At 73.7% G+C, this 54,960-nt stretch carries 53 protein-coding genes and 3 pseudogenes (1 of these 56 only partly in view); 30 read left to right on the forward strand and 26 right to left on the reverse strand.

Features of this window, described 5'->3' with window-relative positions:
* From CHR28_RS29290 to CHR28_RS29300, 3 genes and pseudogenes are all read right to left on the reverse strand, one after another.
* Window positions 1–676, reverse strand: a pseudogene (locus CHR28_RS29290) (hypothetical protein); the annotation flags it as partial.
* A 44-nt stretch (window positions 677–720) separates the two neighbouring features.
* Entirely contained in the window at window positions 721–1,974 is a 1,254-nt protein-coding gene (locus CHR28_RS29295) for an aromatic acid exporter family protein (RefSeq protein ID WP_094056721.1), read from the reverse strand.
* A gap of 108 nt (window positions 1,975–2,082) precedes the next feature.
* On the reverse strand, window positions 2,083–2,577 hold the full coding sequence (locus tag CHR28_RS29300; protein ID WP_094056722.1) for an FBP domain-containing protein: 495 nt from the start codon (window positions 2,575–2,577) through the stop codon (window positions 2,083–2,085).
* A 140-nt stretch (window positions 2,578–2,717) separates the two neighbouring features.
* Between CHR28_RS29300 and CHR28_RS29305 the strand changes: the two are divergent.
* The 4 genes and pseudogenes from CHR28_RS29305 to CHR28_RS29320 form a co-directional block, all read left to right on the forward strand.
* Window positions 2,718–4,001 (forward strand): annotated as a pseudogene (locus CHR28_RS29305) (reductase); the annotation flags it as partial.
* A gap of 30 nt (window positions 4,002–4,031) precedes the next feature.
* Entirely contained in the window at window positions 4,032–5,000 is a 969-nt protein-coding gene (locus CHR28_RS29310) for a phosphotransferase family protein (RefSeq protein WP_094056723.1), read from the forward strand.
* Window positions 5,001–5,094: 94 nt separating this feature from the next.
* Window positions 5,095–6,384: an ROK family transcriptional regulator gene (locus tag CHR28_RS29315; RefSeq protein WP_094056724.1), complete on the forward strand. Its 1,290-nt coding sequence runs from the start codon at window positions 5,095–5,097 to the stop codon at window positions 6,382–6,384.
* 60 nt (window positions 6,385–6,444) lie between these two features.
* Window positions 6,445–6,726 carry a hypothetical protein gene (locus CHR28_RS29320; RefSeq protein ID WP_094056725.1) on the forward strand — a complete coding sequence of 94 codons (282 nt, stop codon included), beginning with the start codon at window positions 6,445–6,447 and terminating at the stop codon, window positions 6,724–6,726.
* Window positions 6,727–6,906: 180 nt separating this feature from the next.
* On the opposite strand, the gene CHR28_RS29325 is transcribed toward CHR28_RS29320, so the two are convergent.
* The 4 genes from CHR28_RS29325 to CHR28_RS29340 form a co-directional block, all read right to left on the reverse strand.
* The gene (locus tag CHR28_RS29325) at window positions 6,907–7,935 is read right to left on the reverse strand and encodes an SDR family oxidoreductase (RefSeq protein ID WP_094056726.1); all 1,029 of its coding nucleotides are present in this window, start codon (window positions 7,933–7,935) and stop codon (window positions 6,907–6,909) included.
* Between the two features lie 299 nt (window positions 7,936–8,234).
* Complete coding sequence (locus tag CHR28_RS29330; protein ID WP_094056807.1) at window positions 8,235–9,416, reverse strand: FUSC family protein; 1,182 nt, start codon at window positions 9,414–9,416, stop codon at window positions 8,235–8,237.
* 210 nt (window positions 9,417–9,626) lie between these two features.
* A complete protein-coding gene (locus tag CHR28_RS29335) occupies window positions 9,627–10,283 on the reverse strand; it encodes an HAD family hydrolase (RefSeq protein ID WP_094056727.1) in 657 nt (218 codons plus the stop codon).
* Between the two features lie 39 nt (window positions 10,284–10,322).
* Window positions 10,323–11,351 carry a PHP domain-containing protein gene (locus CHR28_RS29340; RefSeq protein ID WP_094056808.1) on the reverse strand — a complete coding sequence of 343 codons (1,029 nt, stop codon included), beginning with the start codon at window positions 11,349–11,351 and terminating at the stop codon, window positions 10,323–10,325.
* Window positions 11,352–11,478: 127 nt separating this feature from the next.
* Between CHR28_RS29340 and CHR28_RS29345 the strand changes: the two genes are divergently transcribed.
* From CHR28_RS29345 to CHR28_RS38580, 4 genes are read left to right on the forward strand one after another with little or no spacing between them, the layout of a single operon-like run.
* Entirely contained in the window at window positions 11,479–12,288 is an 810-nt protein-coding gene (locus CHR28_RS29345; protein WP_094056728.1) for an SDR family oxidoreductase, read from the forward strand.
* Window positions 12,289–12,298: 10 nt separating this feature from the next.
* Entirely contained in the window at window positions 12,299–13,315 is a 1,017-nt protein-coding gene (locus CHR28_RS29350) for a DNA topoisomerase IB (RefSeq protein WP_094056729.1), read from the forward strand.
* 43 nt (window positions 13,316–13,358) lie between these two features.
* Window positions 13,359–13,595: a hypothetical protein gene (locus CHR28_RS29355; protein WP_094056730.1), complete on the forward strand. Its 237-nt coding sequence runs from the start codon at window positions 13,359–13,361 to the stop codon at window positions 13,593–13,595.
* A gap of 32 nt (window positions 13,596–13,627) precedes the next feature.
* The gene (locus tag CHR28_RS38580; RefSeq protein WP_256984478.1) at window positions 13,628–13,759 is read left to right on the forward strand and encodes a hypothetical protein; all 132 of its coding nucleotides are present in this window, start codon (window positions 13,628–13,630) and stop codon (window positions 13,757–13,759) included.
* Window positions 13,760–13,877: 118 nt separating this feature from the next.
* On the opposite strand, the gene CHR28_RS29360 is transcribed toward CHR28_RS38580, so the two are convergent.
* The 4 genes from CHR28_RS29360 to CHR28_RS29375 all read right to left on the reverse strand — a co-directional run bounded on the left by CHR28_RS29360 (window position 13,878) and on the right by CHR28_RS29375 (window position 17,000).
* Window positions 13,878–14,417, reverse strand: coding sequence for a VanZ family protein (locus CHR28_RS29360; RefSeq protein WP_094056731.1), 540 nt, complete (start codon window positions 14,415–14,417; stop codon window positions 13,878–13,880).
* A gap of 145 nt (window positions 14,418–14,562) precedes the next feature.
* The gene (locus tag CHR28_RS29365) at window positions 14,563–15,225 is read right to left on the reverse strand and encodes a DUF4230 domain-containing protein (RefSeq protein ID WP_094056732.1); all 663 of its coding nucleotides are present in this window, start codon (window positions 15,223–15,225) and stop codon (window positions 14,563–14,565) included.
* A 105-nt stretch (window positions 15,226–15,330) separates the two neighbouring features.
* On the reverse strand, window positions 15,331–15,708 hold the full coding sequence (locus CHR28_RS29370) for an anti-sigma factor antagonist (protein WP_094056733.1): 378 nt from the start codon (window positions 15,706–15,708) through the stop codon (window positions 15,331–15,333).
* A 341-nt stretch (window positions 15,709–16,049) separates the two neighbouring features.
* Complete coding sequence (locus tag CHR28_RS29375) at window positions 16,050–17,000, reverse strand: NADP-dependent oxidoreductase (RefSeq protein ID WP_094056734.1); 951 nt, start codon at window positions 16,998–17,000, stop codon at window positions 16,050–16,052.
* Between the two features lie 71 nt (window positions 17,001–17,071).
* Between CHR28_RS29375 and CHR28_RS29380 the strand changes: the two genes are divergently transcribed.
* The 6 genes from CHR28_RS29380 to CHR28_RS29405 all read left to right on the forward strand — a co-directional run bounded on the left by CHR28_RS29380 (window position 17,072) and on the right by CHR28_RS29405 (window position 22,661).
* The gene (locus CHR28_RS29380) at window positions 17,072–18,016 is read left to right on the forward strand and encodes a GlxA family transcriptional regulator (protein ID WP_094056735.1); all 945 of its coding nucleotides are present in this window, start codon (window positions 17,072–17,074) and stop codon (window positions 18,014–18,016) included.
* Between the two features lie 249 nt (window positions 18,017–18,265).
* Entirely contained in the window at window positions 18,266–20,041 is a 1,776-nt protein-coding gene (locus CHR28_RS29385; RefSeq protein ID WP_094056736.1) for an ATP-binding protein, read from the forward strand.
* 5 nt (window positions 20,042–20,046) lie between these two features.
* Window positions 20,047–20,457, forward strand: a complete 411-nt coding sequence (locus tag CHR28_RS29390; RefSeq protein WP_094056737.1) for a roadblock/LC7 domain-containing protein — start codon at window positions 20,047–20,049, stop codon at window positions 20,455–20,457.
* Window positions 20,454–20,825: a DUF742 domain-containing protein gene (locus CHR28_RS29395; protein WP_094056738.1), complete on the forward strand. Its 372-nt coding sequence runs from the start codon at window positions 20,454–20,456 to the stop codon at window positions 20,823–20,825. Before CHR28_RS29390 ends, CHR28_RS29395 begins: the two co-directional genes overlap by 4 nt.
* Window positions 20,806–21,411, forward strand: a complete 606-nt coding sequence (locus tag CHR28_RS29400) for a GTP-binding protein (protein WP_094056739.1) — start codon at window positions 20,806–20,808, stop codon at window positions 21,409–21,411. The genes CHR28_RS29395 and CHR28_RS29400 overlap by 20 nt, the downstream gene beginning before the upstream one ends.
* Window positions 21,411–22,661, forward strand: a complete 1,251-nt coding sequence (locus CHR28_RS29405; protein WP_094056740.1) for a cytochrome P450 — start codon at window positions 21,411–21,413, stop codon at window positions 22,659–22,661. Before CHR28_RS29400 ends, CHR28_RS29405 begins: the two co-directional genes overlap by 1 nt.
* A 48-nt stretch (window positions 22,662–22,709) precedes the next feature.
* Here the strand turns inward: CHR28_RS29405 and CHR28_RS29410 are convergent, their stop codons facing one another.
* On the reverse strand, window positions 22,710–23,741 hold the full coding sequence (locus tag CHR28_RS29410; RefSeq protein ID WP_094056741.1) for a 7-epi-alpha-eudesmol synthase: 1,032 nt from the start codon (window positions 23,739–23,741) through the stop codon (window positions 22,710–22,712).
* Window positions 23,742–24,056: 315 nt separating this feature from the next.
* Between CHR28_RS29410 and CHR28_RS29415 the strand changes: the two genes are divergently transcribed.
* From CHR28_RS29415 to CHR28_RS29425, 3 genes are all read left to right on the forward strand, one after another.
* Window positions 24,057–24,521, forward strand: coding sequence for a pyridoxamine 5'-phosphate oxidase family protein (locus tag CHR28_RS29415; protein ID WP_094056742.1), 465 nt, complete (start codon window positions 24,057–24,059; stop codon window positions 24,519–24,521).
* A 79-nt stretch (window positions 24,522–24,600) separates the two neighbouring features.
* The gene (locus CHR28_RS29420) at window positions 24,601–24,993 is read left to right on the forward strand and encodes a VOC family protein (RefSeq protein WP_094056743.1); all 393 of its coding nucleotides are present in this window, start codon (window positions 24,601–24,603) and stop codon (window positions 24,991–24,993) included.
* A 77-nt stretch (window positions 24,994–25,070) separates the two neighbouring features.
* Window positions 25,071–26,309, forward strand: coding sequence for an IS30 family transposase (locus tag CHR28_RS29425; protein ID WP_094056744.1), 1,239 nt, complete (start codon window positions 25,071–25,073; stop codon window positions 26,307–26,309).
* A 74-nt stretch (window positions 26,310–26,383) separates the two neighbouring features.
* Here the strand turns inward: CHR28_RS29425 and CHR28_RS29430 are convergent, their stop codons facing one another.
* Both CHR28_RS29430 and CHR28_RS29435 read right to left on the reverse strand, forming a co-directional pair.
* Window positions 26,384–26,680, reverse strand: coding sequence for a DUF4235 domain-containing protein (locus tag CHR28_RS29430; RefSeq protein ID WP_094056745.1), 297 nt, complete (start codon window positions 26,678–26,680; stop codon window positions 26,384–26,386).
* Between the two features lie 38 nt (window positions 26,681–26,718).
* Window positions 26,719–27,744: a glutathione S-transferase family protein gene (locus CHR28_RS29435; protein ID WP_094056746.1), complete on the reverse strand. Its 1,026-nt coding sequence runs from the start codon at window positions 27,742–27,744 to the stop codon at window positions 26,719–26,721.
* Between CHR28_RS29435 and CHR28_RS29440 the strand changes: the two genes are divergently transcribed.
* A complete protein-coding gene (locus tag CHR28_RS29440) occupies window positions 27,743–28,807 on the forward strand; it encodes a cation diffusion facilitator family transporter (protein ID WP_373453399.1) in 1,065 nt (354 codons plus the stop codon). The two genes, CHR28_RS29435 and CHR28_RS29440, sit on opposite strands and share 2 nt — an antisense overlap.
* Before the next feature lie 203 nt (window positions 28,808–29,010).
* Here the strand turns inward: CHR28_RS29440 and CHR28_RS29445 are convergent, their stop codons facing one another.
* Both CHR28_RS29445 and CHR28_RS29450 read right to left on the reverse strand, forming a co-directional pair.
* Window positions 29,011–29,460: a nitroreductase family deazaflavin-dependent oxidoreductase gene (locus tag CHR28_RS29445; RefSeq protein ID WP_094056748.1), complete on the reverse strand. Its 450-nt coding sequence runs from the start codon at window positions 29,458–29,460 to the stop codon at window positions 29,011–29,013.
* 99 nt (window positions 29,461–29,559) lie between these two features.
* Window positions 29,560–30,192: a LysE family transporter gene (locus tag CHR28_RS29450; protein ID WP_094056749.1), complete on the reverse strand. Its 633-nt coding sequence runs from the start codon at window positions 30,190–30,192 to the stop codon at window positions 29,560–29,562.
* A gap of 351 nt (window positions 30,193–30,543) precedes the next feature.
* Here CHR28_RS29450 and CHR28_RS29455 point away from each other — a divergent pair, with 351 nt between their 5' ends.
* Together CHR28_RS29455 and CHR28_RS29460 are read left to right on the forward strand one after the other, a co-directional pair.
* Window positions 30,544–31,740: a cytochrome P450 gene (locus CHR28_RS29455; RefSeq protein ID WP_094056750.1), complete on the forward strand. Its 1,197-nt coding sequence runs from the start codon at window positions 30,544–30,546 to the stop codon at window positions 31,738–31,740.
* A 13-nt stretch (window positions 31,741–31,753) separates the two neighbouring features.
* The gene (locus CHR28_RS29460; protein WP_094056751.1) at window positions 31,754–31,954 is read left to right on the forward strand and encodes a ferredoxin; all 201 of its coding nucleotides are present in this window, start codon (window positions 31,754–31,756) and stop codon (window positions 31,952–31,954) included.
* A 7-nt stretch (window positions 31,955–31,961) separates the two neighbouring features.
* Here the strand turns inward: CHR28_RS29460 and CHR28_RS29465 are convergent, their stop codons facing one another.
* A complete protein-coding gene (locus CHR28_RS29465) occupies window positions 31,962–32,513 on the reverse strand; it encodes a TetR/AcrR family transcriptional regulator (RefSeq protein ID WP_094056752.1) in 552 nt (183 codons plus the stop codon).
* A gap of 94 nt (window positions 32,514–32,607) precedes the next feature.
* Between CHR28_RS29465 and CHR28_RS29470 the strand changes: the two genes are divergently transcribed.
* Window positions 32,608–33,066 carry a nuclear transport factor 2 family protein gene (locus CHR28_RS29470; RefSeq protein WP_094056753.1) on the forward strand — a complete coding sequence of 153 codons (459 nt, stop codon included), beginning with the start codon at window positions 32,608–32,610 and terminating at the stop codon, window positions 33,064–33,066.
* Between the two features lie 64 nt (window positions 33,067–33,130).
* Entirely contained in the window at window positions 33,131–33,667 is a 537-nt protein-coding gene (locus CHR28_RS29475; RefSeq protein WP_094056754.1) for a flavoprotein, read from the forward strand.
* A gap of 2 nt (window positions 33,668–33,669) precedes the next feature.
* On the opposite strand, the gene CHR28_RS29480 is transcribed toward CHR28_RS29475, so the two are convergent.
* Window positions 33,670–34,656: a hypothetical protein gene (locus tag CHR28_RS29480; protein WP_094056755.1), complete on the reverse strand. Its 987-nt coding sequence runs from the start codon at window positions 34,654–34,656 to the stop codon at window positions 33,670–33,672.
* Between the two features lie 205 nt (window positions 34,657–34,861).
* Between CHR28_RS29480 and CHR28_RS29485 the strand changes: the two genes are divergently transcribed.
* A complete protein-coding gene (locus CHR28_RS29485; RefSeq protein ID WP_094056756.1) occupies window positions 34,862–35,830 on the forward strand; it encodes an aldo/keto reductase in 969 nt (322 codons plus the stop codon).
* On the opposite strand, the gene CHR28_RS29490 is transcribed toward CHR28_RS29485, so the two are convergent.
* A complete protein-coding gene (locus tag CHR28_RS29490; RefSeq protein ID WP_094056757.1) occupies window positions 35,827–36,681 on the reverse strand; it encodes a phytanoyl-CoA dioxygenase family protein in 855 nt (284 codons plus the stop codon). The two genes, CHR28_RS29485 and CHR28_RS29490, sit on opposite strands and share 4 nt — an antisense overlap.
* A 62-nt stretch (window positions 36,682–36,743) precedes the next feature.
* On the opposite strand from CHR28_RS29490, the gene CHR28_RS29495 reads away from it, so the two are divergent.
* Together CHR28_RS29495 and CHR28_RS29500 are read left to right on the forward strand one after the other, a co-directional pair.
* Window positions 36,744–37,676: a helix-turn-helix domain-containing protein gene (locus tag CHR28_RS29495; RefSeq protein WP_094056758.1), complete on the forward strand. Its 933-nt coding sequence runs from the start codon at window positions 36,744–36,746 to the stop codon at window positions 37,674–37,676.
* 230 nt (window positions 37,677–37,906) lie between these two features.
* Window positions 37,907–40,000: a ricin-type beta-trefoil lectin domain protein gene (locus CHR28_RS29500; protein WP_256984480.1), complete on the forward strand. Its 2,094-nt coding sequence runs from the start codon at window positions 37,907–37,909 to the stop codon at window positions 39,998–40,000.
* Between the two features lie 72 nt (window positions 40,001–40,072).
* Here CHR28_RS29500 and CHR28_RS29505 read toward each other — a convergent pair whose 3' ends face one another.
* Both CHR28_RS29505 and CHR28_RS29510 read right to left on the reverse strand, forming a co-directional pair.
* On the reverse strand, window positions 40,073–41,332 hold the full coding sequence (locus CHR28_RS29505; protein ID WP_094056760.1) for an SLC13 family permease: 1,260 nt from the start codon (window positions 41,330–41,332) through the stop codon (window positions 40,073–40,075).
* A gap of 126 nt (window positions 41,333–41,458) precedes the next feature.
* Window positions 41,459–43,843, reverse strand: coding sequence for a SpoIIE family protein phosphatase (locus CHR28_RS29510; protein ID WP_094056761.1), 2,385 nt, complete (start codon window positions 43,841–43,843; stop codon window positions 41,459–41,461).
* 484 nt (window positions 43,844–44,327) lie between these two features.
* Between CHR28_RS29510 and CHR28_RS29515 the strand changes: the two genes are divergently transcribed.
* Window positions 44,328–46,571 carry a glycoside hydrolase family 9 protein gene (locus CHR28_RS29515; RefSeq protein ID WP_094056762.1) on the forward strand — a complete coding sequence of 748 codons (2,244 nt, stop codon included), beginning with the start codon at window positions 44,328–44,330 and terminating at the stop codon, window positions 46,569–46,571.
* Window positions 46,572–46,644: 73 nt separating this feature from the next.
* Window positions 46,645–47,436, forward strand: a complete 792-nt coding sequence (locus CHR28_RS29520; protein ID WP_094056763.1) for an alpha/beta fold hydrolase — start codon at window positions 46,645–46,647, stop codon at window positions 47,434–47,436.
* Between the two features lie 45 nt (window positions 47,437–47,481).
* Here the strand turns inward: CHR28_RS29520 and CHR28_RS29525 are convergent, their stop codons facing one another.
* Window positions 47,482–48,414 (reverse strand): sigma-70 family RNA polymerase sigma factor, encoded by a 933-nt coding sequence (locus tag CHR28_RS29525; RefSeq protein ID WP_094056764.1) that lies wholly within the window; start codon window positions 48,412–48,414, stop codon window positions 47,482–47,484.
* Window positions 48,415–48,602: 188 nt separating this feature from the next.
* On the opposite strand from CHR28_RS29525, the gene CHR28_RS29530 reads away from it, so the two are divergent.
* The 3 genes from CHR28_RS29530 (at window position 48,603) to CHR28_RS29540 (ending at window position 51,154) form a co-directional block, all read left to right on the forward strand.
* Window positions 48,603–48,848 (forward strand): hypothetical protein, encoded by a 246-nt coding sequence (locus CHR28_RS29530; protein ID WP_094056765.1) that lies wholly within the window; start codon window positions 48,603–48,605, stop codon window positions 48,846–48,848.
* A gap of 3 nt (window positions 48,849–48,851) precedes the next feature.
* Window positions 48,852–49,229 carry a toxin Doc gene (locus CHR28_RS29535; protein ID WP_094056766.1) on the forward strand — a complete coding sequence of 126 codons (378 nt, stop codon included), beginning with the start codon at window positions 48,852–48,854 and terminating at the stop codon, window positions 49,227–49,229.
* A 290-nt stretch (window positions 49,230–49,519) separates the two neighbouring features.
* Window positions 49,520–51,154 carry an RICIN domain-containing protein gene (locus CHR28_RS29540; protein ID WP_094056767.1) on the forward strand — a complete coding sequence of 545 codons (1,635 nt, stop codon included), beginning with the start codon at window positions 49,520–49,522 and terminating at the stop codon, window positions 51,152–51,154.
* A gap of 61 nt (window positions 51,155–51,215) precedes the next feature.
* Here the strand turns inward: CHR28_RS29540 and CHR28_RS29545 are convergent, their stop codons facing one another.
* From CHR28_RS29545 to CHR28_RS29560, 4 genes and pseudogenes are all read right to left on the reverse strand, one after another.
* Window positions 51,216–52,385, reverse strand: a complete 1,170-nt coding sequence (locus CHR28_RS29545) for a lactate 2-monooxygenase (RefSeq protein ID WP_094056768.1) — start codon at window positions 52,383–52,385, stop codon at window positions 51,216–51,218.
* An 81-nt stretch (window positions 52,386–52,466) separates the two neighbouring features.
* Window positions 52,467–53,079: pseudogene (locus tag CHR28_RS29550) on the reverse strand (alpha/beta fold hydrolase); the annotation flags it as partial.
* Complete coding sequence (locus CHR28_RS29555) at window positions 53,004–54,548, reverse strand: purine-cytosine permease family protein (RefSeq protein WP_094056809.1); 1,545 nt, start codon at window positions 54,546–54,548, stop codon at window positions 53,004–53,006. The pseudogene CHR28_RS29550 and the gene CHR28_RS29555, both read right to left, overlap by 76 nt.
* Window positions 54,549–54,886: 338 nt before the next feature.
* Window positions 54,887–54,960, reverse strand: the 3' end of a protein-coding gene (locus tag CHR28_RS29560; RefSeq protein ID WP_094056769.1) for a hypothetical protein. 481 nt of this gene lie beyond the right edge of the window; only the last 74 of its 555 coding nucleotides appear in the window; its start codon lies beyond the right edge, outside the window; its stop codon occupies window positions 54,887–54,889.

Consider the following 54,960-nt stretch of genomic DNA (forward strand, 5'->3'; position numbering starts at 1 on the left):
CGAAACCGCCGGTCGAGGGCGGCGGTGCCGCCACGGGCACCGGCGCGCCGAACCCGCCGGGCGCGGCCATCGGCCCGCCCGGCATCGGGGCGCCGTAGGCCGGCGGGGCCGCGAACCGGGCCTGCTCCCGGCGGCGCTCCGCCGCGCGCCACGCCGCCAGCTCCTTCTCGTTCAGCGGGAAGGCCCGCAGCTGCACCCCGCCCCACACCTCCTCGCCCGTGACCTGGCCCTCCACCGTGGCGCCCAGGCCGAGCGGGACGGCCACGAACTGCCGCACCGTGCCCGTCCCGGAGTTGATGCCGTCCAGCCAGGGCTGGCGGGGCAGCACCACGTAGTTCTGCGGGTCCCGGGACAGCCCGTCGCTCCAGGGCCGGCCCGAGACCGCGCAGACCTTGCCGACGCCGACCTGCAGCGCGGCCGGTTCCGCCGTGCCCGCGAAGTTCAGCCACATCGCCTCGCGCAGGTACACCGGCAGCATCACGCCGCCGCGCGCCCGCATCGCCTCGGGAACCCGGTCCGCGTAGTCCGCCACCCGCCGGACCGGGAACTCGCCCAGGCCCGGCGGCAGCGGGTGCGTGCCCGTCTCCGGCAGGCGCAGGGTGCGGATGAACCGCACGGTCACACCGCCCGGAAGTCGCAGTGTGTTCCCGTCGATCCGCACGCTCGTGTCGGCCATCGGCCCGCCCCCTCGCCTCGGCGCCGGCCCCGTGCCGGCTTCCCTCAGCGAGAACGCCCGCCGAATCCCGCGCGGTTCCGCCACAGCTGCTCCTGCACGCCCAGGCGCTCCCGCAGCCGGGTCAGCCGCGGCATCCGGGCGCGCTGCTCCGCCGACACCCGGTCCAGCTCCTCGAACAGGCGCTTGGTGCGGTGCTCGGTGTCCATCTCGTCCAGGATCCGGTTGACCTCGGTCAGGACGGCGCCCGGCAGCTGCCAGTTCCCCTTGTCGCGCTCGGCCTCCTCGCGCAGCAGCACGGCGAGCTTGTCGCGGGTGGCCGCGGCGGAGCGCAGCTCGGCGGCGAGACGTTCCTCCGCCGACTCGGCGCTCGCGCTCAGGTGGGTCGTGACCAGCACCGCGAAACTGACCACGGCGTCGGCGATCTGCGAGAGCAGCTGCTCCAGCACCGCGCCGGTCTCGGACTCGAACAGCGGCTCCGGTTCGCGCTCCTTCGCGAGGTCGGTGAGGGTGCGGGCGAGCACGCGCAGCACGACCGTGCAGATCTCCAGCGTGTCGAGGCCGGTGCGCAGCACCACCCGGTGCAGCAGGCCCTCCCGCACGCGGGGATTGAGGCGCAGACTCTCCTCGGCCTGCCGCAGGGCCGCGTCCACCTCGACGATGTCGTGGTCCAGGCGCCGGGCCTCGTGCAGCCGCTCCGCGGCGCGGTCCGCGGGCGGCGCGCCGGCGGCCTCCTCGCCCATGCGGAGCATCAGCTGGCGCAACCGGCGGGCCAGGCCCTCGATCGACTCGCCGGCCTCCTCCACCCACACCGGGGGAGCGAGCAGCAGATTGCAGCCGAGCCCGACGACGGCGCCGATCAGCGTCTCCAGCACCCGGGCCCAGGCCGTGTCGCCGACGCTGGTGACCCCGAGGACCAGCATGGCGCTGATCGCGACCTCGGGGACGTACTCCTCCACCCGGACCAGCCGGCCCACGGCCAGCGAGGCCACGAGCAGCAGCGCCAGGCTCCACCAGGTCAGGCCCACCAGCAGGCTGAACGCGATGGCGAGGAGCACCCCGGTCACCACCGCGTTCACCCGCCGGAAGCCGTTGGTGAGGGTGGCGTACAGCGTCACCTGCACGACCAGCAGGGCCGTCAGGGGGGCGGTGAGCGGTGCCTTCTCGGGACTCAGCCGGAGCGCGATGACGTATGCGATCGTCGCCGCGAACGCCGATCGCAGCGTCTGGACGACCACGGGATCACGGCGCTTGCGCAGGATCCTGCCGGCCTGCACCGTCCACTCACGTACCTCTCGCATCCTCGGGCTGTTCCCCTTCCTGCGGCATCGAACGCGTCCATGAAGGACGTTAGTGCCGTCGGGTACCACGGGCGACCGAGGGAGATCGCAGGAAAGATCACACGGAGATCACGTGTGCAGCTTGTCGAGGAAGGCGGCCAGGTTGCCCCTGGTCCGCGCGATCTGCTCCTCCAGGCTGAGGCTCTCCTCGAACCGGGCCCCGGACTCCGGCTCCTTCTTCCCGCGCAGGTACAGGGAGCAGGCGAGGTCGGTGCACATGTACACGCCGACCGAGTTGCCCTCGCGGCCGGCCGCACCCGCCTTGGGCGCGGTCATCAGCGAGACACCGCCGCGCGGGTGGGTGGTCAGGCACAGCGAGCACATGCTGCGGTGCAGGAACCCGCGCTGGGCGGCCTGGAACCGCATCGTCACCCCCACGAGGGCGCCGTCCCGCTCGGTCACCAGATAGCTGCGGTCGGGCGCTCCCGGGTCGCGCCACCCGAGGAAGTCGAGGTCGTCCCAGGGGCGCTCGGCGAGGTCCCGGGGCACCGTCAGCCGCTTGGCCTCTCCCTTGGAGCAGTTGACGAAGGAGGTGCGGATGTCCCGCTCGGTGAGTGGTCTCATGGGAGGGCTCCTGGCCGTCGTACCGAACCTAGGGGTCCTAGGTTTCCGGGACAGGCTAGGCGTCACCGACGGGGGAGAGCCACTGGATTTCCGCGAGAGGGGCTCCGTGAGCCCGGACGGCGCCGTGGCGTGAGGGGCCCCTGCGCACCACCCTCCTGGAGCGGTACGGCGACCCGGACGCCACCGCCCCGCAGGACGGGGAACCCACCGCCGCCTACGAGGTCCGCACCCTGGCCGGCGGCCCGCTGGACGCCCTCGCCGCACGGCACGGCCTGGTCCCGATGCGGGTCACCGAGGCCCACGACCTCACCGCGCCGGGCCACCCCCGACGCAAGCGGTTCCTCCGCGTCGCCCTGCCCGACGGCGTCACCTACCGCACCGCCGACCACCTCACCGTCCTCCCCGCCAACGCCCCGGACCTCGTCACCCGCGCGGCCGCCGCGCTCGGCGCCGACCCCGACACCGTCCTGGACATCCGCCCCACCCGCCCGCGCGGCGACGCCATCGCCGTGGACCGCCCCCTCACAGTGCGCGAACTGCTCACCCACCACGTCGAGTTGCAGGAGCGTCCGACCGCCGGGCAGCTGGCCGCGCTCGCCGCCGCCGACCCGTGCCCGCCGGAGCGCGCGGCCCTGGCCACCCTCACCGACGACCCCCGCACCCTGGTGGAGATCCTGGAGGACCACCCGGCCCTGCGCGGCGCGCTCGACTGGCCGGCACTGCTGGACCTCCTGACCCCGCTGCGCCCGCGCCACTACTCCATCTCCTCGTCACCGGCCGTCGATCCCGGCCACGTCGATCTGATGGTCTCCCTGCTGCAGGCCCCGGCCCGCTCCGGCCGGGGCGTGTACCGGGGCACCGGCTCCGGCCACCTCATGACGCTGCAGCCCGGCGACACGGTGTACGCGCGCGTGCAGCCCTGCCCGGAGGCCTTCCGCATCGACGCCACCGCGAGCACACCGGTCGTCATGGTCGCCGCCGGCACGGGCCTCGCCCCGTTCCGCGGTGCCGTCGCCGACCGTGCGGCGGCCCTCGCGGCGGGCGCCGAACTCGCCCCCGCCGTCTGCTATTTCGGCTGTGACGCCCCGGACGCGGACTTCCTGCACGCGGAGGAACTGCGCGCCGCCGAGGCCGCCGGGGCCGTGCTCCTGCGCCCCGCCTTCAGCGAGACCCCCGAGGGCGAGGTGCGGTTCGTGCAGCACCGCATCGCCGCCGAGGCCGAGGAGGTCTGGGCCCTGCTCGGCGCCGGAGCGCGCGTCCATGTCTGCGGGGACGGTTCCCGCATGGCGCCCGGGGTGCGGGAGGCGTTCCGTACGCTGTTCCGCAAGCACACACCGGACGCCGACGAGACGACCGCCGAGCGGTGGCTCGACGGGCTGATCGCGGACGGGCGTTACACGGAGGACGTGTACGCCGCCGGCTGACCGCGGACGCGGGGGAGGGGTGGGGACACGGTGGTGGACTCCTGGGAACGGGCCCGGCACGTCCTGCGGGAGGCGGGCCTCGACCCCGGCCGCCTCGCCCACCTCGCCCCGATGACCGGCGGCACGTACAACACCGTCGAGGAGCTGCGCCTGACCGACGGCAGCCGCTACGTGCTGAAGGTCCCGCCCTCCGCCGCCGTCCCCGGGCTGCGGCACGAGCGCGAACTGCTGGTGTCGGAGGCCGAGTTCTACCGGTCGGCCGCCCGCGCCGGGGTCACCGCGCCCCGGCTGGTGTCCCGGGGCGACGGCTGTCTGCTGATGACGGCCTGCCCGGGCGCCCCGTGGGACGACACGCTCGGCGACGCGGAGCACACCGCCCTGCGGACGGAGCTCGGCCGCCAGGTCGCCCGGCTGCACCGCGAGACGGGCCCCGGCTTCGGCTACCCCTCCGGCGCGCTCGGCCCGCTCGCGCCCGACTGGCGGACCGCGTTCACCACCATGTTCGACGCGGTACTCGACGACGCCCGGCGCTACGGGGCCGAACTGCCCCGGCCCGTCGGCACGGTCGCCCGCACCGCCGCCTCCGCGTACGGCGCCCTCGACGAGGTCACCGTCCCGTGCCTGGTCCACTTCGACCTGTGGCGCGGCAACATCCTCGTGGACCGCTCGGAAGGGCGGGCCCGCATCGGCGGCCTGATCGACGGCGAGCGGATGTTCTGGGGTGATCCGCTGGCCGATTTCGTCTCCCTGGCGCTGCTGGGCGACATCAGGCGGGACGAGGCGTTCCTCGCGGGCTACCGTGAGGCCGGCGGCCGGGCCGTGTTCGATGTTCCGGCGCGCCTGCGCCTCGCCCTCTACCGGGCCTACCTGTACCTGATCATGCTGACCGAGACGGTTCCGCGCGCGGCCGGCGAGGAGCAGCGGCGGTGGGTGCGGGAGGCGGTCGCGCCGGAACTCGTCGCGGCCCTGGACGAGATCGCGGAAACCGCCGTCGGTTAGCTCACATCGTGAAATAAGGGTTGGAGGAATGTCGCGCCGGGCCCGGCCCCGACGGTATGTTGCAGGTCGGACAGGGGATTCCGGAAGGAGCCACATGGCGGGGCGGAACGGGCGCACGGTACGCGACCTCAGGCGGGCCAATCGCACAGCCGTGCTGCAACGGCTCTACTTCGACGGCCCGCTCAGCCGCTTCGAACTCGGCCCGGCGACCGGCCTGAGCTCGGGTTCGGTCAGCAACGTCGTCGCCGACCTGGTCGCCGACGGGCTGGTCGAGGAGGCCGGCAGCGTCGACTCCGACGGCGGCCGCCCCCGCACCCTGCTGCGCGTCGCCCCCGGCAGCGGCCACATGATCGGCGTCGACGTCGGCGAGACGCGCGTCCGGGTCGAACTGTTCGACCTCACCCTCACCGAGCTGGCCCGGGCCGAACGCCCGCTGACCCCGCAGCGGTACGAGGTCGAGGTCATCGTCGACCACATCCGGCACGGCATCGCCGAGGTGCTCGACGCGGCCGGACTCGCGCCCGAGCGGCTCCTGGGCGTCGGCATCGGCGTCCCCGGCATCGTCGAGCGCACCCCCGACCGCGGCGCGGTGGTGCACGGGCAGACCATCGGCTGGGACGCCGTCCCGCTGGAGGCCCTGCTGCGCACCGGCTCCCCGCTGCCGGACACCGTGCCGTACGTCATCGACAACGGCGCCAAGACCCTGGGCCAGGCCGAGATGTGGTTCGGCGCCGGCCGCGGCGCCCGCAACGCGGTCGTGGTCCTCTTCGGCTCCGGCGTCGGCGCCAGCCTCGTCACGCCCGACGCCGACCAGGGCCGGGCCGTCGAATGGGGGCATCTGACCGTGCGGGTGCGGGGCCGCCGCTGCCGGTGCGGGGCGCTCGGCTGCCTGGAGGCCTACGCGGGCGCCGAGTCGCTGCTCGCCCGCTGGCGGGAGGAAGGCGGCTCGGTCCCGGACGGCACCGACGAGGAGACCGCCCTCACTGCCATGCTCGCCGCGGCCTACCCGCCCGGCGACGGCGAGCCCGACCCGGTCGCGCTGGCCCTCCTTGAGGAGACCGCCGAATACCTGGGCGCGGGCCTGTCCGACCTGATCAACCTCTTCCAGCCCGAACGCATCCTCATCGGCGGCTGGGCGGGCCTCGCGCTCGGCTCCCGCTTCCTGCCCGCCGTACGCCGCCACGCCCTGTCGTACGCGCTGCGCCACCCGGCCGGGAAGGTGACCGTCGGCCTCGGCCGGCTCGGGCCCGACGCGGTCACGGTCGGCGCCGCGATCCTGCCGCTCGCCGACTTCTTCGCGCGTGGCGGCCGGCGTCCCGACCCCGCGCCGGAGTCCCCGCTGCCGGCGTGGCGCACGGCCCTGCAGGAACGGGCGCCGCGCTGAGGTTTCGCGGATCACCGCGGAGGTACTCGCGAGGCGCCCGACGACCGAAGGGAGCACGCCGTGACCGACCACCGCCTCGACGCACCCGGCGAGAACGGTGATCCCGTCCCGCGGGACATGCCGGACCAGCAGGCCGACGCCGGCGAGGACCCGTGGGAGGTCGCACCGCGCTTCTCGGGTACCGGCAAGGACGACGAGGACCGGGCCGACGAGGCCGACGGGTCCGACGAGCCGGCCGATGACGTCCCCGACACCGATGAGGCGGGGACGGGTCGGCAAGGGGCACCGAGCTCGGGAACGGGACAGACCGAGCACCCGGTGCCGGACGAGCCCTCCGGCTGAGAGGCCGAGGAGGGCACACACCGAGGGCCGCGGCCGGCTGTGGGGGTCGGCCGCGGCCCTCGCATGCGTCCCTGTAACTGTGCCGGGGCCGCTGTCAGGGCCTTGTATCCGTGCCGGAGTATTCGCGCCGGAACCGCTGCCGGGGCCGGCGTGCCCCCAGGCAGCGGTCGCGGGTCGGTCTCAGCCCACCTTGCGTCCCCGCATCGGCTCCGTCCGGGCCCCGCCGCCCTGCTGGAGACCCTCGAAGAACTCCCGGAGCACCTCCGTCGCCGTGCGCTCCGGCTCCCAGCCCAGCTCGGTGCGGGCCCGGGAGGAGTCCATCAACGGCAGCCGCAGCACCGCGTCGAACAGATGGGGCGAGGCGGGCAGCAGGTGCAGGCCCCAGGCGGCCGCGATGGCCGACCGGGCCGCCGTGCGCGGCAGCCGCACCGGGCGCGCCCCGAGCATCTCGCCCAGCATCCGCGCGTCGACCGCCGGCTCCGCGGCCAGGTTGAAGGCGCCCCGGACGTCCTGGTGCACGGCCAGCCGGTAGGCCCGGGCCGCGTCGTCCGTGTGCAGGGCCTGCACCCGCAGCCCGGGGACGTCGGGCAGGAAGGGCAGCAGCTCCGGGCGGGCCAGCGGACCCGGCAGGAACTTGCCGCCGAAGATCCGGCGCTGCTCGCTCGCGGACTCCCACTTGAACAGGAACGCGGGGCGCATCCGCACCACCCGCGTGCCGGGATGGTCACGCTCGAACGTGTCCAGCGCCCGTTCCAGATAGGCCTTCTCCCGGCAGTACGCCGCGTCCGGCCAGCCGTGCGTCGGCCACGACTCGTCCACCGCCTCGTCCTTGGGGCCGGGGGAGTACGCGCCCACCGACGAGGCGTGCACCAGCGCCGGCACCCCCGCCTCGGCCACCGCCTCGAACACCCGCATGCTGCCGAGCACGTTGGTGCGCCAGGTCGTCGCCGGGTCGTGCGTCGGCTGGAACGCCCAGGCCAGATGGACGACGGCGTCGGCCCCCCGGAACCGTTCCACGAGGTCGGACCGCTCGGCGGCCAGGTCGACCGCGTCCCAGTCCGTCTTCGGGGGAGACCAGTCGGGAAGGCGCCGGGCCAGGCCCAGTACGGAGCCGACCTCGGGATCCTCGGAGAGGAGTCGCACCACGCTCGTGCCCACGTTGCCCGTGGCACCCGTGACGACGACCCTCGTGCCCGTTGCGCTGCTCACCTGTGGCTCCTCTCGGCCGAGTGTTCCGCGAGAGACCACCGAGTACCCGGGTGGGCCGGATTGCACGTGGGCAGAAGGAAGCCCCGGCCGGACGGGGGAATCACGGCCGGGGCGGCTCTGAGGTGGGCACGGATGGCGGTCGCCTGTCGGCGAGGGGCTCCACAGGGCTTCAGCCGAACGATCGTCCCTGTGGGCGAATGGTGAGGCCCGGGGACACTGTCCCATCCGCACCCACGTGTCGTTCAACGGGGAACACCTCTGGGTGTTCCTGACGCGCCCGCCCCACGACGTGAGGTGCGTCACTGCCCCTCGCCGTCGGGCATGGTCTCCGCCCAGAGGTTCTCCGCCTGCAGCAGCAGCGTGCCGAGCACCGCCGTGTGCGCGGCACCCTCCCGGGCGTGCGCCCGCAGCCGGTCCTGCAGTTCCTCGTGGAGTTCCCGCAGCGCCTTCTCGGTCTCGTCGTCCGGCCGGCCGCGCAGACTGCCCTCGCGCAGACTCTCCGCCTGCGCCCGGCAGGCGTCCCCGATGAGCTCCAGCATCCGCGCGTACGACCGCAGGGCCCGGCCCTCGGGAGGGGCCGGCGACCGGTTGTCGTCGACGGACACCGCCAGGGCCCGGGTCAGCGCGGTGACGTGCCCGGTGATCCGGGCGAACCGCTCGTCCTCCTCCACCGGCGGCAGGGCGGCCCCGTGCGGGACCCGGTGCAGGGCGCGCAGCGGTGCGTAGGTCAGGCGCAGGCTCTCCTGGCTCCACCGGCGCGCCGAGTGCAGGGCTTCCAGCCGGTGCTCCAGACCGGCCGAGGCGCCGAGCCAGCCGGCGGCGGTCTGCGCGTCCCACTCGCCCTCGCGCAGGTCGGCGGCGACGGTGTGCAGCACGTCCGCGACCTCCCGGGCGAGCGCCGCCAGGTTCTCGCGGACGTCCCGCAGATGGATCGGCGGCAGGATCAGCGCGTTCACGGCCACGCCGATGACGGCGCCGAGCGCGGCCTGCCCGATCCGGTGCCCGACGCCGGACAGGCTCACGGTGCCCGCGGCGAGCGTGAACAGGGCGGTGGTCGCCGCGTAGATGCCCTGGTCGCCGAAGCGGGGCCAGTTCGCGAGCAGCATCAGGACCGGGACCGACAGGGCGAGCGCCCAGGTGGTGTCCCCGGTGAGGGCCTGCGCGCCCGAGGCGAGCAGGGCGCCGACGCAGATCGCGCCGAACTGCCGCGCGCCCTGGACCAGTGAGCTGTAGACGGTGGCCTGCACCAGCACCAGCGCCACCCAGGGGGCCATCAGCGCCAGCGGGTCTCCCATCCAGACCCCGCCCACCAGCCAGGCGATCACCGCCGCGGCGGCGGCCTTCAGCGACTGGACGACCAGGTCCCGCTCCCGGCCGGGACCCCGCCAGGCCGCTCGCATCGCGTCCCAGGCGGCCCGTGACTCCCGCCGTACGGCGTCCACGGGCTGCACGGCGCGGATGCCGTGCTCCAGATTCCGCATCCGCCGCGGGGCGGTCGCCGCCGCCCTCAGCCGCGGACTCGACGCCGGGCCGGTGCCGGTCGCCGTCGTGTCCTCCTTGCTCCGCCGGCGGAAGACGCCCGCCCTCCGCCGTACCCCACTCGTCACACGCGTCATGCGCAGCGGGTATCCGGGTGACCGGGCGTTTCACTTCCGGGCCAGGCCGGCTTCCGGGTCGGGCCGGCTTCCGGGTCAGGCCAGCGGACTGCCGGGCAGGGCGGACAGCAGGTGGGCGGGATCGGCGTAGACCACGTCCGCACCGGACTCCTCCAGATCCGCGCGCGGGATGCCGCCGCACAGCACGCCCACACAGCGCACCCCGGCCCTGCTGCCCGCGCGCATGTCCCACACCGTGTCGCCGACGAACACCGCCCGCTCCGCCGGCACCCCGGCCAGCGCCAGGGCGTGTTCGACCGGCTCGGGTGCGGGCTTGCCCGCGTCGACGTCGTCGGCGCTCGCCGTGGCGGTGATCGCGTCGTCCGCGTCGATCGCCCGGCGCAGCGCGCTCAGCTCCGCCCCGCCCGCCGAGGTGGCCAGCACCACCGCCCAGCCGTCCCGGTGCAGCCGCCGCAGCAGTTCACCGGCCTGCGGCAGCGCGGGCAGCCGGTCGAAGTACTGCCCGTACAGCGCCTTGTGCCCGGCGCTGATGTCGTCGTCCTGGTCCGGGTCGCGGCCGTCGCCCAGCAGATGGGCGACCAGGTCGCCGGACGGCAGGCCCACGGCCCGGTGGACGGCGTGCATCGGCACGTCGTGGCCCGCCTGCCGGAAGGCCTCCCACCAGGCGACGACATGCAGATGGTTGGTGTCGACCAGGGTGCCGTCGACGTCGAACACGGCCGCGCGTTCCATAGGTCAGGTTCCTTCCTCTCCGGCCGCGCGAGTACCACGTCAGCCGGACGGCATCCGCCGCTCACGGGTCCAGGCCAGCAGCGCGTCGAGGGACCACGTCGTCACCACCCGCTCGGGCGGCACCCCGCACTCCTCCGCCCGCGCGCAGCCGTTGATCTGCCAGTCCAGCTGCCCCGGCGCGTGCGCGTCGGTGTCGATCGAGAACAGCACACCGGCCTCCACGGCCCGGCGCAGCAGCCGCCGCGGCGGGTCGAGCCGCTCCGGCCTGCTGTTGATCTCCAGGGCGGTGCCCGTCTCCGCGAGCGCCGCGAACACCTCGTCCGCGTCGAACTCCGACTCCGGCCGCCCCCGCCCGGTCAGCAGCCGGCCCGTGCAGTGCCCGAGCACGTCCGCGTGCGGATTGCGCACGGCGGCCACCATCCGCCGGGTCATCGACCGGGCGTCCATGCGGAGCTTGGAGTGCACCGACACCACCACGACGTCGAGCCGCTCCAGCAGCTCGGGCTCCTGGTCGAGCGAGCCGTCCTCCAGGATGTCGCACTCGATGCCGGTGAGCAGCCGGAACGGCGCCCACGACGCGTTCAGCTCCGCCACCACCTCCAGCTGCTCGCGCAGCCGTTCGGGCGACAGCCCGCGCGCCACCGTCAGCCGCGGCGAGTGGTCGGTCAGCACCGCCCACTCGTGCCCCAGCGCCGCCGCGGCCCGGCCCATCTCCTCGATCGGGCTGCCGCCGTCGGACCAGTCGGAGTGCAGATGGCAGTCCCCGCGCAGCAGCGCCCGCAGCTCCTGCCCGCCCCGCACGGCCGGCGGCTCCTGCGCCTCGGCCTCCAGCTTCTCCAGATAACCCGGCACCTGCCCCGCCAGGGCCTCCCGGGCCACCTGCGCGGTCTTCGGACCGACCCCCTTGAGCCGCTCCAGCGAACCGTCCGCCGCCCGGCGCCGGACCTCGTCCGCGCCCAGCTCCTTCAGCACCCGCGACGCCGTACGGAACGCGCGCACACGGTACGTCGGCGCCAGGGACCGCTCCAGCAGAAAGGCGATCCGGTCCAGTGCCTCGACGGGGTCCATCGCCACCTCCACCTCAAGAGTTCCCCAGCACCCGGCACCCCGCACGGCCGAACGGCCGGTTTGCCCGGTACCCACCCGGGTACTGCGATGCCTCGTCCCGCCCGCTTCGACGAGGAGGCAGCCTGTGATGTCCGCCCCCAGCGAGCCCCGTGACCGGGTCGCCCTGGTCACCGGCGCCGACTCCGGCATCGGCCGGGCCACCGCCGTACGCCTGGCCCGCGCCGGCCTGGACGTCGGCATCACCTGGCACAGCGACGAGAAGGGCGCGGAGAAGACCGCCGAGGAGGTCCGCGCGCACGGACGGCGCGCCGAGGTCGCCCGGATGGACCTCACCCGGCTGCCCGGCGCCGCCGACACGGTCGACGAGCTGTGCGAGCGCCTGGGCCGCATCGACGTGCTGGTCAACAACGCCGGCACCGGCACCATGACGCCCTTCCTCGACCTGGAGCTGTCCCAGGTGCGCGAGGTCCTCGACGTCGACCTCGTCGGGCCGTTCCTGTGCGGCCAGAAGGCGGCGCGGCACATGATCCGGCAGGGCGACGGCGGACGGATCGTCAACGTCACGTCCGTCCACGAGCACCAGCCGCGCGTGGGCGCCGCCCCCTACTGCGCCGCCAAGGGCGGTCTGGGGCTGCTCACCCAGGTCATGGCCCTGGAGCTCGCCGAGCACGGCATCACCGTCAACGCCGTCGCGCCCGGTGAGATCGCCACCCCCATGACCGGGCAGGAGGACACCGACCCGCACACCGAGAGCCGCCCCGGGGTGCCGCTCGGCCGGCCCGGCGACGCGCGCGAGGTCGCCGCCGTCATCGCCTTCCTCGCGGGCCCGGACGCCTCGTACGTCACCGGCGCCTCCTGGAGCGTCGACGGCGGGATGCTCCGGATGGGGCCGCAAGCCGGTTCCCATCTGACGAGCGACGACTGGCGACGGCCGTGAGCGGGCCACGGTGAGACTGCGCACCAGCTCCTGCGAGGAGCCCGGCTTCCGCCGCGTCCGCCACGGGCGCGGCTTCCGCTACCTCGACTCCGGCGGCCGGGCGCTGACCGACCGTGAGCACCTCGCCCGGATCAAGGCCCTGGTCATCCCGCCCGCGTGGCGGGACGTGTGGATCTGCCGCCGCGCCAACGGCCACCTCCAGGCCGTCGGCACCGACGACGCCGGACGCCGGCAGTACCTGTACCACGAGGAGTTCCGCGCCAAGCGGGAGCAGGCCAAGCACGAGCACGTCCGCGAGGTCGCGCGCACGCTGCCGGAACTGCGCGCCCGGGTCGGCTCCGACCTCGCCGGACGCGGCTTGAGCCGGGAGCGCGTCACCGCCTGCGCGGTACGCCTGCTGGACCTCGGCTTCTTCCGCATCGGCAGCGACCGGCACACCCGTGACAACGGCACCTACGGCCTGACGACGATGCTGCGCGAGCACGTCAGCTGCGGCCGGGGCGAGATCGGGTTCACCTACCCGGCCAAGGGCGGCATCGACCTGGTCCGGGCCCTGGTGGACGATCAGGCGCACACCGTCGTCCGGGCCCTGCTGCGGCGCCGGCGGCCCGGTGAGCGGCTGCTGGCGTACTGGGAGGGGCGGGCCTGGCACGACCTGCACAGCGCCGACCTGAACGAGGCGCTGCGCCGGCTGTCCGGGGTCGACATCACGGCCAAGGACTTCCGCACCTGGCACGCCACCGTCCTCGCGGCCGTCGCGCTCGCCGTCATCCCCGAGGCCGCCCGTGAGACGGCCGCGGCCCGGCGCCGCCAGGCCACGCGGGCCGTGCGCGAGGTGAGCCACTACCTCGGCAACACCCCGGCCGTGTGCCGGGCCTCCTACATCGACCCGCGGGTCTTCGAGCTGTTCGAGCAGGGGCGGACCATCGCGCCGGCGCTCACGCGGCTGGGGGAGCACGGCGACTTCGGGCGCCCGGCCACGCAGGGGGCCGTCGAGGCGGCCGTCCTGGAGCTGCTCGACCGCTGACGCACGACCCGCGCTCCGGCCGGTTCCGCTCTACGCTCGATGCATGACCGAAAGCGCGAGCCCGTACATATCCCACCCGCGGATCATGGTGCTCGGGGTGCAGCCGGGCACACCGCCGTTCCGGATCGTGGAGATCGACGGCCAGGTGATCGGGGAGGCCAAAGCCGTCACGGACGTCCTCGCGGCCGCGGCCGCGTTCGGCATCACGGTCCACGACCTGGACGACCCGGACGTGGTCCGCTGGGTGGGCGGCGACAAGTTCACCTGGACCGTGCACTAGCCCGCACGGCCGGGGCATACGATCTGCCGATCATGCCCGACCACATTCACGGCACCGGCGCCCACGCCCCCGGCGCACTCGCGTCCCTCGTCGGCGCCCGCCTGGGCCTGGCCTTCACAGCCCGCGACAGCGACTTCCTCGGCGCGTACCACCTCGCCGCCTGACCACCACCACGGCGGACGGGGACGTGGAGGTGCCGGCCCGTCTGGACGCGCTCGAAGGGCTCGTCCGTATCGACGGTCCGGCGTGAGGCGGGGGACGGCCCCGTGGGATCGGCGGGCGTCAGCTCTTCGTCGCTGTGCCGGCGGGGCGGGGGCGGCGGGGTTTGCGGGCGTGGACCGCGCGGCTGAGGCGGCGGCCGAGGAGCAGGTAGCCGATCAGGGCGCCCGTCGTGTTGAGGATGACGTCGTCGATGTCGAAGGCGCGGCCCGTCACCAGGGCGCCCTGGGCGAACTCCACCAGCAGCATCACCACCGCGGTCAGCAGCAGGACGCGCAGGATGCCGCGCGTGCGGGGCGCGACGACGGGGACGAGGACGCCGAAGGGGACGCCCAGCAGGATGTTGCCGCCGATCTGCTTGACGGCGTCGCGCAGTTCCGGCTGATCGAGGTAGGCCCGCAGCGAGTCGCCCGGCCGCAGATTGGTGTGTGTCAGCGCCTCCGACGCGGGCGAGGGCTGCAGTGTCAGCCGCGCCAGCACCACGGCGAAGGCGACCATGAACGCGAAGGCGCACAGCGTCGCCAGCAGCCGGATGGGCCACGGCAGCGGACGTCGCTCGCTCCCGGACCCCCCGGTACGGGGGCGTGAGACTGCACCGGCCATGAGTCCTCCAGACGTCAACTTCCCTGCGATGTACGGCGGTTACCCGGAGAAACGTCAGAGATGCCGCCGCCCGGCCCCACCGTCGGATTCCCGCCTTCCCCCGGAGCACTCCACCTGCCGCTCCGGAGGAAGGCGGGGCAGGCGGTCAGCTCCCGTACGAGACGCGCACGTCCTTGAAGCCCAGGGAGCGCAGCAGCCCCTCCAGCATGCCGGTGGTGTTCGCCTCGGCCCGCGCGGTCAGCTCGCTCTCCTTCGCCGCGTCGCCGATGTGCCGCACCGCCAGCTGCTGCACGGCCTGCTCGCCGTTGGGATTGTCCGAGAAGAGGTCGCCGAGCCGGTCGAAGAGACCGCGCTGCTTGGACACGGCGTAGGACCGGTCGGGGTCGAGGGCCGGCTTGCCCAGCCGGGCGTGGGGCAGCCGGAGCGTGGCCGACGTGCGGTCCTCATCGACCCGCACGTCGTCCTCGCCGACCTTGCCCAGGTCGACGTAGGCGTCCACGGTGCCCGCCCCGACGTACAGGGTCCGGGTGCCGCGGATCGCGTCGGGCAGGAACTTGGCGTCCTTCTCCAGGTCCACGACGACCTGGAAGTTGCCGGAGGCGGCGTCGTAGCGGCTGATGTCCTGGATGGACTGCAGCAGCGCGGGGCCGGACCGGTCGTGGGTCTCGGTGCCGAACAGGTCCTTCAGGCCCGGGATCACGCTCAGCCGGAGCCCGGCGAAGAACACGACGAGCACCAGCACGAGCGCGGCCACCACCTTGGCCCAGCCGGGCATGCGCCTGGGGAGGCGCTTGACGGGAGTCGTCATGCGACGGCCCTCCTTCCTACTCACCGCATGCCCACCACATTCCCTGCCAGACCGGCGAGTTGAGGATTCGACGACTCCGGTGGAGGCACGCCGGGCGCACACCCGTCACGGGCGGGGCGTCACCTGAGGCTGCTCCAGCGCCGCGTCCAGCGTCGGGTGCGGCGGCAGCAGCCGGGACAGACCGGTGATCCGCAGGACGCGCAGGGTCAGCGGATGCGAGCAGACGAGCAGCACGGAGCCGTGCCGGTCGAGCACCCGGCCGCGGGCCCGGTACAGCAGCCGCAGGCCCGAGCAGTCGAAGAACTCGATCGGGCTGAGGTCGAGCACCACCCGGGCGGCGGGCCGGCCGGTCTCCCGGTCCAGGTGCGGGGCGATCTCCGCGGCCGCGGCGAGATCGATCTCGCCGCGGAACTCCAGCACCGTGTGCCCCCGTTCCTGGCGGACGCGCAGATGCCGGGTGAGCGGTGCAGGTTCCTGCCGCACGACGAGATCGCCTCCAGCCTGCTCCGTGCGTGGGGAGGGGGCGCCGGTCCTCACAACCGTTCCCCGCCCTGCAAGTTACCCTCCATCGAGTGAATCTGAGCATGTTCGATTGACATATGTCTTTGAATTACAGCCGAGTTGGCCGAGGTTCGCGCGGGGGCGTACGCGGTCGTGAGCGCGGGCGCACCGTGAGGCGCGTGTGGCGCGGGGTGTCGGCGTGTCCCCCGACGACAGCGGGACCAGGACCGTGATCCCGGCCCTGGTCCCGCTCGTGAAGGAGAACCGGCTGCGTCGCGGGTGACCTCCGCCGTACCCGCGCCGCAGCCGTCCCGTCACCCCGCTCAGTCGTTCACCAGCACCAGCTTCCCCGTCGTGCGGCCCGTGTCGCCCTGGGCGTGGGCCTCGGCCGCCGACGCCAGGGGGAACGTGCCCGCGATCGTGGCGCGGAGCGTGCCCGCCTCGGCGAGCCGCCCGATCGCCTCCATGCCCGCGCGGTCCGCGTCCACCAGCATGCGCAGCGCCCGGACGCCGAGCCGCTCCGCCTCCTCGTGGAACTCGGCCGAGCCGACCGGCAGGATCGAGACGACGATGCCGCCCGGGCGCAGCACGCGCAGCGAGCGCAGGGACGTGTCGCCGCCGATCGTGTCCAGCACGACGTCGACGTCCTTCACGGCCTCCGTGAAGTCCGTCTCCCGGTAGTCCACCGTCTCGTCCGCGCCGAGCTCGCGCAGGAAGTCGTGCTTGCCCGCGCTCGCCGTGCCGATCACGTACGCGCCGCGCTCCTTGGCGATCTGCACCGCCACGTGCCCGACCCCGCCGGCGGCGGCGTGGATCAGCACTCGCTGCCCGGGCTGTACGTCCGCGTGCTCGGTCAGCGCCTGCCACGCGGTCAGCGAGACCAGCGGGAGCGCGCCCGCCTGGACGTGGTCGATCCCGGCGGGCTTGCGGGCGAGGGCGCGCACCGGCGCGATGACGTACTCCGCGTGCGAGCCGTGCCCGAACGGGTAGGGCAGCATCCCGAAGACCTCGTCGCCCGGCACGAACGCCGCGACGCCGATGCCGACCGCCTCCACCACTCCGGAGACGTCCCAGCCGAGGACGAAGGGCGGCTCGCCCAGGAACCCTCCGGTCGCGCGGTGCTTCCAGTCGGTCGGATTGACCCCGGCGGCCCGCACCCGGACCAGCACCTCGTTCGGCCGCGGCACCGGCCGCTCGATCTCCACTGTCTTCAGGACCTCGGGACCGCCGAGGATGTCCTGGCTGATGGCTCGCATCGTGTTCTCTGTGCTCATGGTGATCCAGCGTGCCGGTTCGCACACCGTCCGCCAATGGCAAGATTGCCAACATTCGATAGGATCGTGCCATGCAGCGTGAGCGAGTGGTGGTCCTGGCCCTGGACGGGGTCTATCCCTTCGAGCTGGGCATCCCCAGCCGGATCCTCGGCGCGGCCGACGGCCGGTACGAGGTGCTGACCTGTTCGGTCGACGGCCGCCCCGTGCGCACCAACGCCGACTTCGGCATCACCGTGGAGCACGGCCCCGAGGTCCTGGCCACGGCCGGCACGGTCGTGATCGCCCCGGTCGCACCCGGCCGTCTGAGTGACGCGGTGCCCGGCACGGTCCTGGCGGCGCTCGCCCTCATCCGGCCCGGCACCCGGATCGTCTCCATCTGCACCGGCGCCTTCGTCCTCGCCGCCGCCGGACTCCTCGACGGGCGCCGCGCGACCACCCACTGGCAGGTCGCCGACCACTTCCGGCGCATGTTCCCGCGCGTCGACCTCGACCCGGACGTGCTCTTCGTCGACGACCACCCGTTCCTCACCTCTGCCGGAGCCGCCTCCGGCGTGGACGTCTGCCTCCACCTCGTCCGCAAGGACCACGGCAGCAGGCTGGCCAACAGCGTCGCCCGCCGCTGCGTCGTCCCGCCGTTCCGCGACGGCGGCCAGGCCCAGTACATCGAGCAGCCCGTGCCCGAGCAGGGCGCCGCGAGCACCGCCGGCACCCGCGCCTGGGCCCTGGAGCACCTGGGCGAACCGCTCACCCTGGCCGATCTCTCCGCGCACGCCCGGATGAGCCAGCGCACCTTCGCCCGCCGCTTCCACGACGAGGTGGGGCTCAGCCCCGGCCGCTGGCTCATCCAGCAGCGCGTCGCGCGGGCCCGGCACCTGCTGGAGTCCAGCGACCTGACGGTAGATCAGATCGCGGGCATGGTCGGCTTCGCGACCGGCGCCTCCCTGCGTCAGCACCTGCACGCGGCGATCGGGGTCTCGCCGCAGGCCTACCGCCGCACGTTCCAGACCGCCCGCTGAGCCGGGCCGGGGGGCCCGCCTCAACTCGCCTGTACACACAGGGCATTTGTCGACCTGTTGCCTTCTTTCGAAGCGTGACGGAACCCTCACCTCCGCCGGGGGTCGAGGTTGATCCTTTCGGGTTCGGAACCGATAAGGTTCCGATCGGCGCTGCGAGTTCGCGATCGCGTCCGGTCGACTCGCGGTGCGTACTCATGAGTGCGGTCCACACACACCCCCCCGTTCGATCGTGTTGCTCGAAGGATGCAGATGGAACTCGCCACTCCGCCACCGGCGGTGCGGGCCCCTGTCGCCTGGTACAGCTGGTGGCTGATGCCGCTGGGCCTGGGAGGCGGGACGGTTGCCGCCACGTTCATGAGTTCGGAGCGAATAACCGTGGCCGCCGCCGGAGTCGCGGCGACGGCTGCCGGCACGATGTGCGTTCGCATGCTGCTGCGCACCCGGGAGCAACTGCACCGGGCCGAGAGCTCCTTCCGCACCGCGCAGACCGAGCACACCCTGCAGTGGCAGCAGCACGTCGCGGGCCTGGAGCGGAAGTCCGCCGCCGAACGCGCCGGCCTGGAGTCCCGGCTCACCGAGCAGCACACCGCCTACGAGCGGCGCCTGGCCGAGCAGAGCACCACGTACGAGAAGCAGCTCGCCGAGCGGAGCGCCACCTACGAGACGCAGCTCGCCGAGCAGTCCCGGGCCTATGAGGAACGGCTGACCGAGCAGGCCGCCTCCTACGAGGCCCAGCTCGCCGACCAGGCCGAGGTCTGGCAGGAGCAGCTCTCCCACCAGCTCGCGGCGGTCGCCCGGCTCGCCGACGAGCAACTGCCCGACGCGATGGAGAAGCTGCGCTCCGGCGAGGCCATCGACGACGTGCTGCCGACGGTCAGCCAGTGTGCCAAGGTCGGCGCCGAACTCCAGGCCGAGCTGCGCAAGCTGCTGCGCACCGCCCTGATCGGCCTGGAGGCCGAGTTCGACCGGTCCACCACCGCCGAGCAGGCGGTCATCAGCATCGGCAACCGCATCCACGTCCTGACCAGCAAGCTGCGCGGCCGGCTGCACGAGATGCAGGGCGAGCACGGCAGACTGCCCGCCGTCGCCCGCGGGCTGATGGAACTCGATCAGGAACTCGGCCCCGCCGACTCGCTCGCCGCCAGCATCGGTGTGCTCGGCGGCAGCGACCGGCCCGGCCGGCAGTGGCAGGAACCGCAGCGCCTGCTCAGCGTGGTGCGCGGCGGCATCGGCCGGATCAAGGACTTCCACCGCGTCCAGGTGCGCCACCTGCCCGAACTCGGCGTCGACGGCGGCCTCGTGGACCACCTCACGCTGATCTTCGCCCACCTCCTGGACAACGCGGCCCGCTACTCGCCGCCCACCGAGCCGGTGCTCATCTCCGGCAGGGAGGTCCCCAACGGCGTCGGCATCGAGATCCAGGACTCCGGCAAGGGCCTGAGCGAGGAGAAGAAGCGGGAGGCCGAGCACGCCCTGGCGGGCACCGCGCCCGGCGCGGGCCTCGGCGGCATCACCGAGGACGCCAGCATCGGCCTGCGCGTGGTCGGCGCCCTCGCCCGCCGCTACGGCATCCGCGTCACCTTCGCGGACTCGCCCTGGCTCGGCACCTCCGTGGTGGTCGTCGTCCCGCACAAGTACTTCAGCCCGCTGCCCGCGGCCACGATCGCCCCGGCCACCGCCACCGCCACCGCCGCTGTCCAGGCCACGGCCGACGCCTCCGCCCCGGCGCGGGAGGGCGCCCCCGCCTCGCCGGCCTCCGAGCCGGCCGCCCGCGCGGGAGCCGCGGACACCACCCCCGGCGGACTGCCCCGGCGCCGCAGGCGCCAGGAGACGGACGCGCCCGGGCCGCCCGAGCGCACCGGCCGGGGCACCGTCGCCGCCGTGCCGCCGGACGCCTCCTTCTCCGGTCTCGCCGCCTTCGCCACCGCCGGCCGTGACGCGGCGGCGGCCTCGCAGGCAGGCGACGGCCGTGACACCCCCGCCGGACGCGAGTCCACCGAGCACCGCACCGAAGAGAGCGACTAGTCCTCATGACGCAACAAGGAACAGACGTGAGCTGGGCGCTCCGCGATCTCGTCGAGAGCATCAAGGAGATCCGTTTCGCCCTCGTGGCCTCCAGCGACGGCAAGGCCATCACCTCCTACGGCGCCGACGACCCCGACGACGTCGACCGCTTCGCGGCCGTGGTGGCCGGCCTGCAGGCCCTGGCCCAGCCGGTCGCCGAGCAGTTCCCGAAGTACGCCGGGCAGTTGCGCCTGGCGATGATCGAGGTCGACGGCGGGCACCTCTTCGTCGTGCGCGCCGGTGTCGAGACGTACCTCGGCGTCCTGGCGAGGGAGGGCCTCGACCAGGGGCTGCTCGGGCACCAGATGAGGGACCTGGCCCGCAGGATGGGTGAGCTCCTCGGCACCACGGTGCGCCTGGAGGAGCACTCTGGATGAGTGCTCCCCGCAGGCCGTCCGACCCGTCCGGTCTCGAGCGCTACTACGTCCTCACCGGCGGGCGCAGCGGGCCGGGCGGTTCGGCGGCGGGCCTCGACGTGGCGACCCTGGTGGTCGCCCGCGCCGCCCCCTTACCGGGCATGCAGCACGAGCACGAGGAGATCCTCCGGCGCTGCCGCGACCCGCTGTCGGTCGCCGAACTCGGCGCCCACCTCGGGCTGCCCTTCAACATTCTCGCGGTGCTGCTGTCCGACCTGCTGGAGGCAGGTCGCGTCGAAGCCCGTAACCCCATCCCGGCGCACGGCGCCGGCCGCGGGCCCGACCTGGCGCTCCTCGAGGAGGTACTCAGTGGACTTGAAAGGCTTTGACCGCCCCGGAGAGCGGGCGGCGGCCGGGGACACCCGTTCGGTGAAGGTGATGATCGCCGGCGGCTTCGGCACCGGCAAGACCACGATGGTCCGGTCGGTGAGCGACATCAGGCCGCTCACCACCGAGGAGACCCTCACCGAGGCCAGCGCCGGCGTCGACCGGGTCATCGGGGTCGCCGACAAGACGCAGACCACCGTCAGCCTGGACTTCGGCAAGATCGCCCTCAACGACAGCCTGGTGCTGTACCTGTTCGGCACGCCCGGCCAGGAGCGGTTCTGGTTCCTGTGGAACGGGCTGTTCAAGGGGGCGCTCGGCGCGATCGTGCTGGTGGACACCCGCCGGCTGGCGTCCAGTTTCCGGGCGATCGAGGAGATGGAGCGCCAGGAGGTGCCCTTCGTCGTCGCCCTGAACGTCTTCCCGGACTCCCGCGACCACCCGGTCGAGGAGATCCGGGACGCCCTGGACATCCCCGAGCACACCCCGGTCGTGGCCTTCGACGCCCGGGACCGGGCTTCCAGCAGGGACGTCCTCGTCGCCCTGATCCACCACCTGAAGGAACGCTCGGCCGCGGCCCTGGAGGCCTGATGAACGCTTCGCCCGACAGACCCCTCCAGCCCCCGAGCGGCTGCCCCGTCGCCCACCACGGGTCCGAGCCGGCCCGCCTGTACGGCCCGGAGGCCGCGACCGACCCGGGGAGCATCTACGAGCGGCTGCGCGAGGAACACGGCTCGGTCGCGCCCGTCCTGCTCGAAGGGGACGTGCCCGCCTGGCTGGTCCTCGGCTACCGGGACAACCGGCGGGTGCTCGACAACCCCCGCCAGTTCAGCCGGGACGCCCGGATCTGGCGGGACTGGGCGGAGGGCCGGATCGAGGAGACGTCCCCGCTGATCCCGATGCTGGGCTGGCGGCCGGACTGCGTCTCCCAGGACGGCGAACCGCACCGCAGGCTGCGTGCCGCGGTCACCGACGGGCTCCAGGCGGCCGCCGCCCGGGGCGTGCGGCGCCACGCGACCCACTTCGCGAACAAGCAGATCGACGCGTTCGCCGGCGCCGGACGCGCCGACCTCGTCCAGGACTACGCCGAGTACCTGCCGATGCTCGTGCTCACCCGGATCCTCGGGCTCCCCGAGGCGGAGGGGCGCGACCTGGCCGAGTCCTGCGCCCGGGTCCTCAAGGGCGGCGAGGACGCGCTCGTCCACGACGCACGCATCAAGGAGATCCTCGGCCGGCTCGCCGAACGCAAACGCACCGAACCGGGCGGCGACTTCACCACCGCCCTGCTGGAGCACCCGGCGGGCCTGGACGAGGGCGAGGTGGTCAGCCATCTGCGCCTCGTCCTGATCGCCGCGCACACCACGACCAGCAACCTGCTGGCCCGGGTCCTGCAGCTGATCCTCACCGACACCACCCGGCTGACCGGGCTGATCGGCGGGCAGCTGACCATCTCCGCCGTCATGGAGGAGGTCATGTGGAACTGCCCGCCGCTGGCCGTGCTGCCGGGCCGGTTCGCCGCCGGCGACCTGGAACTGGGCGGCCATCGGATCCAGGAGGGCGACCTGCTGGTGCTGGGCCTCGCCGCGGGCAACGCCGACCCGGAGATCCGGCCCGACACGGGCGTGTCCGTGCAGGGCAACCAGGCCCACCTGGCGTTCAGTTCGGGTCCGCACGAGTGCCCCGGGCAGAGCATCGGCCAGTCCGTCATCGAGATCGCCGTGGACGTCCTGCTGCACCGGCTGCCGGGACTGGCCCTCGCGGTGCCCCCGGAGGAGCTCGGCTCGACCGCCTCCACGTGGGAGTCCCGGCTGGACAGCCTGCCGGTCGAGTTCCCCGTCTGACCGCGCGGCGGTGGTGCCCGGCCGTTCCCGCGGCCGGGCACCACCGGGTCACACCGTCAGCAGGTCGTCCACCGAGCCCCGCCCGGCCAGTTCGGCCGTGGCCACCGCGCCCTCCTTCGCCGCCGCGTAGCGGCCGGTGGTCAGCGCCCACTCGTAGTTGCCGCTGATCCAGTGCTGGATGGCCTCCACGCCCTTGCGCACCCGGTCGCGCTCCGCCTCGTCGAGCCGCAGCTCGTCGCACATCCCCGGGACACGCGCCTGGAGTTCGAGGTACTCGTCGAGGCAGGCGGTCGTCATCCGGCAGGCCTCGTCGGTCGCCTCCTGCCAGGAGCAGCCCCGCTCCCGGCGGAGCACGGCGATGAGGTTGTGACCGTCGCCGCGGCGCTCCTCCCGCTCGAACGAGTGGATGTCGTTCATGAACCCGATGGTGTCCGCGGCCAGATCGCGCATCCGCTCCATCACGGGATGCGCCATCGCCTGCGCCGGCACCTCGAAGCCGCGGCTGCGCTCGCCCGCGTCGATGCTGTGGTGGATACCGACCGTACGGCGCCGGAACGCGGTGTACTCGTCGAGCCCCAGAGTGCCCTCCAGCCCCCGGGCGGCCAGATCGACCTCCTCGCAGTGCGCGACCAGGAAGCGGCCCCAAGAGGCGGCGAACCGGGTCTGCCATGCCAGGGACATGCCATGCGAGAGATGCTTCCAGACCTCCGCCCAGGCCAGAGTGATGGGACACACCACCCGGGGCGGACTGCCGGCCGGCCGCAGCGGGGTGACGATGAGCTCCCGCGCGACCTCCGCTATGAGGTCGGCCCGGTCCGGCCGGCTGACGTCGAACTGGTCGTCGAAGAGGAACGCCAGTGAGAACCAGTTCATCAGCACGACCATGTCGTCCGCCGACGCGTACGGATACGTACGGGCGGCGGCCTGGGGCAGGTCCCAGGACCTGTACTCCTCGAACCCCTCCCGGCTGCGGACCAGGCGCATCTCCCACACCCAGCGCAGATGGCGGGCCCGGGCGTACTCCAGATGCTCGCTCACGGGGGTGTCGAAGGGGAGGTCGAACCGGACGTCCTGAGGCATGCGCTTCCTTTCGGGGAACGGACCGCAGAGCCCCCCACCCCTGCGAGCGGACGGCGGCCCGCACCGCCCGCACACTCCAACTGGGCTTCGCAGTCCGTAAGTTGAACCGAGAAGCAGTACCAGGATGCCCGTGAGAGGAACCGGCCGCTCCGCCGTCCCGCCGTGATCTTGGTTACTGCGGAAAGCGCTTGAGCTGCGTACACTCCCTCGTCCCTCACCAGCACCGGCTCGCCCGCCCGGCCGCCCGCCCTCCGGAGCGGTACGGCGTCACACTGGACGCGTCCGTACGACGACCGCTCAGGAGGCGCACCGACGATGACGTCCGCACCCGCACGCAGTGCCGATCAGCGCATGAAGGACACCCTGCACCGGCTGGAGCACGACGTGGACGCCTGGGTCGCCACGGCCGGCAGCGCGTCCGGCGCACCGCACCTCGTCCCGCTGTCCTTCCTGTGGAACGGCTCGTACCTGCTGTTCGCCACACCCGCGTCGAGCGTCACCGGACGGAACCTGGCGGCGACGGGCCGGGCCCGGGTGGGCATCGGCCCGACCCGGGACGTCGTCATGGTCGAAGGCGCCGTGGAGACGGTGCAGCCCGCCGACCTCACCGAGGAGGACGCCGAGCTCTTCGCCGCCAAGACCGGCTTCGACCCGCGCCGCCTCGCCACGCCGTACCTGTACTTCCGCGTGGTGCCGCGGCGGGTGCAGGCCTGGCGGGAGGCCGACGAGCTTCAGGGCCGCGAACTCATGCGCGACGGACGGTGGTTGAACACCGACTGAATCGGCCGGTCCGGGATATCCGCAAGGTACGGGGCCGCGGGGCACGAGCGCCCCGCGGCCGGGATCCTGCGGAGGAGACATGGCACTGGTGAAAGCGGGGGTTCTCGTGCTCGACTGCGCCGAGCCCGAGAAACTCGCCGTGTTCTACAAGGAACTGCTGGAGGGAGAGGAGTCGGACGCGACCGCCAACCGGGTGGAGATCACGACCGCCGACGGCTTCCGGCTCGCACTGCGCCGGGACGTCAACGCCACCCCGCCCAGCTGGCCGCGCCCGGAGAACTCCCTCCAGGCCCACCTGGAGTTCGTGGTGGACGACCTCGACGCCGTGGAACGCCGCATCGTCAGCCTCGGCGGCCGCCCCCTGGAGGCCAAGGACGCCTCGGGCCCCCTGGAGGAGCGCGGCTACGCCGACCCGGCCGGCCACTCCTTCACCCTGCGCCGCACCGCCCCGACGGCACCGAAGCAGGGCTGACCCGGGACATGCGACGGCCCCGCCCGGCACGGCTTCCGTTCTAGTGGTCGTCGCAACACCCCAGCTCAGGGGATGCGATGGACTTCAAGATCCGGGAGGACCGGCGGCAGGCGCCAGGCCGAAAGACCCTGGTCCGTGAGCGGGAGGAATACTTCCGGCTCATGGACCAGGGCGTCAGCAGCATGGAGGCTTGCCGGATCGTCGGCATCAACCGGCGCACGGGGAAGCGGTGGCGCAACGGACGCCAGGCCACGGGGAGTACCCGCAGTGCGCCGCCGATCCGCCGGCCGCTCTCCTCGGCTGGCCCGTCGCGGTATCTGCGCGAGGCCGACCGCATCCACATCGCCGACCGGCTGCGGGAGAAGGCGTCGATCCGGCAGATAGCCACCGAGCTGGGCCGGAGCCCTTCCACCATCAGCCGGGAGATACGCCGCAACGGCATGCCACTGCGCGGGGACGCCTCCCGCTGGGCCTACCGCCCGCACGCCGCCCAGTCCCGCGCCGACGCCCGCCGGCCTCGGCCGAAGCCGGGCAAGATCGGCCAGAACCCGGAACTGCGGGACTTCATCCAGCACCACCTCGAACGACGCTGGAGCCCCGAGCAGATCTGCCAGGCTCTGCGGGCGCGCTTCCCCGACCGGCCGGAGATACACGTGACCCACGAGACCGTCTACCAGGCCCTCTACGTCCAAGGCCGCGGCGAACTGCGCCGGGAGCTGGCCAAAGCACTGCGCACCGGCCGCACGATGCGCAGGCCGCACCGCCAGTCCTACCGGCGCCAGCCCCGCATGGCCAAGGACATGGTGATGATCAGCGACCGGCCCGCCGAGGCCGCCGACCGGGCCATCCCCGGACACTGGGAGGGAGACCTCATCATCGGCAAGGCCCACAAATCCGCAATCGGCACGCTCGTCGAGCGCTCCAGCCGCTTCGTCACCCTGGTCCACCTGCCCGACGGCCGCCGCCCCTCACAGATGCGGGACGCACTGATCCAGACCGTCTCGACCCTGCCCGCCCAGCTCAGACGCTCCCTCACCTGGGACCAGGGCTCCGAGATGCACCTGCACAAGGACTTCAGCACCGCCACCGACATGCCGGTTTTCTTCTGCGACCCCGGCAGCCCCTGGCAGCGCGGCTCGAACGAGAACACCAACGGCCTGCTGCGGCAGTACTTCCCCAAGGGCACCGACCTGGACCGCCACACCCGCGAGGACCTGGACGCCGTCGCGGCCGAGCTGAACAGCCGACCACGCAAAACGCTCGGCTGGGAAACCCCAGCCGAGCGTCTCGCTAAGCTCCTGGCGACAGCCAGTTGATCAACTTGTGTTGCAACGACCCCTGGAATGCGCCCGGAGCCGGGCGGGGCCGTTCGGTGTCGCTGCCGGCCGGGTCAGTCCCGGCCGCCCTTCTCGCCGACCGGCCACGTGCCGGTCGAGCGCTCGATCGCCTTGGCGCCCGCACGGTCCACGGCACTGCGCACCACGGCGAAGATGGCGCCCTGGATCGCGGCGGCCAGCAGCACCTCGCCCCAGCCGCGGTCCTTGTCCAGCGCGTCGGGCGCGTCGTCCTCGTTCCGGATCGCCTTCCACGTCTTGCGGAAGGCGAGCCCGGCCAGCCAGCCGCCGGACCAGCCGAGCACGAAGCCGACCGGCTGGTAGGCGAGGGACATCTTCTTCTTCTTTGCCACGGGAATCTCCTTGCTGACTACGGGTCGTTCGGATGTGGTCAGGGGGTGTGCGCGGCCGGGATCCGCTCCTCGGCGCGGACCGGCCCGGGCGGGGTGCCGTCGCCGAACGGCCGGCCGCCCAGCTCCTCGCGGTGGTGCGGGGTCAGCCAGCCGGACAGATCCGGCCCCAGCGGCACGACACGGGTCGGGTTGATGCCCGTGTGCACCTGGTAGTAGTGCCGCTTGATGTGGTCGAAGTCGACGGTGTCGCCGAACCCCGGCGTCTGGTAGAGGTCACGCGCGTACCCCCACAGCACCTGGTTCTCCGTCAGCTTCCAGCGGTTGCACTTGAAGTGGCCGTGATAGACCGCGTCGAAACGGACCAGTGTGGTGAACAGCCTGATGTCCGCCTCGGTGATCGTGTCCCCGACGAGGTACCGCTGCCGCTCCAGCCGGGCCGCGAGCAGCTCCAGGCGACGGAACACGCCCGCGCAGGCGGCCTCGTACTCCTCCTGCCCGGTGGCGAAGCCGGCCCGGTACACGCCGTTGTTGACGTCCTCGTAGACGTCCGCCATCACCTCGTCGATCTCGTCGCGCAGCCCGTGCGGGTACAGGTCCGGGGCCCCGTCCCGGTGCAGGGCCGTCCACTCGGTCGCGAGGTCGAGCGTGAGCTGCTGGTAGTCGTTGGTGACGAGCCGTCCGCTGGGGACGTCCACGAGCGCCGGTACGCTCACGCCGCCCGGATGGTCCGTCTCCCGGCGGTCGTAGGCCTCACTCAGATAGCGGATGCCGAGGACCGGGTCGCGCCCGTCCTCGTCCAGCGTGAAGCGCCAGCTGCGGTCGTCCTGGATCGGATCGGCGACGGCCAGCGACAGCGCGTCCTCCAGGCCGAGCAGCCGGCGGGAGACCAGCGACCGGCTCGCCCATGGGCAGGCCCGGCTGACGACCAGGCGGTACCGGCCGGCCTCCACCGGCCAGCCGTCCCGGCCGTCCGCCGTGACCCGGTCCGCGAAGTGCGCCTTGGAGCGCTTGAACGTCCTCCTTCCGTAGGCGCTGTTGTCGTCGTCGCCGTCGTCGCGGCTCATGGGGGTGACCTCCTTGCCGTACGTGTTCCCTGGTGAACGCGTTCCCCGTTTTCCGCGGACGGCACGGTGTGAGCACCTCCGAGCGGGGCAATCGGCGGAGGTGACTGAACAAGCATCTGATCGGAGGACACGCGTCACCGTCCTGGTGGCGCTCGCGGCCAACCTGGTGATCGCGGCCGCGAAGGCCGTCGGCGGCCTCGCCGCGGGATCACCCGCCCTGCTGTCGGAGGCGGCCCATTCGGTGGCCGACAGCCTGAACGAGGTGTTCCTGCTCGCGGCCCTGCGCCGCAGCCGCCGCCCCGCCGACCGGCGGCACCCCTTCGGCTACGGCAAGGAGCGGTTCTTCTGGTCGCTCCTCGCGGCGGTCGGCATCTTCGTGATGGGCGGCTGCTTCTCGTTCTTCCAGGGCGTCGAGGCCCTGACGACCGACTCGGAGGAGGACCTCGGCGGCTATGTCGCCGGCCTGATCGTGCTCGGCGTCGCCCTCCTCGCCGAGGGCGCCTCCCTGCTGCGCGCGCTGTACCAGGTGCGCCGGCAGGGTGGGGCGCGGGAGGGGATGCGCGATCCGGCCCTGCGGACGGTCGTCGCGGAGGACGGCACCGCGGTGCTCGGCGTCACGCTGGCGATCGGCGGCATGGCGCTGCACATGGCCACCGGGCAGGTGGTGTGGGAAGCGGGGGCCTCGCTCGCGATCGGCGCGCTGCTGGTCTACGTCGCCTACCGGCTGGGTCGGGAGGCCCGTGACCAGCTCATCGGCGAGGCGGCCGACCCGGAGGCCAGCGGCCGGATCCGGGCACTGCTGCGGGCGCAGCCCGAGATCGACAGCGTGGAGGAGCTGTTCACCATGAAGACGGGCCTCGACTCGACCCTGGTGGCGGCCCGTGTCGACCTGGTGCCGGGGCTGGACAGCGAGCGGGTGGAGGAGGTCGCCGTCCGGATCAAGCGCTCCATCGCGAGCACGGTGCCCGAGGCCGACCAGATCTTCCTCGACGTCACGGACCGCCGTCTGGCGCGCGAGGCAGCGGAAAGCCCCGCCGCGACGGGGGAGCGCGGCGGGGCCTGACCCACGCGTGCCCGGCCGAAGCCGGTTCATGCACCCGGGCGGAAACTTTTTTCCCGAGCGGTTCGCGAGGGCAGCCGATGCGAGGGCGAAGGCGCTGGGCGCCGAGGGCTCCGGCGGCCGGGGCCGGGCCCTCGCGTCGCCGTTCGTTCAGGCCGCCCGCACGGGGAGCGCGGCCGGGCCGCACCCCGTGGCCGCGGCCGGCCTCAGTCCTTCTCCACCGGCTCCAGGACGAACACCGGGATCTCCCGGTCGGTCTTCTCCTGGTACTCGGCGTACGCCGGGTACGCCGCCACGGCCCGCTCCCACCACCGGGCCTTCTCCTCGCCCGTGACCTCACGGGCCGTCACATCCTGCTTGACGGGGCCGTCCTGGAGTTCGGCGCGGGGGTCGGCCTTGAGGTTGAAGTACCAGACCGGGTGCTTCGGCGCGCCGCCGAGGGAGGCCACCGCGGCGTAACGCCCCTCGTGCTCCACTCGCATCACCGGTGTCTTGCGCAGCTTCCCGCTCCGGGCGCCCCGGGTCGTCAGGACGATTACCGGCATGGAAGTGCCCTGCAGCGTCGTGCCCCGCGTACCGCCGGAGCTCTCGTACAGCTCCACCTGCCGGCGCACCCACCCGGTCGGGCTCGGTTCGTACTCGCCGTCCAGAGGCATGGCATCCATCCCATCGTCGTCGCGTCCACGGCTGACTGGCTGGTGCCTATAACACCCGCACGCCCGGGAATCATCCGGCCGGGGCCCGGGCCGGACCCCTCACCCCGGTGCCATCGCCATCCGCACGGCCAGCACCGTCATCACCCCGCTCGCCACCAGTGCCGTCACCAGCCGGCCCCGGTGCCCGGTCAGCGCCCGGCCCAGCAGCGCGCCGCCCCCGGCCAGCAGCACCTGCCAGCTAGCGGAGGCCGCGAAGGCGGCCAGGACGAACACGCCCTGCTCCCACGGCCCGGCCGGACCGGAGGCCTGCGCGCCGAGCACGAGCGCGGCGAAGTAGACCACCGTCGTCGGGTTGAGCAGCGTGATGCCGAGCAGTCCCCAGAACGCCCGGGCCGGACCCGGGGGAGCGGAGGCCGCGCGCGTGGCGAGCCGGTGGCCCCGGTACGCGCGCAGCGCGCCGGCCGCGCCCCACAGCGCGAGCCCGAGCAGCACCAGCACGCAGACCCACCGCAGCGGCCCGAGCACCGGCCGCAGCGCGTCGGCCAGGGCGGTTCCGCCGAGCGTCGCGGCCAGGGCGTAGAGCCCGTCGGCGGTGGCGACGCCCAGCGCCGCGCAGACGCCGGTGCGCAGGGAGGTACGGGCGCTGAGGGAGACGAGGTAGGTGCCGACGGCGCCCACGGGGACGGCGATGCCGTACCCGGCGAGCAGCCCGGCCACGAGCGCGGCGGTCATGACCGCGGCGGTGTCGGCCCTCCGGGGCGGCCGGACCGCTGCTGTCGGCGCGCGGCGGGAGCGGCGGCGGACAGCGGCAGGAAGGCGTCGAAGGAAGGCATGGCCGGATCCTGCGCCCCGGACCGCAGCGCCCACAACCGGTTTTCGCCGCCGTGCCGCCAGGCCCGGCCCGGGGACCTGCCGCGGCTGCCGCGGGGGCGTCCGGTCCCCGCCGCCGTTCGAACTGGACGACGGCATTCCCCGGCCAACTTGCACGTCACCCCCGACATGGCCGAAGTTGACGTCGCCCCATAGGTGCCTTGGGCATCTAATGAAGATCGGCACGACGCACACTTCGTCTGCGAGGTCTTCATGACGGAAACGACCGCACCCGTCGCCTTCCCCCAGAGCCGGACCTGCCCCTACCACCCGCCCGCCGCCTACGCACCGCTGCGCACCGAACGCCCCCTGACCCGCATCACCCTCTTCGACGGCCGCGAGGCCTGGCTGGTCACCGGACACGCCACCGCTCGCGCGCTGCTGGCCGACCCGCGGCTGTCCTCCGACCGCGACCGGCCCGGGTTCCCCGCCACCACCGTGCGCTTCACCGGGTTCCGCAACCGCAGGACCGCCCTGCTGGGCGTCGACGACCCCGAGCACCGCGCCCAGCGCCGCATGGTCGTCGGGGACTTCACCCTCAAACGGGCCGCCGAACTCAGGCCCCGCATCCAGCGGATCGTCGACGAGCGGCTCGACGCGATGATCGCCCAGGGCCCGCCCGCCGACCTGGTCAACGCCTTCGCGCTGCCCGTCCCGTCCATGGTGATCTGCGCCCTGCTCGGCGTCTCGTACGGCGACCACGACTTCTTCGAGGCCCAGTCGCGCCGGCTGCTGCGCGGTCCGGAGGCCGCCGACGTACTGGACGCCCGGGACCGGCTGGAGGCGTACTTCGGGGAGCTGATCGACCGCAAGCGCGAGAACCCCGGCACCGGCCTGCTGGACGACCTGGTCCAACGGCAGTTGCGCGACGGCGAGATCGACCGCGAGGGCCTGATCGCCCTGGCGCTGATCCTGCTGGTCGCGGGCCACGAGACCACCGCGAACATGATCTCCCTCGGCACCTTCACCCTGCTGCGGCACCCCGAGCGGCTCGCCGAGCTGCGCGCCGACCCGGGGCTGGTGCCGGCCGCGGTCGAGGAGCTGATGCGGCTGCTGTCGATCGCGGACGGCCTGCTGCGCACGGCAGTGGAGGACATCGAGGTGGCCGGGACGACGATCCGCGCGGGCGACGGCGTCGTCTTCGCGACGTCGGTCATCAACCGCGACGAGACGGTCTACGCCGACCCGGACACCCTCGACTGGAACCGCCCGGCCCGTCACCACGTCGCGTTCGGCTTCGGCATCCACCAGTGCCTCGGCCAGAACCTGGCACGCGCGGAACTGGAGATCGCCCTGCGCACCCTCTTCGAGCGGCTGCCCACCCTGCGCCTGGCCGCCCCGGCCGAGGAGATCCCCTTCAAACCGGGCGACACGATCCAGGGGATGCTGGAACTCCCCGTGACCTGGTAAGAGGCTTCGGGACATGCACATCGACATCGACAAGGACGTCTGCATCGGCGCGGGCCAGTGCGCGCTGACCGCCCCGGACGTGTTCACCCAGGACGACGACGGCTACAGCACCCTGCTCCCCGGGCGTGCGGACGGCGGGGACAGCCCCCTGCTGCGAGAGGCGGCCCGGGCCTGCCCGGTGAGCGCCATCACCGTCTCGCACACGGTGGGCTGACGCCCGCTCAGGCGGCCCGGACCAGCAGCCGGGCCGCCTCCCGCGCCTCGTTCGCGGGCTTCGCGCTGCCGGTGATGCCCGCCGTGACCATCGCGCCCTCGGCCAGCAGGAACAGCTGCCCGCCCACCGCGGCGGGCAGCCCCGCCTCGGCGGCGAGGGAGTCGAGGTACTCCCGGAACGCCCGCTTGTGCGCCCGCACCCGCTCCGCCACCGGCGTGGACATGGCCCCCAGTTCGCCGTAGGCGTTGATCCATGCGCAGCCCCGGAAGCCGGGCTCGTCGAACCACCGGCCCAGCCAGTCGTACACGGCGAGGATCCGCTCCCGCGCCCCGTGCCGCTCCTCGACGTACGCGGCCAGCTGTTCGCGCCAGCGCGTGTCGCGCCGCTCCAAGTAAGCCTCCACCAGGCGCTCCTTCGCGGGGAACAGCTGGTAGAGCCGCTTGAGCGAGACCCCGGACGCGCTGCGCACGTCGTCCATGCCGACGGCCTGCACGCCCCGCCCGTAGAACAGCTCCTCGGCGGCGTCCAACGCCCGTTCCCGGGCCACCGAACTGTCCATGTACGACCACTCCTTGACGCGAGAACCAGCGTTCTCCTACGGTAGCAGCCCTGTGGAGAACGCACGTTCTCCGCCTGCCTCTCCGGGAGGATCCATGACCGACCGCCCACCCCTTCCGCCCTTTACCCGTGAGACGGCGGCACAGAAAGTGCAGGCCGCGGAGGACGCCTGGAACACCCGCGACCCCCACCGGGTCGCCCTCGCCTACTCCGAGGACTCCGTCTGGCGCAACCGCGACACCTTCCTCACCGGCCGCGCCGAGATCGTCGCGTTCCTCACCGGCAAATGGGCGCGCGAGCGGGAGTACGCCCTGCGCAAGGACCTGTGGGCCTTCGACGGCAACCGCATCGCCGTCCGCTTCCAGTACGAGTCCCGCGACGCCGGCGGGCAGTGGTGGCGCTCCTACGGCAACGAGCTGTGGGAGTTCGACGAGCGGGGGCTGATGACCCGCCGCGAGGCGAGCATCGACGACGTGCCGATCGAGGAGGCGGACCGCCGCATCCACGGCCCGCGGCCCGACGCCGAGCGGGGGCGCGCCCTCCCGCTCCGCTGACGCATTCCCGCTCCGCCGGCACCTTCCCGGCGTGGGGCCCCGCGTGGTCACTAGGGTTGCGGGGATGACCGCACAGACCGCCCGCAAGCCCTTCCTCTACGTCGTCGTCTGCGCCGCCGGCATCGCCGCCGAGGTCGGCGAGCTCATCGCCGCCGCGCAGGAGCGGGGCTGGGAGGTCGGCGTCATCGCGACGCCGGTCGCCATGAACGGCTTCTTCGACACCGCCGCCGTCGAGGCCCGCACCGGCCGCCCGATCCGGTCCGCCTGGCGCACGCCGGGCGAGCCGCGCCCGTTCCCCGCGCCGGACGCCGTGGTCGTCGCCCCCGCCACCTTCAACACCGTCAACAAGTGGGCGGCGGGCATCGCCGACACCCTCGCGCTCGGCACCCTCTGCGAGGCCGCGGGGCTCGGGGTGCCGATCGCCGTCCTGCCGTGCGTGGCCGACGCGCTGGCGGCCCATCCCGCCTACCGGGCCGCCCTCGAACGGCTGGGCGGGATGGGCGTCCGCTTCGGCGAGCCGTACTCCGGAGAGCCCCAACCGGACGGCGCGCGGCCGGAGTTCGCCTGGCGGCGGGCACTGGACCTGCTCGAACGCGGCTGAGGTCAGGAGCAGCCGACGGTCGGGCCCTCGACCATGCCGCCGGTGTACAGCGCCTGCCCGCGCGGCATCCAGTAGCCCAGCTTCGAGACCACCGTGGAGCAGGCCGACGTCTGCCGGACCCGCACCCGCACGGTGGCCGGACGCCCCGGCTGCAGATCGGTGAGGGCGCAGTCCACCGAGAACCCCAGCCGGTCCCGGGACGGGGCCCGGCCGATGAGCGGATTGACGCAGCGCGCGTCCGCCGTGCTGATCCGCACCCCGGTGCTCTCCTCGCCGATCAGCCCGAACCGCGCGCTGCCGTCGCCCTGTTCGCTGTCCCGGTACACCCGGTAGGTCAGCGTGGTCGTGGTGCCGGGGCGCAGCATGTGCCGGTCGACCTCGACGCGGTGCGTGGGCTGCTGCTTCGGTGCGGTCAGGGTGAGCGTGGCCCGCACCGTGCCGCGCAGGTCCACCCCGGAGGGCGTGGACCGCACGTGCACCGAGGCGGTGACCTCGTAGGTGCCCGGGCCGGGGTACGGCTGGGAACCGGGCAGCGTCCCGGAGGCCACGGCCGCGCCGTCGCGCCGCGCCGTCCAGCTGCCCGAGGTCAGGCACGCGTACCGGACGGACGTCCCGGGGCGGCGGCAGGAGGCGGGGGCCGACACGGCCATCACCGGGGTGCCGCTGCCCGCGCACAGCTGGACCACGGCCCGCTCACCCCGCGCACCCCGCAGCACACCGGCGGGCGCGCACAGCGTCGCCGGCCCCTCGGCCGCAGGCCCTTCACCCGCCGGCGCCTCGCCTGCAGGCGCCCCGGCCGCCGACGCCTCGGCCGCGGGCGCTCCGGCCGCCGGTGTCGCGGCCGCCGGTGTCCCGGCTGTCGCTGCCGCCGCCTCGGCCCGGACGTCGGCCGGCGGGGGCACCGGGCGGCTCCAGGCGGTGGAGACGAGCGCGGCGCAGACCGCGGCCGCCCCGGTCAGGGTCCTGAGTGTCCTGCGTCGTGCCGCCATGTGTCCTCCCGTACGTGACCGACCGGCCGGGCGCCGGTCACCCGCGCCGAGGATGCGCCGTGGGACGGGCCGCCCCGCCGCTCCCACGCCGGTCGGTCACCTGAGGGCAGCAACCGGCGGCCGGCCGCCGGACGGACCCGGCTTCGAGCGCACACCAGCACGTACGGTGGCCCTGATACCTCTCCCGAAGGCAGGAGCAGCAACGATGCAGTACGTGAAGCTCGGTTCGACGGGCCTGGACGTCTCGCGGATCTGTCTGGGATGCATGACCTACGGCCTGCCCGACCGCGGCACCCACGAGTGGACCCTCGACGAGGAGGCCTCCCGCCCGCTGATCCGGCAGGCGGTCGAGGCGGGCATCACCTTCTTCGACACCGCCAACGTCTACTCCGACGGCACCAGCGAGGAGATCGTCGGCCGGGCCCTGCGCGACTTCGCCCGCCGCGACGAGATCGTCCTGGCGACGAAGGTGCACGGCCGGATGCGCCCCGGGCCGAACGGCGGCGGCCTCTCCCGCAAGGCGATCATGACCGAACTCGACCGGAGCCTCGCCCGCCTGGGCACGGACTACGTCGACCTCTACCAGATCCACCGCTTCGACCCGCACACGCCGGTCGAGGAGACCATGGAGGCGCTGCACGACGTCGTCAAGGCCGGCAAGGTCCGCTACATCGGGGCCAGTTCGATGTACGCCTGGCAGTTCTCCAAGATGCAGTACACCGCGCGGCTGAACGGCTGGACCCGGTTCGTCTCGATGCAGAACCACTACAACCTGATCTACCGCGAGGAGGAGCGCGAGATGCTGCCCCTCTGCGCCGACCAAGGCGTGGGGGTCCTGCCGTGGAGTCCGCTCGCCCGGGGCCGCCTCACCCGCGACTGGGACACCACGACCGGCCGCAGCGCCACCGACACCTTCGGCAGCACCCTCTACCAGGACGGCGACCGCTCCATCGTCGAGGCCGTCACGCGCATCGCCGAGGCCCGCGGGGTGCCGCGCGCCCGCGTGGCCCTGGCCTGGCTCCTCCACCAGGACACCGTGACGGCCCCGATCGTCGGGGCCGCCAAGCCGCAGCACCTCACGGACGCGGTGGCGGCGGTGGAGCTGGAGCTCGACGGCAAGGAACTGGAGGAGCTGGAACGGCCCTACACCCCGCACCCCATCGCCGGTCACTAGGCCGTGCGCGACCAGTGGGGTCCCTGCGGTGCGAACTCCGTGCCGCAGGGCCCCGCGCCCTCGCTCTCCGGCAGCACCACCCGCGCCCCGTTCATCGACAGGGTCCGGTAGTACGCCCCGATCCGCTCGGCCGACCGCCCCACGTAGTGCCCGATGAACGACCGCCGGAACCGGCCGGCGGTACGGTTCGGCTGCGAGCCGTGCACCAGACTGCCGTTGAAGAACAGCACGTCCCCCGGCCGCATGTCGACGGGCACGGTCTCCAGCCCGGGCGGCGGCGGGACGTACTCCCGCGCGAAGGACACGTCCGCGTCCGCGAGCTCCGGGCAGAACAGCTCCATGCGGTGCGTGCCCGGCACGACCTCCAGACCGCCGTTCTCCCGGTCGATCACGTCGCAGGCCACCCACGCCGCCACACAGGTGCCCGGCTCGACCCGCAGATAGAAGTTGTCCTGGTGCAGCGCCTGCCCCCGGGCGCCCGGCGGCTTGAAGTAGAACATGCTCTGCGCGGCCAGCACCTCCTCCCCGAGCAGCGTCTGAAGCACCGTCCGCAGCCGGGCGTCGAGCAGGACCTCGCGCGCCATGTCGTTGATCTCGTGCGGATGCATCACACGCGGCCACGCGCGCAGCGGATCCGCGTCCGGCCCGCTGTCCCTCGGCTGGACGTGCCCGGGCACCGGGCCCGCCTCGCGCAGCGCCGCGAACTCCCCGCACAGCCGGTCGATCTCGTCGGCCCCGAAGAGGCCGCGGACCACCGTGAAACCGTCCTCCTCGAAGCCCTCCCGGTGTCGCCGCAGCCCGGCGTGGTCCAGGATGGGAGCGCCGGTGGCGCCGTTGCCCGTGACTGTCATGCCCGCACTCCTCGGTCGGTGTCCCCCGGTCCTGACGCTAGGCCGCCGCGTCGCCCAGGAGGATGCCCGTGCGTGCTGACGGATTGCCCGGCACTGCTGCGCCGGGAGACGCCGGTGACCCGGCGCCGCCGCCCGGCCTGGTCGTGCTCGGCCACTTCGACCAGCCCTCCGGCTACGCCGTCAACCGGCCCCAGGGGTCGCCGAGTTGGCTCATTACCTGGACCACGGGAGGGCGGGGACGGCTGCGGCAGGGCGCCACGCGGACCCCGGCCGGCCCGGGCGACCTCGTCGTGCTCGCCCCGGGTGTCCCGCACGGCTACGCGGTCGGGCCCGGCGCCCGGCACTGGCGTTTCTGGTGGGCCCACTGCCAGGCCCGCCCGGCCTGGACCGCGTGGCTGCGGCCGTACGGCACCGGCGACGGGGTGTACGCGGTCCCGTCGGTCCCGGCCGCGCTGCACGGCCGTGTCGCGGCGGCCTTCCGGCGGATGCGCGCCGACGCCCGCTGGACCGGGACCGGCGCACCGCCCGCCCCGGATCCCACCGGTTCCCCGGACGGCCAGGTCGCCGTCGCACACGGCAGCGCCGCCCGCGAACTCGCCCTGTGCGCCCTGGAGGAGATCGTCCTGCTCGCCACCGCCGCCGCCCGGCCCGCGGCGACCCGACCGGGTCTGGACGCCCGTGTCCGCCGGGCCGCGGAGCTGATCGCCGCCGATCCCGGCGCCCCGCACACCGTCCGCTCGCTGGCCGGGGACGTCGCCTTGTCACCGTCCCGCTTCGCCCACCTGTTCAGCACGCAGCTCGGCCAGTCGCCGATGCGGGCGCTGCGCGAGGCCAGGCTGCGGCACGCGGCCCGGCTGCTGGAGAACACCGACCTGCCCGTGGAACGCGTCGCCGCGGCCTCCGGTTTCGCCAGTCCCTTCCACTTCAACCGGATCTTCCGGGAGCGCTACGGGATACCGCCCGGCGCCTACCGGACCCGCCACGGAATCCGGTGAGAGAGCGCAAATCCCTTTCGCCGCGCCGGTTGACAGTTTGTCAAAAGGCGTCGGCCGCGCACGTAATGCTCGAAACGGCTGGATCTCTTGTTCCCTGTCGCTGACCTGTGCAAAGGTGTGCCGTGCAGGTGTGCTGACAACACGCCTTTCTTTGTATGCGCGAGGCCGACGGGCCGGCATACCCCTTGGTCCGGACTTTTATTCCGCATGTCCTCGAGAGGAATGCAGCCGTGAATGACGCAGGCCCGTCGAATTCTCCGGCCCCGGCCCGCGGGTTCGGAGCGACGGACGAGCAGCTGAGTGCCGAGCTCAGGAAGTGGACGGGGGCGACCCCGGCCCTGCATCCCGTCGGCGAGCTGCTGGACCGCCACTGGGAGGCGGGCTTCGCCTACGCCCGGCTGTGCACCGACGGCCCGCGCGCCGCCGGCATCCTCACCACCGCCGCCTTCACCCGGCTGTTCGGGGAGACGCTGCGCCAGAGCGGCCCGACCTCCGCCTGGCGTCCGCACCTGCTCGTGACCGTGCGGCGCATCGCGGCCGAATGGGCCGGTGACCACCGGCGCGACCTGCTCCACCCCGACCTGCGCGCCGAGGGCGGCCCGCGTCCGGCGGCCCGGCTGCTGCCCCCGCCGCAGCGGCGCCTGCTGTCCGGGGCCTTCCCGCGGCTGCCCCAGTCCGCACGCTGTCTGCTGTGGCACGTCGAGGTCGAGGGGGAACCGCCGGCCGCACCGGCCCGGCTCCTCGGCCTGGACGAGGAGGGCGCCCGCGTCGAACTGGAGCGGGCCCGGGACCGGCTGCGCGAGGAGTGCCTCCAGCTGCACCGCGAACTCGCCCCCGACGAGGAGTGCCGGCGCTATCTGCGCCTGCTGGACGTGACGTACCGGCGGGGCGGCCGCGACATCGACCCCGATCTACGCGCGCATATCGGCAGCTGCGGGCACTGCGGCGCCGCCGCCGACCAGCTCGACCACTTCAACCGCGGCCTGGGCACCGCCCTGGCGGAGGCGGTGCTCGGCTGGGGCGGGCGGCAGTACGCCGAGGGCCGCCCCGGCGGGACCGCGGAGGTTTGCCCCGAGAGCGGCCTGCCCGCCGGCGCGACGGCCGGGGAGCTGTTCGACACCCCGTCCGGACCGCCGCGCGCGGTCACGCTCGGTGCGGCCGGCCCCGCCCGGGAGGCGTTCCCGGACCCGGTCGCCCTCGCCGGCGCGATCGGGGAGTCGTTCACCGACTCCGCCGCGACCGCGGGCGGCACACCGGCGCCGGCCCCGGCCGGCGCCGCCCAGCATGACCCGGACCCGGCCCTCGCCCCCGCAAGCGCCACGACACCGTCCGCCGGGACACCGTCCGCCACGGCGCCGTCCGCCGGGGCAGCCCCGGGCCCGCGCCGTGCGGGCTCCCGCGCCGCCGCCCGCAGATCCGCCCACAAGGCGGCCCGCCGCGCCGCCCGCCGCCGTCACCTCGCCGTGGGCGTCCTGACCGTCAGCGGGCTGGTCGTCGTGCCGCTGGTGCTGTGGTCCCTCGCGAACTCCGGGGACGGCGGCCCGTCCGGCGCCGGGCGCGGTGCCGAGGAGGCACCCGGTCCCGACGCGGGCGAGCAGACCCGCGACCCGTCCTGGGCCGGGGCGGGCGACGCCGAGCAGGGCGCCCTGCGCGGACGGCTGCACAACGTCGGCTCCGACCGGTGCGTCGCCCTCGACGGCGACAGGGCCGTCGCCGGCGCGGAGGCCGTACTCGCCGCGTGCTCCGCGGACGCGGGCCAGCAGTGGACGTACGAGACCGACGGCCTGCTGCGCAACGGTGCCGCTCCCGAGCTGTGCCTGGACTCGCGCCTCGGCTACTCCGTGCGGCTCGCCCCCTGCGCGGGTCCCTCCCAGCCGGACTCCAGGAACGTCCGCTACGACTTCACCCTCCAGGGCGCCCTGGTGCCCCGCTGGGATCAGGACCTGGCCCTCGTCCCGGCGGCGACGGACGGTTCCGGATCCCTGGTCCTCAAGGCCCGCGCCGACCAGGACGTGCAGCGCTGGGTCATCGACACCGCCAAGGCGGAGCTGCGGATGGAGTCCGTCACCTGGGACACCGCCCTGCCGTCCCCCCGGCCCACGCCCACCCCGGCACCGGTCCCGTCCGCGACGACCACGCCCCCACCGGCCTCCACCACCTCCGCGCCGGCGCCGGGCAGCACGGCGCCCACCGAGCCGCCCTGCCGCCGTTACGGCCACTACTGCGACGAGGACGGCGGGTACGGCTCCCCGGAGTACGGCTACCCCGGCTACGGATACGGCGGCTACGGACACGGCGGCTACGGCGGGGGCGGCCGCCGCTGACCGAGGGCGATCAGCCGCCGCCCCGGCCTCTCGGACCGTGCCTCTCAGACCGTGCCTCTCGGACCGTGCCTCTCAGACCCCCAGGACGCGCAGGGACAGCCACAGCGCCACCACGGCCGGTACCAGCGCCGCCGGCACCGCCAGGAGCCCGAGCCGGGTGAACTCGCCGAGCTCCACCCGGTGCCCGTGCTGCTGCACGATCCGCCGCCACAGCAGGGTCGCCAGCGATCCGGCATAGGTCAGGTTGGGGCCGATGTTCACGCCGAGCAGCACCGCCAGCACCGCACCGGGGCCGGACCCCGCGCTCAGCGGCAGCAGCACCAGCACCGCGGGCAGGTTGTTGATGAGGTTCGCCAGCACGGCGGCCAGGGCGGCCAGGCCCAGCAGGGCGAGCAGACCGTCACCGCCGGGCAGCACCCGCTGGAGGGCGTCGGCCAGCCCGTGGTCCACGACCGCGCGCACGACGACCCCGAGCGCGAGCACGAACGCCAGGAAGGCCGGTGCCGCGGACCGCACCACCGTCAGCGGCGTGGCCCGGCGCCGGAGCATCGCCCGCGCTGCCAGCACCAGCGCCCCGGCCAGGGCGGCCCACGCCGGTGACATGCCGACGGCGGAGGCCACCGCGAACCCGGCCAGCGTGCAGCCGACCGTGACCAGCGCGAACAGCGGCAGCGGCTCGGGCGGTCCGGCCTCGTCGGGGGAGGGCGGCGGGGCGCTCAGCTCGTCGTCGAAGAACCGCCGGAACACCAGGTACTCGGCCGCGATCGCGACCAGCCAGGGCAGGGCCATCAGGGCCGCGAACCGCGTGAAGCTGAGCCCGCTCGCCGCGAAGGCCAGCAGATTGGTCAGGTTGGACACCGGCAGCAGCAGCGAGGCGGTGTTCGACAGATGGGCGCAGGCGTACAGGTGCGGCCGGGCGCGCACGCCCATGCGGGTGGCGGTGGCGAGCACGACCGGTGTGAGCAGCACGACCGTGGCGTCCAGGCTGAGCACGGCCGTGATGAGCGAGGCGAGGACGAACACCGCCGTCAGCAGCCGGGTGGGGCGCCCCGCGGCCCGGCGGGCCATCCACGCCCCGCAGGCGGTGAAGAGACCCTCGACGTCGCAGAAGTGGGCGAGCACCAGCACGGCGGCCAGGAAGCCGACCACCGGGCCGAGCCGCTGGATCTCCTCCCAGGCGTGGGCGGGCGAGATGATTCCGACGGCGACCGCGAGCGCTGCGGCCGGCACCGCCAGCACGGCCTCGGGCAGCCCTTTCGGGCGGGCCACGGCCCACAGCAGCACGGCGGCCAGCAGCGTCACGGACAGGACTTCGGCGAGCGGGGTGTGCAGGGGAGTCCTCCGGAACGCGAACAGATGGTGCCCGCCGAGGGAACCAGGTGAAGGTAAGAGAGCCGTAATGAACGCTCGGGCGCCGCGGGAGCGGTCCGGGGGGCCGGGCGTCGCCGGCCGGAGCGGTCAGATGTCGTCGAGCAGCGCCAGCTCCGCCCAGATCGTCTTGCCCTCGGCGGTGTGCCTGCTGCCCCAGCGCTGGGTCAGCTGGGCGACGAGGAGCAGACCGCGGCCGCCCTCGTCCCAGGTCTTGGCCCGCCGCAGGTGCGGTGCCGTGTGGTTGGTGTCGGAGACCTCGCAGATCAGCGTGGACGCGTCGTGGATCAGCCGGAGCCGGATGGGCGGGGCGCCGTAGCGGATGGCGTTGGTGACCAGCTCGCTGACCACCAGCTCGGCCGTGAACGTGGCCTCCAGGAGGTCCCAGCGTTCGAGCTGGTCGACGACCTGCTTGCGGATGGGCGCGACCAGCGCCGGGTCGGCGGGGATGTCCCAGGTCGCCACCTGGGAGGAGGGCAGGCCGCGGGTGCGGGCCAGCAGCAGGGCGACGTCGTCGGCGGAGCCGCCCGGCGGGAGCAGGGCGTGCAGCACCCGGTCGCAGGTCTCGTCCAGGGAGTCGGTGGGCGCCGACAGGGCCTCGCGGAGCATCCGCTGGCTCGCGTCGACGTCCCGTTCGCGGCTGGCGAGCAGCCCGTCCGTGTGGAACGCCAGGACGCTGCCCTCCCGCAGGTCGACCTCGGTGCTTTCGAACGGCAGCCCGCCGACCCCGAGCGGCGGTCCCGAGGGCAGGTCGAGCTGCCGGGCCGGACCGTCCGGCGGTGCCAGCAGGGGCTGCGGGTGCCCGGCCCGGGCCAGCGTGCAGCGCCGGGACACCGGGTCGTAGACCGCGTACAGGCAGGTCGCGCCCACCTCGCCGGTGCCCGCGTCGCTGCCGGACTCCTGGGAGAGCCGGACGACCAGGTCGTCGAGGTGGGTGAGCAGCTCGTCGGGGGCCAGGTCGATGTCGGCGAGGGTGCGGACGGCCGTGCGCAGCCGGCCCATGGTGGCCGAGGCCTGGATGCCGTGGCCGACGACGTCCCCGACGACCATGGCGACCCGCATCCCCGACAGCGGGATCACGTCGAACCAGTCGCCGCCCACGCCGGAGCGGGTGGCGGGCAGGTAGCGGGAGGCCGCCTCCACCGCCGCCGTGCGGGGCAGGGTCCGGGGCAGCAGGCTGCGCTGGAGGGTGAGGGTGGTCTCGCGCTCGCGGGAGTAGCGGCGGGCGTTGTCGATGCAGACGGCGGCGCGGGCCGTGACCTCCTCGGCCAGCAGCACGTCGTCGTCGGTGAACGCCTCCGGCCGCCGGAACCGGGTGAAGACGGCGACGCCGAGGGTGGCGCCCCGGGCCTGCAGCGGGACGGACATCGTGGAGTGGATGCCGTACTCGCGGACCCGGCGGAAGCGGACCGGGTCCCAGGCGAGCCACCGCTCCAGGTCGGCGGAGGAGCCGGAGGCCACGACCGTGTGGCCCGCCACCAGGGAGGCGGCCTGCGGAGAGCTCTCGGGGTAGACGTCCACCTGGCCCGGCTTGGCGACGGCCTCCGGACTGCCCGGGTTGACCGACCGGTGGGCCGCCCGGCGCAGGTTCACCGGCGGCGCCGGCGGTCCGGCGGGCTCGCCGCTCTGGCCCGGTGGGTCGAGCAGGTCGACGCTGACGAAGTCGGCCAGCGCCGGGACGCACACGTCCGCCAGCTCCTGGGCCGTACGCGTGACGTCGAGGGTGGTGCCGATGCGCACGCTCGCCTCGTTGACCAGCTGCAGCCGCTCCCGTGCCCGGTACTGGTCGGAGAAGTCGTGGGCGGTCACGCACACGCCCCGCACCCGCCCCGCGTCGTCGGTGAGCGGGGCCATCCGGGCCAGCCAGGCGTGCGGCCCCCGGTCCTCGCCGGTGGCCTTCATGTACGTCTGCATGTCCTGCCGCCGGCCGGTCCCCAGCACCCGGCGCAGGTGCTCCTCCAGGTCCCGGTTCTGCTGCCGGCTGCCGATGTCGGTGGGGCGCAGTCCCCGCAGGCGGCCGGCCGGCAGCCCGAGCAGGTCCGCCATGGCGTCGTTGACGCCGTGCAGGCGCAACTGCTCGTCGAAGATCATCATGGCGCAGGGTGACTGCGTCAGGGCCGCTCGCAGCAGCGGGTCGTCCGGGACGTCCCGGTCCGGCATCGCGGGCGGGGCCACGGCGAGCCAGTCGGTGGTGTCCGGGCCGTCGGGGGGCCGGCGGTGGGCGAGCACCCACACGGGCACCGTGCGGCCGTCGCGGTGGCGCAGGCTGAGCGTGCCGCTCCAGCGGGCGTCGACGGGCGTGGGCGGCGGGTCCGCCCCGTCGGCCAGCAGCCCCGCGGCCGGGCGGCCCACGACCTCGTCGGCCGTGTGTCCCAGCAGGCGGCGGGCGCCCTCGCTCCACTCGGTGAGCGTGCCGTCGGCGGCGATGACGACACGGGCTGCCACGCCATCGTCGAACGGCTCGTCCGGGCTCATCGTCGCCACTCCATACGGACACTCACAGTAAACAGGGAGGTCACTTGAGTTCCAGACTAGTCCGTAGACGCCCGGCGTGGACGGGTAACCCCGGTGCGGCCCTCGACGGCCGGCCCGGACACCATGGTCAACGTGACCGGGCCGATGCGCTGTCAGCCGATGTCGAGGCTGTCGAAGTCGTACGTCGCGCAGTCCGGGAAGCCGTGGATCCTGCCGTCTCGCACGTGAACAGGTGGAAGACGGGTTCCGCTTGCCGGCCGGCGGCACGTCCCGCTTCACCCGTCAGGGGGCGAGCGGGCCCGCGACAAGGCCGTACGTGCCAGGCGCCTGCCCGGCGAGGGTGGCGCGAGTCGCCGTCCGCTGAAAGCCGGTCACGTCCGGACCGTTGACGGCGCGTCACATCTGCCACAACCATGGCCTGCGTCCGCATCTGGGAGCGCTCCCATAACCGAGCGCCACCCGCACCTCCCAGAGGAGCCCAGACGTGAAACGACGCAGAACCGCCCTGCTGTCCCTGACGGCCCTGCTGGCGACCGCGCTCACCGCGCTGCCCTCCGCACCGGCCGGAGCCGAGGAGGTCGAGCAGGTCAGGAACGGCACCTTCGACACCACCACCGATCCGTGGTGGACGACCAGCAACGTCACCGCCGGTCTGTCCGACGGCCGGCTCTGCGCCGACGTCCCCGGCGGCACCACCAACCGCTGGGACGCCGCCGTCGGGCAGAACGACATCACCCTCGTGAAGGGGGAGTCGTACCGCTTCTCCTTCCAGGCCACCGGCAGCCCCGCCGGGCACGTGGTGCGCGCGATCGTCGGCCTGTCGGTGGCGCCCTACGACACCTACCACGAGGTGACGCCGCAACTCAGCGTCTCCGGCGACACCTACTCGTACACCTTCACCTCGCCCGTCGACACCGCCCAGGGCCAGGTCGGCTTCCAGCTCGGCGGCAGCGCGGACCCGTGGCGCTTCTGCATGGACGACGTGTCGCTGCTGGGCGGGGTGACGCCGGAGCCGTACGAGCCGGACACCGGGCCGCGCGTGCGCGTCAACCAGGTCGCCTACCTGCCCGCCGGACCGAAGAACGCCACCCTCGTCACCGACGCCACGACGGAACTGCCCTGGCAGCTGAGGAACTCCGCGGGCACGGTCGTCGCCCGGGGCACGACCGTGCCCCGCGGCGTCGACGCCTCCTCCGGGCAGAACGTGCACTCCGTCGACTTCGGCGCCTACCGCAAGAAGGGCTCCGGCTTCACGCTCGTCGCCGACGGCGAGACCAGCCGCCCCTTCGACATCGGCGCGAGCGCCTACGAGCGGCTGCGGCTGGACTCGGCGAAGTACTACTACACGCAGCGCAGCGGCATCGCGATACGCGACGACCTGCGGCCCGGCTACGGACGCCCGGCCGGTCACGTCGGCGTGGCACCCAACCAGGGCGACACGGCCGTGCCCTGCCAGCCCGGCGTCTGCGACTACACCCTCGACGTCAGCGGCGGCTGGTACGACGCCGGTGACCACGGCAAGTACGTCGTCAACGGCGGCATCTCCACCTGGGAACTGCTCAGCACCTACGAACGCGCCCTGCACGCCCGCACCGGCGACGCCGGCGCGCTCGGCGACGGCAGCCTCGCCATCCCCGAGAGCGGCAACAAGGTGCCCGACCTCCTCGACGAGGCCCGCTGGGAACTGGAGTTCCTGCTGAGGATGCAGGTGCCCGACGGGAAGCCGCTGGCCGGCATGGCCCACCACAAGATGCACGACGAGCAGTGGACCGGCCTGCCGCTGATGCCCCACGACGATCCGCAGAAGCGTGAGCTGCACCCGCCGTCCACGGCCGCGACCCTCAACCTGGCCGCCACGGCCGCGCAGGCGGCCCGGCTGTACCGGCCCCACGACAAGGAGTTCGCCGGCCGGGCGCTGGCCGCCGCGCGCAAGGCCTGGGCGGCGGCCCTCGCCCACCCCGGCCGTCTCGCCTCCGAGAGCGACGGCATCGGCGGCGGCGCCTACGCCGACAGCGACGTGTCCGACGACTTCTACTGGGCGGCGGCCGAGCTGTATCTCTCCACGGGGGAGCGGCAGTTCGAGGACCATCTGCTGAAGTCCCCGGTCCACACGGCCGACCTCTTCAAGCCCATCGGCTTCGACTGGGCCCGCACCGGCGCGGCCGGCCGCCTCGACCTGGCCACGGTGCCCAGCAGGCTGCCCGGCCGGGACAAGGTGCGCCAGTCCGTGATCAAGGGCGCCGACCGGTACCTGGCCACCCTGAAGGCACACCCCTACGGCATGCCGTACGCCCCCGAGGGGGACAAGTACGACTGGGGCTCCAGCCACCAGATCCTCAACAACGCCGTCGTCCTCGCCACCGCGTACGACCTCACCGGCGCCTCGAAGTACCGTGACGGCGCGCTGCAGAGCATGGACTACATCCTGGGCCGCAACGCGCTCAACATCTCCTACGTCACCGGCTACGGAGAGGTCAGCGCCCAGAACCAGCACAGTCGCTGGTACGCCCGCCAGCTCGACCCGAACCAGCCCAACCCGCCGCGGGGGACCCTCGCGGGCGGGCCGAACTCGAGCATCCAGGACCCCTACGCCCAGAGCAAGCTGCAGGGCTGCGTCGGCCAGTTCTGCTACATCGACGACATCCAGTCCTGGTCGACCAACGAGCACACGATCAACTGGAACGCCGCCCTGACCCGCATGGCCTCCTTCGTGGCCGACCAGGGCTAGCCCCGCACCACCGCCGGTACCGGGGGCGTCCGCACGACAGGACGCCCCCGGTACCCGCGCGTAGCCTGGTGCCATGCACGCCGTGCGGGTCGACGGCATCGAGGTCGTGTACGACCGGGTGGGCCAGGGCCCGCCCCTCGTGCTCGCGCACGGCGTCACGACCGACGCCCGCCTCTTCGGCGGACAGCTGCGGGACCTGGCCGACGAGTTCACCGTCGTCGCCTGGGACGAACCGGGCGCCGGCCGCTCCTCCGACGTACCGCCCGGCTTCGCCCTGGCCGACTACGCCCGCTGCCTGGCGGCGGTCGTGGAGGACGTGGGCCTGGGCCCCGCCCACGTGCTCGGCCTGTCCTGGGGCGGGACCGTGGTGCTGGAGCTGTACCGGCTCCATCCCGGACTGGTGCGGACGCTGCTCCTGGTCGACACCTACGCCGGCTGGAAGGGGTCCCTGCCCGCGGCGGAGGTGCGGGCCCGGGTCGAGGGGGCCGAGCGGATGCTCGCCGTCCCGCCGGCGGAGTTCGCGCCGACCATGCCCGGCCTGTTCGCCGGGGCGCCACCCGCCGACGCCGTACGCCTGCTCTCGGTGATGTCCGCCGACACGCGGCCCGGCAGCCTGCGCGCCGAACTCACGGTGATGGCCGAGGCGGACCTCAGCGACCTGCTGCCCGGGATCGCGGTGCCGACGCTGCTGCTGTGGGGCGAACTCGACCGCCGCTCCCCGGTGGACCCCGTCGCCCGCTCCTTCCTCGCAGCGATCCCCGAGGCCACGCTGGTCGTGCTGCCCGGCGTCGGACACCTCAGCAACGTCGAGGCCCCCGAGCCGTTCAACCGGACCGTCCGGGAGTTCTGCCGCGCCCACTCCTGACGACGAGCTCCCCGGGCCGTCCCTGCCCGGCCGGCGGTCCCGCGCTCACGCCGCCTCCCGGGGCAGGTGGGCCAGCTTGTCCGGGTTGGCCACGACGTAGATGCCGCGCACCCGGTCGCCCTCCGGGGTGAGGTCCAGGACCAGGACGGCGAAGGGCGCGTCGCCGTCGAACAGCACCGCCGCGTCGTCGCCGTTGACGCGCCGGTAGCGCCACACGGGACGGTCCGGGCCGCCCCGGCCGGAGGTGAGCAGCCGGGTCACCTTGTCCCGGCCGTGCACCGGGCGCAGACCCGCCCGCCGGCGCTTGCCGCCGGCGTCGGTCCACGCCGTGACGTCCGGCGCGAGGACCTCCATCAGCTCGGCGATGTCCCCGCCGAGCGCCGCCCGCACGAACCGCTCGGTCGCCTCCCGGCGCACCCGCGGATGCGCCTGGTAGCGCGGCCGGCGCGCGTGCACGTGCTCGCGGGCCCGGTGCGCCAGCTGCCGCACGGCGGCGGGGGAGCGGTCGATGATCCCGGCGATCTCGGCGTGCGGGTATCCGAACACCTCGCCCAGCACGAACACCGCCCGCTCCAGCGGTGTCAGCGACTCCAGGACCACCAGCATCGCCAGCGACACCGCCTCGCCGCGCAGGGCCGGGCCGTCGGCCGTGCCGGCGTCCTCGTCGGCGACCAGCGGCTCGGGCAGCCACGGGCCGACGTACGTCTCCCGCCGCCGGCTGACCGCGGCCCGGCGGCGCAGCGCGTGGTTGACCGCCACCCGGACGAGATAGGCGCGGGGGTTGTCGACAGCGGACAGGTCGGCGCCGCCGCCGCGGGACGTCCAGGACAGCCACGTCTCCTGCAGGACGTCCTCGGTGTCGGCGACACTGCCGAGCATGTTGTAGACGACGCCGAACAGCAGCTCGCGATGGTCGACGAACACCCCGGTCGCCTCGTCGAGCGGGGCGTCGGTGCCCGGTGCGGAGATATCGGTCATGCCTGGCCCTCCCGTGGACGCGCTCACCACTATGAGCCGGACAGGGCCCCGGAATGTGACATCGCACCGCCCGGATGTGACCCACCTCTCAGCCACGAGGCGGGCGGGACCCCTCGGTGGTACCTCCCCGTACCTGCCGTGACCTGGGGGTATTTACTGGTCAGTACCCCGGGCGCTACCGTGAAGGCATGCCAGCTCTCAACGTCGAGTTCAGCGACCGCGAACTTGAGGACCTGCGGCAGATCGCCAAGGAGCGCGGTACGTCCATGAAGGCGCTCGTGCGGGAGGCGGCCGCCGCCGACATAGCCCGCCACCGGGCGCTGCAGGAGGGCGCGGAGGCCTTCCGGCGGTTCTTCGCGACCCACGCCGACGAGTTCGCCGCCGCCTTCCCCGACGACGAACCGCCCACCAAGGGCGAGGGGCGGGCCGCCTGACCGATGGCACCCGTCCTCCATATCGACGTGCCCTGGCTGCTCCAGCGCCACGAAGAGGTCCTGCCGGACCAGCCCACGATCAACGACTTCTCCGCGCTGGTCGCCGCCGTCGCCCGGCACCGCGTCGACCCGCCGCGCCTCGGCGTGGACTCCGACCCGGCCTGGCGGGCGGCCGCGCTGCTGCACACCCTCGCCGTGCTGAGGCCGCTGCCCTCGGCCAACGCCCGTTTCGCCTGCGCGACCGCCGTGGCCTACATGTTCGTCAGCGGCGTCGGCATCGACCCGCCCTACGGGGCCCTGGTCGATCTGGCCCGCGATCTGATGTCCGGCACGACCGACGTCTACGGTGCTGCCGACCGGCTGCGCGCCTGGCAGATCTGAACGGGATCGAAAGCCGGTGCGACCTGCGCAGAGGTGTTCTGCTTCTGACTTTCTGTCAATGGCAGGGATGTGGTCCGTGCGCCTTGTTGGCCGTGTGGGGATTGTGCAAGAGTGCACGCACGTGCGGGGGGAATGACCAAGAGTCGCACGGCATTTGTTGACCGGGTCCGATTCGCCGTCGGCGAATTCGTACCCCCCGCGCCGCGCCCAAAAAGGTACGCACCAACCGGGCTCCTTTTTCGGCGGCAGGACTTCTGTGTGCCACCTGCGCGTGGGAAGGAACCATCTCAGTGCCCACCCCCCACCCCCCTCGACCTCCGTATCCCCCGCCCGGCGGGGATCCGGGGGAATCCGACGAAAATCTCGCCGCCCCCTTGAGAGGCAGCCCGGAGGGCGAGGTCGCCGCCCATTCCGTCGCGCTGCTGATGGCGCGGCACTGGCAGCCGGTGCACGACTACGCGGCCATCTGCCTCGCCTCCTCGGCCCAGGTCGCCGCGATGGTCACCGGGACCGCCTTTCACCGGACCCTCAACCGCCTCGCGTTCGGCGAATCGGCCGTCGCGCTGCGCCCGGCCCTGCTGGTGACCGTGCGGGACACGATCCGGGAGTGGTCCGGCGACGATCGAATATCGGCCGTTCTGCCCGCGCTGCAGAAACCGGCCGGAGGACGCGGGCTGCGTGCGGCCACGTCCGTGACACCCGAAAACCGGGTTCTCACGGAGCGGGCATTCCAGGCGCTTCCCGCCGCCGCGCGGTGTCTGCTCTGGCATGCCGAGGTCGAGGCCGACGCCATATCCGTCCCGGCCGGACTGCTGGGCATGGACACCGTTCTCGCGTCCGCGGCCCTCGAACAGGCGCGTGACACATTCCGCGAAGGCGTCGTACGGGCCCATCGCGAACTCGCGCCGACCCAGGACTGCCGGTTCTACAACCGGCTGCTCGACGTCCCGATCCGCCGGGGCGGCGCCCTCCTGCCGGATGTCCAGGACCACTTGGACCAGTGCCGCTACTGCCGGGACGCGGCCGAGCAACTGAGCCACTTCGAGGGGCCGCTGGGCCCGCTGCTCGCCGAAGCGGTGCTCGGCTGGGGCGCCCGCCGCTACCTCGACTCCCGTCCGGGCCGGGCCCCGCACGGCACCCGCGGCGGCCGGGCCGGACGGCGCGGCGGGCGGCGCCGCGTGGGCGGCCACGGGCTGCTCGCCAGGATCCCGCTCCCGGCGCGCGGGGCCGGCGGGGCACGTATCCCGCAGGCGCTGCGGTCCTCCCGGGGACTGCTCTCGGGCGTCGGCGCAGTGTCGGCCGGGGTGCTGACGGCCGTGCTCATCCTCGGCACGACGTCGTACGACGGCGGGGAGGCCGACCCGGCCGGATCCAACAGCGCCACCGGAGGCGACAACGCCACCTCCGCGACACCCCCCGGCACGGCCGGACTGCCCACGGCACCGGGCGTGACGCGGCTGCGCAACACCGGCGCCGGCCTCTGCCTCGACATCCGGGACCTGCCGAAGGAGGGCTCGGGGACGAAGCTGGCACCGTGCTCGACGGTGTGGACCCAGCAGTGGACGTACGAGAAGGACGGGTCGCTGCGCAGCGTCGCGGATCCCGGGCTGTGCCTGGATTCGCACAAGGACGCGGGCGTCGTGGTCCTCGGCACCTGCGCCGACGAGGATGCCGAGCGGGGCGACGACGTGCGCTACGACCTCACCGTGCGCGGCGAACTGCTGCCCCGCTGGGACGAGCAGCTCGCCATCACCCCGGCCGACGACGACCCGGAAGCCGACATCGTCGTCAAGGTCCGCGACCGCTCCGACGCCCAGCGCTGGCAGGCCGAGCCCGTGCCGACGGCGTCCGGTTCGCTGTCGATCGAGGAGCAGGAGAGCCCGGCGGCCCGCCAGGTGACCGCCCCGGCCGGCCGCACCGGCTGAGCCGGGGCCCTCGGGCCGGACGGGGCCGCGCGGGACTCGGGCCGCGCGGCCCCGTCCGCCGTCAGGCCGGGGCCTCGACGAGGTCGCCCGGCCCGATCGTGCCCGGCGTGGCGTGGCCCGACAGGGCGAGGGTCAGGTCCAGTTCGGCCAGCAGACAGCGGATGACGTGCTCGACGCCCGCCTGCCCGTCGAGGCCGAGGCCGTAGACGTACGGGCGGCCCAGCAGGACGGCGCGCGCGCCCAGCGCGAGAGCCTTGAAGACGTCGTCGCCGGTGCGCACACCGCTGTCGAAGAGGACGGTGAGCCGGTCGCCGACGGCCTCCACCACGCGCGGCAGCGCGTCCGCCGCCGCGACGGATCCGGCCACCTGCCGCCCGCCGTGGTTGGAGACGACCACGCCGTCCATGCCCGCGTCCGCCGCGAGCCGGGCGTCGTCCGGATGCAAAACGCCCTTGAGGACGATCGGCCCGTCCCAGTTCTCCCGCAGGAACGCCAGGTCCGGCCAGGTCTTGGCCGGGTCGGAGAACAGGCCGACGAAACGCATCACGGCCGCGTCGGGATCCTCGTGCACCGGCTTGGCCAGGCCTGCCTGGAAGGCCGGGTCGGAGAAGTAGTTCGCCGTGCCGACGCCGCGCAGGAACGGCAGGTAGGCCTGGTCCAGATCGCGGGGCCGCCAGGACAGCAGCGGCGTGTCCAGGGTGACGACGAGCACGCCGAACCCGGCCGCCTTCGCCCGGTCCAGGAAGCTGCGCGCCACCTCCGGGTCCTTCGGCCAGTACAGCTGGAACCACCGCTCGGCGTCGCCCATCGCCTCGGCGACCTGCTCCATGGGGGTACTGGACGCCGAGGACAGGATGTACGGCACGCCCTGCGCGGCGGCGGCCCGGGCCGCCGCCGGCTCGGCGTCCGGGTGCATGATCGACAGCACGCCCACGGGGGCCAGCGCCAGCGGCGCCGGCAGGGCACGGCCCAGCACCTCGACCGACAGGTCCCGTTCGTGCACGTCCCGCAGCATGCGCGGCACGATCCGGCGCCGCTCCAGGGCGGCCCGGTTGGCCCGGGCGGTACTGCCGTCGCCCGCGCTGCCCGCCACGTAGCCGACCGGCCCGGGCCCGAGCCGCTGCTCGGTCAGCTCCTCCAGCCGGGTCAGATCGGTGGGCAGCCGCGGTACGGCACCCGTCATCCCGTTCAGATAGATCTCGTACTGGAAGTCCGCCCAGTGCTTGCCCACCGACGTACCCGCCTCTCGTCGTCTCCTCGTCGAGACCGTGCCGTACGGGCGACGATACCGAGCGGTATGGCCGGCCTCCGATCAAGGGCCTTCGGCCGCCGCGCGCAGAACGCGGGCCAGTTCGCGCGGCTGCGAGAACATCGGCCAGTGACCGGTGTCCAGCTCGACCCGTTCCCAGCGCTCGCTCCGGAGCAGGCCCGCCACCGCCGGCATCGGCTCCTCCCCGTCGAGCAGGCACTTCACATAGGTCGCCGAGGGAGCCGGAGAGCACGGCCGGTTCCGTGAGCGTGACCCCCGGGTGCGGCGTCGAGCCCCCGAGGAACCGGGCGATCTGCTCGTCCGTCAGCCCCTGCCCGGCACAGTCCCGCGGGCCGGGCGGCGGCCAGGAACCGCCGTGGTCGTCGAGCGCCCGCCGCACCTGCTCGCTGGGCCAGCCGGACAGGAACGACTCGCCGTGCACCGGCACGTTCGCGTCGACGAACACCACGCGCCGCAGCCGCTCGCCGATCCGCTCGGCGGCCTGCCCGACGGGGACGCCCGCGTAGCTGTGCCCCACCAGGACGACATCGCGCAGGCCGAGGCGCCCCACCTCGTCGACGACGTCCCGCACCACATCACTCATGCCCGCACCGTAGCCGGAGGATCCGACACCGCCCCCTCGGTGCCGGGGCCGGTGATCGGTGGCACCGGCACGTCCGCGGTCCGGGCCAGGCGGGCGCCCTCGGGTCCGTACACCGCCCGCGGCTCGGGGAACAGCCGCAGCAGCGTCAGGAACAGCACCGCGGCCGCGGCCAGTGACACCGGCAGGCCGATGTCGACGCCGTTCGCCAGGTCGCCGAGCGGGCCGACGAACTGGCCGGGGATGTTGGTGAAGAGCACCCCGAGCAGCGCCGAGACCCACCAGGCGGTCATGCCGCGCCAGTTCCAGCCGTGCGCGAACCAGTAACGGCCGCCGCGCTGACGGCGGTTGAAGACCTGCAGCGCCTCCGGGTCGTACCAGCCGCGGCGCGTCCAGTAGCCCAGCATCATGACGACCATCCAGGGCGTGGTGCAGGTGACGATCATCGTGGCGAAGGCCGAGATGGACCGCACCAGGTCGAGCCCGAACCGGCCGGCGAAGATGAACGCGATCGACAACGCGCCGATCAGCACGGTCGCCTGCACCCGGGACAGCCTCGGGAACACCGACGAGAAGTCGAGGCCGGTCCCGTACAGCGCCGTCGTGCCGGTCGCCATGCCGCCGATCAGCGCGAGCAGGCACACCGGCAGGAAGAACCAGCCCGGAGAGACGGCCAGCAGTCCGCCCACGAAGTCGGGGGCCGCCGGATCGACGTACTCGGGCGCCTTGTGCGCGATGACGCTCGCCGTCGTCAGGCCGAACAGGAACGGCAGCAGCGTCGCGAGCTGCGACAGGAACGCGGCCCCGACCACCCTGCGCCGCGGGGTGCTCGCCGGGATGTAGCGCGACCAGTCGCCGAGGAACGCCCCGAACGACACCGGGTTGGACAGCACGATCAGCGTGGCCCCGATGAACGACGGCCAGAACAGGGCCGAGGTCCCGGGATCCGCCGCGTCCGTGAAGACACCCGCGTACGACGGGTCGAAGTCGCCGGCGAACGCCACGGCGCCGAGCAGGAACAGCACGCTCGCCGAGGTCACCGCGATCTTGTTGACGAACAGCATGAACCGGAAGCCGTACACGCACACCACGAGGACCAGCACCGCGAACAGCGCGTAGGCGACGGCGTAGGACAGGGTGCCGCGGCCGAGGCCGAACAGCCGGTGGGCGCCGCCGACCAGGGCGTCACCGGAGCTCCACACCGACAGGGAGAAGAACGCGACGGCGGTCAGCAGGGAGAGGAACGAGCCGACCACCCGGCCGTGCACACCGAGGTGCGCGGACGACGACACCGCGTTGTTGGTGCCGTTGAGCGGCCCGAACACCGCCATCGGGCACAGGATCAGCGCGCCGGCGACGACGCCCAGCACGGTGGCCGCGAGGCCCTGCCAGAAGGAGAGGCCGAAGAGGATGGGGAAGGCGCCGAGGACGCAGGTGGAGAAGGTGTTGGCGCCGCCGAAGGCGAGCCGGAACAGATCCAGCGGGGTCGCCGTGCGCTCGGCGTCGGGGATCCGGTCGACACCGTGGGCCTCGACCTCCGTCACGGACGGGGGCGACGCGGCGCCTTCGGCGACGGGGGAGAGGGCGCCGTCGTGGGCGGGGCGTTCGGTGGAAGCGGGACGGTCGGCGGAAGCGGGACGGTCGTCGGGGGCAGGACGGTCGGCGGGCGAGGGCAAGAGGGCTCCAGCGGGGGCGGGGCGGTGGAGCGCGGGGTGGCGCGGCGGCGGGGGCGGACGGCCGCTCGCCGGCGCAGGGGTGTGCGGCGGCGCGCGGAGGCCGTCCTCGGGGGATCTGCCGACCGTAGGTGATCACGGTCGGGCGGCACCAGAGGACGGTTCGTCCCTTCCCGGGCCCACCGGTGGACGTTTCCTCCACTGCGTGATCACCGATCGTCGTCCGGGTGCCGCTCCTCCGGCGCGGCGTCCGGCCCCTGGGCCCGCACCCGCTGCACGTGTT

Origin of the sequence: Streptomyces sp. XY006 (assembly GCF_002237655.1) — a bacterium.
GTDB classification, from domain to species: Bacteria; Actinomycetota; Actinomycetes; order Streptomycetales; family Streptomycetaceae; genus Streptomyces; species Streptomyces levis.

What these genes read in the sequence shown, in the direction of transcription:
- CHR28_RS29295 (WP_094056721.1), bottom strand. Translation starts at nt 1,974, where the DNA reads ATGCGAGAGGTACGTGAGTGGACGGTGCAGGCCGGCAGGATCCTGCGC.
- CHR28_RS29300 (WP_094056722.1), bottom strand. Translation starts at nt 2,577, where the DNA reads ATGAGACCACTCACCGAGCGGGACATCCGCACCTCCTTCGTCAACTGC.
- CHR28_RS29315 (WP_094056724.1), top strand. Translation starts at nt 5,095, where the DNA reads ATGGCGGGGCGGAACGGGCGCACGGTACGCGACCTCAGGCGGGCCAAT.
- CHR28_RS29330 (WP_094056807.1), bottom strand. Translation starts at nt 9,416, where the DNA reads ATGCGGAATCTGGAGCACGGCATCCGCGCCGTGCAGCCCGTGGACGCC.
- CHR28_RS29335 (WP_094056727.1), bottom strand. Translation starts at nt 10,283, where the DNA reads ATGGAACGCGCGGCCGTGTTCGACGTCGACGGCACCCTGGTCGACACC.
- CHR28_RS29340 (WP_094056808.1), bottom strand. Translation starts at nt 11,351, where the DNA reads ATGGACCCCGTCGAGGCACTGGACCGGATCGCCTTTCTGCTGGAGCGG.
- CHR28_RS29345 (WP_094056728.1), top strand. Translation starts at nt 11,479, where the DNA reads ATGTCCGCCCCCAGCGAGCCCCGTGACCGGGTCGCCCTGGTCACCGGC.
- CHR28_RS29355 (WP_094056730.1), top strand. Translation starts at nt 13,359, where the DNA reads ATGACCGAAAGCGCGAGCCCGTACATATCCCACCCGCGGATCATGGTG.
- CHR28_RS38580 (WP_256984478.1), top strand. Translation starts at nt 13,628, where the DNA reads ATGCCCGACCACATTCACGGCACCGGCGCCCACGCCCCCGGCGCACTC.
- CHR28_RS29360 (WP_094056731.1), bottom strand. Translation starts at nt 14,417, where the DNA reads ATGGCCGGTGCAGTCTCACGCCCCCGTACCGGGGGGTCCGGGAGCGAG.
- CHR28_RS29365 (WP_094056732.1), bottom strand. Translation starts at nt 15,225, where the DNA reads ATGACGACTCCCGTCAAGCGCCTCCCCAGGCGCATGCCCGGCTGGGCC.
- CHR28_RS29375 (WP_094056734.1), bottom strand. Translation starts at nt 17,000, where the DNA reads ATGAGCACAGAGAACACGATGCGAGCCATCAGCCAGGACATCCTCGGC.
- CHR28_RS29380 (WP_094056735.1), top strand. Translation starts at nt 17,072, where the DNA reads ATGCAGCGTGAGCGAGTGGTGGTCCTGGCCCTGGACGGGGTCTATCCC.
- CHR28_RS29385 (WP_094056736.1), top strand. Translation starts at nt 18,266, where the DNA reads ATGGAACTCGCCACTCCGCCACCGGCGGTGCGGGCCCCTGTCGCCTGG.
- CHR28_RS29390 (WP_094056737.1), top strand. Translation starts at nt 20,047, where the DNA reads ATGACGCAACAAGGAACAGACGTGAGCTGGGCGCTCCGCGATCTCGTC.
- CHR28_RS29395 (WP_094056738.1), top strand. Translation starts at nt 20,454, where the DNA reads ATGAGTGCTCCCCGCAGGCCGTCCGACCCGTCCGGTCTCGAGCGCTAC.
- CHR28_RS29405 (WP_094056740.1), top strand. Translation starts at nt 21,411, where the DNA reads ATGAACGCTTCGCCCGACAGACCCCTCCAGCCCCCGAGCGGCTGCCCC.
- CHR28_RS29410 (WP_094056741.1), bottom strand. Translation starts at nt 23,741, where the DNA reads ATGCCTCAGGACGTCCGGTTCGACCTCCCCTTCGACACCCCCGTGAGC.
- CHR28_RS29415 (WP_094056742.1), top strand. Translation starts at nt 24,057, where the DNA reads ATGACGTCCGCACCCGCACGCAGTGCCGATCAGCGCATGAAGGACACC.
- CHR28_RS29420 (WP_094056743.1), top strand. Translation starts at nt 24,601, where the DNA reads ATGGCACTGGTGAAAGCGGGGGTTCTCGTGCTCGACTGCGCCGAGCCC.
- CHR28_RS29425 (WP_094056744.1), top strand. Translation starts at nt 25,071, where the DNA reads ATGGACTTCAAGATCCGGGAGGACCGGCGGCAGGCGCCAGGCCGAAAG.
- CHR28_RS29440 (WP_373453399.1), top strand. Translation starts at nt 27,743, where the DNA reads ATGGGGGTGACCTCCTTGCCGTACGTGTTCCCTGGTGAACGCGTTCCC.
- CHR28_RS29435 (WP_094056746.1), bottom strand. Translation starts at nt 27,744, where the DNA reads ATGAGCCGCGACGACGGCGACGACGACAACAGCGCCTACGGAAGGAGG.
- CHR28_RS29445 (WP_094056748.1), bottom strand. Translation starts at nt 29,460, where the DNA reads ATGCCTCTGGACGGCGAGTACGAACCGAGCCCGACCGGGTGGGTGCGC.
- CHR28_RS29450 (WP_094056749.1), bottom strand. Translation starts at nt 30,192, where the DNA reads ATGACCGCCGCGCTCGTGGCCGGGCTGCTCGCCGGGTACGGCATCGCC.
- CHR28_RS29455 (WP_094056750.1), top strand. Translation starts at nt 30,544, where the DNA reads ATGACGGAAACGACCGCACCCGTCGCCTTCCCCCAGAGCCGGACCTGC.
- CHR28_RS29460 (WP_094056751.1), top strand. Translation starts at nt 31,754, where the DNA reads ATGCACATCGACATCGACAAGGACGTCTGCATCGGCGCGGGCCAGTGC.
- CHR28_RS29465 (WP_094056752.1), bottom strand. Translation starts at nt 32,513, where the DNA reads ATGGACAGTTCGGTGGCCCGGGAACGGGCGTTGGACGCCGCCGAGGAG.
- CHR28_RS29470 (WP_094056753.1), top strand. Translation starts at nt 32,608, where the DNA reads ATGACCGACCGCCCACCCCTTCCGCCCTTTACCCGTGAGACGGCGGCA.
- CHR28_RS29475 (WP_094056754.1), top strand. Translation starts at nt 33,131, where the DNA reads ATGACCGCACAGACCGCCCGCAAGCCCTTCCTCTACGTCGTCGTCTGC.
- CHR28_RS29480 (WP_094056755.1), bottom strand. Translation starts at nt 34,656, where the DNA reads ATGGCGGCACGACGCAGGACACTCAGGACCCTGACCGGGGCGGCCGCG.
- CHR28_RS29485 (WP_094056756.1), top strand. Translation starts at nt 34,862, where the DNA reads ATGCAGTACGTGAAGCTCGGTTCGACGGGCCTGGACGTCTCGCGGATC.
- CHR28_RS29490 (WP_094056757.1), bottom strand. Translation starts at nt 36,681, where the DNA reads ATGACAGTCACGGGCAACGGCGCCACCGGCGCTCCCATCCTGGACCAC.
- CHR28_RS29495 (WP_094056758.1), top strand. Translation starts at nt 36,744, where the DNA reads ATGCCCGTGCGTGCTGACGGATTGCCCGGCACTGCTGCGCCGGGAGAC.
- CHR28_RS29510 (WP_094056761.1), bottom strand. Translation starts at nt 43,843, where the DNA reads ATGAGCCCGGACGAGCCGTTCGACGATGGCGTGGCAGCCCGTGTCGTC.
- CHR28_RS29520 (WP_094056763.1), top strand. Translation starts at nt 46,645, where the DNA reads ATGCACGCCGTGCGGGTCGACGGCATCGAGGTCGTGTACGACCGGGTG.
- CHR28_RS29525 (WP_094056764.1), bottom strand. Translation starts at nt 48,414, where the DNA reads ATGACCGATATCTCCGCACCGGGCACCGACGCCCCGCTCGACGAGGCG.
- CHR28_RS29530 (WP_094056765.1), top strand. Translation starts at nt 48,603, where the DNA reads ATGCCAGCTCTCAACGTCGAGTTCAGCGACCGCGAACTTGAGGACCTG.
- CHR28_RS29535 (WP_094056766.1), top strand. Translation starts at nt 48,852, where the DNA reads ATGGCACCCGTCCTCCATATCGACGTGCCCTGGCTGCTCCAGCGCCAC.